Raw genomic sequence first — 57278 nt, 5'->3', positions numbered from 1 at the left:
ATGCCTAAGCGCTCAGCCGTTTCCTGGATCGTTCCCGTGACCACCAGAAGAGGAGCTCCATAGCGATTCTTCTCGATCCAACAGTGCTTCCAAATCATCCCCGGCGGCGCGTGAAGGGCTTTGGCGGTCGCTTCACGCACCGCAAATCGGCCTGCGAGGGATCGGTCCGTGAGGTCTTGTTCATCGGGTGTGAAGAGCCGATCCCGCAGACGGGGAGTTCGGGCAAGAATGTGCGAGAAACGTTCGATGTCGACGACGTCGATCCCCGAACCCATAATCACGGCAAACTCTCCTGATGTCTCGTGGCCTGATGTGGTGGATGACGGAATGCGCCACTTGAGGCACCCCGATAGCCGAAACGCCCGCTGCACCAGGATGCAACGGGCGTTTTCACGGCATGGTTACTCGACGGTGACCGACTTGGCCAGGTTACGCGGCTGATCGACGTCGTAACCCTTGGCGCCGGCCAACGCGCAGGCGAAGATCTGCAACGGGACCGTGGCCAGGAGCGGCTGCATCAGCGAGGGCGCCTGGGGAACGTAGATCAGGTGGTTTGCGTACTGCTGGACGTCCTCGTCGCCTTCCTCGGCGATCACGATGGTAATCGCGCCGCGAGCGCGAATCTCCTGAATGTTGGACACTACCTTGGCGTGCAACGAGTCCCGCCCCCGAGGAGACGGCACGATCACGAAGACCGGCTGACCCTCTTCGATCAGGGCGATCGGGCCGTGCTTGAGCTCGCCCGCGGCAAAGCCTTCTGCATGGATGTAGGCGATCTCCTTGAGCTTCAAGGCGCCTTCCAAAGCCACAGGGAAGCCCACGTGACGGCCAAGGAAGAGCACCGAAGAAGCATCCTTCATCTGGATGCCGAGATCCTTGACCTGTTGCTCCGCGTCAATGACCTTCTGGACCTTCTCCGGCATCTTCTGAAGCTCGTCAAGCACCTCGACGATTTCATCGGAGTACATGTTTCCGCGGAGCTGGGCCAGGTACAGGCCCAACAAGTACGCGGCGGTGATCTGGGCCAGGAAGGCCTTGGTCGAAGCAACCGCGATTTCGGGTCCGGCGTGCGTGTACAACGAGGCATCGGATTCACGCGGGATCGACGATCCGTTGGTGTTGCAGATCGCGATGACCTTGGCACCCTGTTCACGGGCGTGACGGATGGCCATCAGCGTGTCCATGGTCTCGCCGGACTGAGACAACGCGACGACGAGGGTCTTCTCGTTGACGATGGGGTCGCGGTAACGGAACTCGTGAGCGAGCTCGACTTCGGTGGGAATACGGCACCAGTGTTCGATGGCGTAACGAGCAACCTGCCCGGCGTAAGCCGCCGTACCGCAAGCGATCACGACGATTTTATCCACTGAGCGAAGGACGGACTCGTCGATATGGATTTCGTCGAGGGTCAACCGACCCTTCTCATCGAGACGACCGAGCAAAGTGTCGCGCACGGCGGCGGGCTGGTCGTGGATCTCTTTATCCATGAAGGAAGAGAAACCGCCCTTTTCCGCCTGAGTTGCGTCCCACTTCACCTCGAAGGGCTTGCCCTCGGCGGGGTTACCTTCGAAATCGGTGATCTGGTAATCCGTTGCCGTGACGGTGACGACCTGGTCGTTGCCCATCTCGACGGCCTGTTTGGTGTAGTCGATGAAGCCGGAAACGTCCGAGCCGAGGAAGTTCTCGCCCTCGCCCACGCCAATCACGAGCGGTGAGTTGCGACGGGCTGCCACGATGCGGTCCGGCTGATCCGCGTGAATCGCGAGCAAAGTGAAGGCGCCTTCGAGACGCTGAGAGGTCTTCTGCATGGCGAGCGTGAGGTCATGCTCTGCCTCGCCGTTATAGATATGTCCGAGCAGCGTCGCCGCGACCTCGGTGTCTGTCTCCGAGACGAAGTCATAGCCCTGAGCGGCAAGTTCTTTGCGCAATTCGGAGAAGTTTTCGATGATGCCGTTGTGCACCAGGGCGAGGTGACCGTTGTCCACCACGTGCGGGTGGGCATTCTGATCGGTCGGCCCGCCGTGTGTTGCCCACCGGGTATGGCCGATGCCCAAAGTTGCGTTTGGCATGGGCTTGGCCTCAAGCTCCGCGTCCAGCGCGGCTACCTTACCTGCCTTTTTGCGGTACTCCACCGCGCCGTCGGCAACGACAGCAACGCCTGCCGAGTCGTAGCCCCGGTACTCAAGGCGTCGCAGCCCCTCGAGAACGACATCGAGTGCATAGTACTGACGATTGGCCGAGTCGCTCTGGCCTACGTATCCAACGATTCCACACATACGCTCAGCTTATCCCACGTGAAGTCACGATGCGGTCAACACCCTAGTGACGAAACGAATGAGGCCCCCTCTCCACGGTGGAAAGGGGGCCGCAAGAACCAACGCGCGTCACGATGCGTGGGCGAAGGCCTCCGAAAGCTGAGCAAACAGCGGATGCGTCGAGTCGATGCCGGTCCATTCAGTCACCAGGCCGTCGGTGGCTGCTCGGTTGCCACGAGCCTCCGCCAGTTTCGCTTGCAACTGCACGGATTCCGCATCCTCGGCGACGTCGAACTCCAGCGCAGCACCGATGGCCGAGACCAGAGCCTCAGTCCGATGTCCGTGCTCGGCCAGTTCTGCTGCCGGCCCGACGAATCGTTCATGACGCGAAATCTTTCGCAACGGTGCACGACCCACTCGGTCCACGGTGTCCGGCAAATGCGGGTTCGTGAATCGTGTCAGGATCTTCTCGATATAGGCCTGCTGCACATCCGGGGCAAAACCAAACTTGTCGACAAGCAAGGCCTTGGTTTCGGCAAGTACCGCTTCAACCTGAGCGCGCACGGCCGAGTCTGAGAGTGCGTCGGAGATCTTCTGAATCCCCGCACGGCTACCAAAGTAGGCAGTGGCGGCGTGGCCCGTATTGACCGTAAACAGCTTGCGCGTGATGTACGGAGCGAGGTCATCCACCCACGTGATGCCGGGGACCTCGGGAGCAGAGCCTTCGAACGGCGTCGAGTCCACGGCCCATTCTTGGTAGGTCTCCACGGTGACGTCAAGGCCCTGACCTGCCGGCTGATTGGGGACGATTCGGTCCACGGCCGTGTTCGCGAAGATTGCGACGTCGTCTGCCTCCGGGTACGACTCGCGGATCGCTTCGGCCAACCCATCCGTGGCGTTAATGGCGTTTTCACACGCCATCACGGCGACCTTGCCTGCGCCAGATTCCGCACGAGCCTTGAGACCGCGCGCGATGGCGGGCGCGATGATCTTGAGGACAGTCGGCCCCACGGCGGTCGTGACGATATCCGCGGTTCGAATCTGTTCCGTCAGGGCATCCGGATCACTGGCGGAATTGACGCCCGAAAAGTTGGTGACCTGTATGTCACGAGCCTGCTCGCCAACCTCGTGGACGGTATACGAGTCTTCGGAGTTCAGAGCGTCGATCACTGGTTGCGCGACGTCGGCGAAGACCAGCTCGTATCCTGCTTCGTGCAGCAGGACCCCAACGAATCCGCGACCAATATTTCCCGCTCCGAAGTGCAGAGCCTTCATGAATTCACCTTTCCGAAAATATCGAGAATCTCTTGGGGCGACTGGGCCGCCTCGAGCTGGGCCACCGCCTCTTTTTTGGAGAAGGTCTTGGCGATCTTCTGCAGAAGCTCCAAGTGCTCCCCACCCGCGCCGGCGATGCCGATCACGAAGCGGGCGGTCTTGCCGTTCCAGTCGATGCCGTCGTCGTATCGGACGAAGGACATGGCTGAGGAATGAATGGCGGATTTGGCCTCGTTCGTTCCGTGCGGAATCGCCAAGCCGTTACCCATGAAGGTGGATACCGAGGCTTCGCGTTCGTGCATCGAATCCACGTAGGTTGGCTCCACCTTGCCGGTATCGATCAGCAACGCACCGGCTTCGTCGATCGCGGCGTCACGATCGGTTGCGCGACCACCGAGAACGATGGAAGCCCGGTCCAAAATCACCGGCTCCGAGGACTTGGCTGACTCACCCTCCCCGGCGACAGCGCTATTCCCAGCTGCGGTTGCGCCCGCCGCTGTGGCGCCCGCTGCAGTTCCAGCGGTGGCATCCGTGGCAGCAGCATCATCGGAAACGGCATCAGATGTTTGCGAACCACCTGAATGCTGGCTACGGATGAGCTCGACGATTTCGTCGTACCGCGGGGAACTCATGAAGTTGTCCACGGTCACGTGCTGAGCGGAGGGCGTCGGCGCGGCGGCACGTTCGGCGAGGTCCTCGTGGGAAACCAGCAAATCGTAGTCGTCATTGAGCGAGTTGATGGCCTTATTGACCACCGTGATCTGCTGTCCAAAACCGGCGTCTTTGATCTTGTTCCGCAGAACCGAGGCACCCATCGCGGAGGAGCCCATACCGGCGTCGCACGCGAAGACGATCGACTGAATCGGCCGGGCGGAATTCTGATCCCCGACCAAGGCGCCGGAAACCGAAGACTTCTTGCCCTTCATGCTTTCCATGTCCGCGGTGGCTTTCGCGATGTCGCCGTCGTCTTTCTTGGACACCTTGAGGATGATCGACGCGACAAGGAGCGAGACGATCGTGGCGGTCAGCCATCCGAGCGTGACGCCGAGGATCGCGTTCGGCGGCGCATTGACGTAGAGGAAGATGAGCGAACCCGGCGCCGCTGGCGAACGCAGACCGGCGTGGAAAATCAGTTCGACGAAGACACCGGACATTCCGCCCAGAATGGTCGCGGCGAGAAGCTGGGGCTTCATGAGAACGTACGGGAAGTAGATCTCGTGGATGCCGCCGAGGGCGTGGATGAGAGCGGCGGCCGGAGCGCTGGCCCGGGCTGTTCCGCGACCGAAGATCATGTACGCCAGCAGAATTCCCAGGCCCGGCCCGGGGTTAGCTTCCAGCAAGAAGAGGATCGATTTTCCCTGCTCGAGGGACTGATCCGTACCCAGCGGCGTGAGAATACCGTGGTTAATGGCGTTATTGAGGAACAGCACCTTCGCCGGTTCGATGAGGATCGAAGCGAGCGGCAAAAGCTTCATGTCGATCAGCCAGCCGACGGCGCCCCCGGCAATCTCCATGAGCCAGTGCATGATCGGTGCCAGCCAGAACATCGAGGCAATGGCCAACGCGGCGCCAATGATGCCGGACGAGAAGTTGTTGACCAACATCTCGAAGCCAGGCTTAATGCGGCCTTCCATGATGCGGTCGAACTTCTTGACGACCCACGCGCCCAGCGGACCCATAATCATGGCCCCGAGGAACATGGGCGAGCCCGGCTTGTCACCGATGAACACCGGCGAGGATGTCGCGAGGATGACACCCATCGTCGATACAGCACCGACGACGCCGCCACGGACGTCGTGGATCAATTTACCGCCGGTATAGGCGATAAGAATCGGCAAAAGATAGGTCACCATCGGCCCGATGGCCGCATTGATGTATTCGTTGGCGAATGGTCCATGCCCGCCCTTAGGGTCATCGGACCACAGGAAGAGGGCCGTGAGAAGGCCCCAGGCGATGAAAGCGCCGATATTCGGCATGATCATGGAAGAGAGAAAGGTGCCGAATTTTTGGACGCGGACACGCGCCCCAACCTTCTTCTTCGCTTCGGGTGTTGCTGCTGTAGTGGACACGGTGTCTCCAGGCTCAGAGGGCTCACTTACTCCGAACCGGGAAAGTATCCCGGAGCGTCGGCGTCTATGCGGCGACCGGCGAAATCGAATTCAGTGATACGTCACGGTAGGGAGCGCACGAGATGACTCGAAGGACCCCCGACCTTGGATACAGCATATAGCTAATTGTGACCACATTTGGTGCGTTGTTCCTTCTCATGGGCCCCGTCAATTCGAATTCCCGGTACCCGGGTCGTAAACTTCGAGAAATGACCCATCTGACGGCGATCTCTCGCACCTCACCTTTCGTGTCATTGGACCGGGAAACGTGGTCCAGACTCTCGGATGAGATCGAAGTCCCCCTCTCCCCCGAGGAGATCGAGCAGCTCCGCGGGCTTGGCGAGACCCTCGATGTTGAGGAAGTCCGCCAGGTCTACTTGCCGCTCTCGCGGCTGCTCAATCTCTATGCCAACTCCGTTGGCGAACTCAATCAGCAAACCAACCGGTTCCTGCACGAGGATCACCAACGCACACCCTTCGTGATCGGCGTCGCCGGATCGGTGGCCGCCGGAAAGTCCACCACCGCTCGTCTTCTGCGAGCCTTGATGAGCCGCTGGCCCACCACTCCGAATGTTCAGCTGGTCACGACCGACGGATTCCTCTACCCCAATGCCGAGCTCGAGGCCCGCGGACTGATGCAGCGCAAAGGATTTCCCGAATCCTACGACCGCCGAGCCCTGTTGCGATTCGTCTCCGAGATTAAGTCCGGCTCCCCCGTGGTCACCGCACCCAAGTACTCGCACATGACCTATGACATTCTCGAAGACGACGAAACGGTGGTCACCCGGCCGGATGTCCTCATCGTCGAGGGCCTCAACGTGCTGGCCCCGGCGCAATTGCGCCCCGACGACACGGCTGCCCTCGCCCTCAGCGACTTCTTCGATTTCTCGATTTACGTCGATGCCCGCACGAGCGACATCGAGAATTGGTATGTCGAACGGTTCCTTAAACTTCGGAGCTCAGCCTTCACGGATCCCGAGTCCTATTTCCGCAAGTACGCGGACCTTTCCGACGACGAGGCCCGCACCACGGCACTCGACATCTGGCGGCGCATTAACGAACCCAACCTCGTACACAACGTCCGGCCAACCAGAGGACGCGCCAAGCTGATCCTCTCCAAGGACGCCGATCACTCGACCCGACGGGTATTGCTTCGAAAGAATTAGTCCTTTTCCATACCACCCCGTATTTATTGAATTTTTGAACTCTTTCTGCCCTTTCTTCACCTAAGCAACCGACATTCTCGACAAATTTCCTTTCCTTTTGCTCCATAGATCTGTGTAGGATGTCGATATGCTTAAAGGTTTCAAAGAATTCATCATGCGGGGCAACGTCATCGACCTCGCGGTCGGTGTCATCATCGGTGGCGCGTTCAGCACCGTCGTGACGGCCCTCGTTAATTCCGTCATCATGCCGGCCATCTCGATGTTGTTCCGTGCGCCCAACTTCGATTCATTCCTGGCCTTTGGCGACGTCAAGGTCGGCGTCTTCCTGACCGCCGTCGTGAACTTCTTGCTGGTCGCAGGCGCCCTGTACTTCTGCATTGTCATGCCGATCAATGCGATGAATGCGCGTCGTGCCAAGAAGCTGGGTCTGGAAGAGGAAGACGAGACCGAGCCCGAGGTCGCGTTGCTTACCGAGATTCGTGACGCCCTGCTGGCCAATAAGAACGTCACCGGTGCCGATTCCTACATCGACCCCGAAAACACCACGAAGTAACTACCCGCCGCGTTAAACGACGAGGGGCCCGCACCAGTTGGTGCGGGCCCCTCGTCGTGTGCCTACGTTTTAGAGCGCAAGTTCCTGGGCCACGACCTTGGCCAAACGCTCGGCATGTCGATCAACCGTCGGCTGGTCAGGTCCTTCAACCATCACGCGCACCAATGGCTCCGTCCCGGAAGGCCGCAACAGCACACGACCTTGGGCACCCAGCTCGGCTTCGACGGCCTGAACCTCCGCCTGAACCACGGCATTCGTGTTCGCCGAGACTTTGTCCACCTCGGGAACATTGATCATGGTTTGAGGCGCCCGTTCGAACCGGTGTGCGAGCGACGAGAGGGCAAGGCCGGTTCGATTAATTTCTGCGGCCAAATGCAATCCCGTGAGAATGCCGTCCCCCGTGGTCGCATAGTCGCTCATGATCACGTGACCCGACTGTTCGCCACCCAGGGAGTAACCGTTTTCCTTCATCGCCTCGAGCACGTACCGGTCCCCCACTTTGGTGCGGATCATTGAAATGCCCTCCGCGGCCAGGAACTGCTCCATGCCAAGGTTCGTCATGACCGTGGTGACCAGGGTGTTGTCCTTGAGCTTCCCGGCATCGCGGCGTGCAATGGCGAGGATCGACATGATGGTGTCACCATCGACAACCTCTCCGCGTTCGTCCACCGCGAGGCAACGATCCGCGTCGCCGTCGTGTGCGATGCCGAGGTCGGCTCCCAGCTCTTTGACCTTCGCCTGAAGCCCACTCAAATGCGTCGAACCGACGCCGTCGTTGATGTTGGTTCCGCTGGGCTCGGCGGCCACCACATGGACCTTGGCACCCGCGATGTGGAAGGCGTCCGGAGAACACCCGGAGGCGGCACCGTTCGCGCAGTCCAGAACAATCGTCAGGCCTTCGAGAGCCATCCGCCCCGGCAACGTCGAGAGCAGGTGCGTCACGTAACGGTCTTCGGCATCCGCAAAGCGGGAAATCCGGCCTACTTCTCCCCCGTCGGGATAGCGGAAATCCTTGGCGTGATACACCTTTTCGATGCGATCCTCGATCTCGTCGGGCAGCTTTTTGCCTCCACGAGCGAGGAACTTAATCCCATTGTCGTAAAACGGGTTGTGTGAGGCGGAAACCATCACCCCGAAATCGGCTTCGAGATCCGCAATCAAGTACGCCGCGGCCGGGGTCGGAAGCATACCGGCGTCGTAAACGTCGACGCCGGATGACGCGAGGCCAGCCATAATGGCGGCGCCAATGAATTCACCACTCACTCGAGAATCATGAGCAATCACAGCTTTGGGCCGAGTTCCCTCAGCGACTTGATCAAATCCCAAGACCTGAGCAGCCGCCTGTGCCAACTCCAAGGAGGACAGGGCGCTCATCTTGTCGCTGTTTGCGCGGGCTCGTACGCCGTCGGTTCCAAATAATCTAGACATCGTTGGTCATTCTACGCACTTCACTGGTCGATATCGGACTTGACTACCGGAAACCCTTCTGGGTTGTGTTGTTCTTCCTCGAAAACCTCCGTCGCCGGACCCACAATCAATTTGTCGGGCGTGCCCACGACGTCGTGATCCTTATTCGGGTAATCGAATTGCGACAAAACATAGCGCATGGCTTCCAGGCGGGCCCGCTTTTTGTCGTTGGACTTCACAATCGTCCACGGTGCGTCGCCGGTGTTGGTATAGAAAAACATGGCTTCTTTGGCCTCGGTATAGTCATCCCATTTATCCAGGGACGCGAGGTCTGTGGGTGAAAGTTTCCACTGACGCACGGGATCGGTCCGGCGCGCCTCGAATCGGGCGATCTGCTCGGCCCGAGTCACGGAGAACCAAAACTTGATGAGGTGAATTCCGGAGTTAACGAGCATTCTCTCCAGCTCAGGGGCCTGACGCATGAATTCGTAATACTGATGCGGCGTGCAGTACCCCATGACGCGTTCCACACCGGCGCGGTTGTACCAGGAACGGTCCATCAACACGATCTCGCCCCCGGACGGAAGGTGCTGAATATATCGCTGAAAGTACCACTGGGTCTGTTCGATTTCGGTCGGCTTTTCGAGCGCGACGACGCGGGAACCGCGCGGATTCAGGTGCTCCATGAACCTCTTGATCGATCCGCCTTTGCCTGCGGCGTCCCGGCCTTCGAAAATCAACAAGATCTTTTGGCCGGATTCTTTAACCCACAGTTGCAACTTGAGAAGCTCGATCTGCAAAGAACGCTTGGTGCGTTCATATTCCTTGCGCTTGAGCTTTTCGTCGTAGGGATAATCGATGCTCCACACATCCGAGGCAGAGTGTTCCTGATGCAATCGATGCGTGAGCGATGCGATCTCATCGAGCTCGGCCGCGTAGTCCTCCGTGACGGACCGTCGACGGGCTTCCTTCTTCAACGCGTGGTCGACCGCAGGAGTTTCCTCCTGTCCGGGCTTCGTTTTTCCGACCATGACTCGTGCGGCCTGACGGCTCCGTTCCGAGGGGCGCTTACCTTGCTTGGGCTGTCCGTTTTTCGGCTCTCGAGGCTCCGTGGCCTCAACGGTCCGATCGGATTCTTGCACTCCGGTGTGATCATTGTGGGCAGACACCGCAAACTCCTTCTCATCGGCATCAACCTCCTCATTTTATCCCGAAGAGCCCTCGCTTAAACGACGAACCCCTCCACGCGTGATGCGTAGAGGGGTTCGGGCAGAACCGGGCGAATTAACGCTTGGAGAACTGCGAAGCCTTGCGGGCCTTCTTGAGACCGGCCTTCTTGCGCTCGATGACGCGAGCATCACGAGTCAAGAAGCCTGCCTTCTTGAGAGCCGGACGGTTGTTCTCGAGATCGATCTCGTTCAGCGCACGGGCAACGCCGAGACGCATGGCGCCGGCCTGGCCGGAAGGGCCACCACCGTGCACGCGGGCGATGACGTCGTAGGAACCCTCAAGCTCGAGGAGCTTGAACGGATCGTTGACTTCCTGCTGGTGCAGCTTATTCGGGAAGTAGACATCCAGCTCGCGGCCGTTGACGCTCCACTTACCGGAACCGGGAACCACGCGGACGCGGGCGATAGCCTGCTTGCGACGTCCCACAGCTGCGCCGGAAACGGTGAGGGCCGGACGCTCAACGGGAGCGGCAGCCGAAACGGTCTCGGTGGACTCGGAGGTGTACGAGGTCATCTCCTCGCCCTCGGGGTTGATCTGGTCTTCAGTATTCTGAGCCACGATTTCTCCTTGTAGTTTCTTCGTAGGCCCGATTACTGGGCGATCTGGTCAAATTCGTAGGTCTTCGGCTGCTGAGCAGCGTGGGGGTGCTCGGCACCCGCGTAGACCTTGAGCTTCTTGATCTGCTCGGCGGCCAGCTTGTTCTTGGGCAACATGCCCTTAACAGCCTTCTCGACGGCCTTGGTCGGGTTCTTGTCGAGCAGCTCCATGTAGGACACGGAACGAAGGCCACCCGGGTAACCGGTGTGACGGTAGGCCCGCTTCTTCTCGAGCTTGGCGCCGGTCAAGGCAACCTTCTCTGCATTGATGATGATGACGAAGTCACCGGTGTCCACGTTAGGAGCAAAGGTCGGCTTGTGCTTGCCGCGCAGCAGTGTTGCGGTCTGGCTGGCAAGACGACCCAGGACAACGTCGGTGGCGTCGATGACATGCCACTGGCGATCGATGTCGCCGGGCTTCGGAGTGTACGTACGCACGTTAATTTGCCTTCGTGTCGGAATTACTTCATTGGCGCTAGTTGGGTTTCGCGCCAGGTCAGGTGCGCTCGAAGGGGTCTGGGTGAGGGCCAGACAACATCCGTTCCGTCCCGAAGTCTCGCCGCCCTCATCATCCATAGGCCCTGCAACTGGGCGAATGATCCGGGCGCATGAACCGAGGTGGGACACGCACAACAGCTAGTAACTATACCCAAGTAGCCAGCCTTAATCCACAGCTGTGGGAATCCGCGGCGCGAGATGCCCCACATCTTCGGAGCTACCGTGGCTTTAAGCGGGGCCTTCAGACCGTTTGGCTCGGGTTTGCCGCGCCCTTTCGGCCCATTGCAGCGGGTCTTCCGGGTACCGCACACTTTCGAGGACCAGCCCCTCCGGCGGCGCAAGACGAACCGAGGAGTCCCTAATGGGATCCTCCAGGCGCGAGTCCAGCCACGCCATATCTCTCTTCCCCTCCGCAACCAGCAGGCAAGAGCCCACCATCGCTCGAACCATGTTGTGACAGAACGCATCCGCGCTGATCCGGGCCTCAATCAGACCGGTGGACGTTCTGTCGAAAGTCACCGAACGGACGTCACGCACCGTCGTCGCACCCTCACGGGGCTTGCAGAAGGACAGGAAATCGTGGAGGCCCACCAACCGCTCCCCTGCTGCGTTGAGGGTCTCAAGGCTCAGTCGAGACTTGGCCCAGTACGACGTGGTCCGGTTCAGCGGCGATTGATGGTCCAGACCATCCGCAATTCGATACACGTACGATCGGGACAGTGCCGAGAAGCGCGCATCGAAGCCGACGTCGACTCTTTGGGCCTTCCAGACCAAAATGGCACCCACAGCGTGCGACGGTGCACCCGGGCGCAACGGCGGAAAAGCGCGAGAAAGAATCCGGGTGAGCGCCCCATTCGCCTTCCTCACCAGGGACGACGACGGGTCATCCGTACCGGGCCCATCCGGCCCTCGACGCCCTGGGAGATTCCGCCAGACGTCCCCAGGCATATCGACATGGACGACTTGATGGTCGGCGTGAACTCCGGCGTCGGTGCGTCCGGCTACCGTCAACTTGATCGGACGCCGTAAGACGAGGCTGAGGGCTTCCTCCAGACAGCCTTCCACCGTCACAAGGCCAGGCTGCTTCGCCCAGCCCGAAAAGGGGCCGCCGTCGTAGCCGAAATCGAGTCTGACACGGACTCGCTCCTCGGCGTCCCGCGCCGAGATGCCCTCGACCACAGCGCCGAGGGGGTGGCCCGATTCCGCCTGCCCTGAGCGCCCCGGCTCCCGTCGACCGTCCGTCATTGCTTCTCCTTGCTCCACTCGACCCACAGCCTCTACAGAATACTCAAGCCCCGCTCACCACATAGGTGAACGGGGCTTGAGTGGTAACGCTACTCGAGAACGACCTCTTACTCGGAGACCTTCTGAGCGGCGGCGCCGCCGGCCGGTGCGTAACCGGCCGCGATGGCGGAGTCCGCGGTGTCGAACCAGATCTCGGCGCGGGTGTTTTCATACCAGCGCGAACCGGGAACGTGGTACTTCATCGAATCGCGGTTGCCCTTGATCTGGAAGCCCTCGGGAGCCTCGCCGGACTCCAAAGGAGCGTGCGAACCGGCGGGGAGATCCGAAGCGGGAACTTCCTCAGCGGCGGGCTCTTCAGCGGCGGGCTCTTCGACGACGGGTGCCTCAGTTGCCTGGTTCGAAGCGGCGGCGGCGTTAGCGGCCTGAGTCGCCTCGTTGACAACCGACTTGGACGCGACCGGCTCCATGACGAGCTCGATAACGGCCATCGGGGCGTTGTCGCCCGAACGGTAACCGATCTTGGTAATGCGGGTGTATCCACCGGGACGCTCGGCCATGGCCGGGGCGATGGTGGTGAACAGCTCGTGCACCACGGACTTGTCCGTGAGGCTACGCATCACGCGACGGCGAGCGGCGAGGTCTCCACGCTTGGCGAACGTGATGAGACGCTCGGCAACCGGGCGGAGACGCTTGGCCTTGGTCACCGTGGTGGTGATGCGCTTGTGCTCGAAGAGCTGCTGGGACATGTTCGCCAGAATCAGGCGCTGGTGCGAGGGGCTACCGCCGAGGCGCGGCCCCTTGGTGGGAGTAGGCATATGACTGTTTCTCCAGTGGTCACGGTTCCCGCTTTAGGATCTCGCGGGGACCAAAGATTGTGGTGTGAATTGTGGTCGGCTCGTTGCCGTCCGACGTTAGAACGACTCTTCCTCTTCGCTCTCTTCGTCCTCAGCGGCGCGTGCCGCAAGGTCGAATCCGGCGGGCGAATCCTTGAGCGACATCCCCAACTCAGCCAGCTTGTCCTTGACCTCGTCGATGGACTTGGCACCGAAGTTTCGGATGTCCATCAAATCGGCTTCGGAACGAGTCACGAGCTCACCCACGGTGTGGATGCCCTCGCGCTTGAGGCAGTTGTACGAACGCACGGACATGTCGAGGTCCTCGATGGGCAACGCCATATCAGCGGCCATCGACTCGTCGGCGGGCGACGGTCCAACCTCAATGCCTTCAGCTTCAGTATTGAGCTCACGGGCCAAACCGAAGAGCTCAACCAGGGTGCTACCGGCGGAGGCCACGGCATCGCGCGGGGCGATGGCTTCCTTGGTCTCGACGTCGAGCACGAGGCTGTCGAAGTCGGTACGCTGCTCCACACGGGTTGCCGCGACGCGGAAGGTCACCTTGAGAACCGGCGAATAGATGGAGTCAACCGGAATCCGGCCGATCTCCGATTCACCGGCACCGACCTTATTCTGCGAGGCAGACACGTAACCGCGTCCACGCTCGATGGTCAGCTCGGCGTTGAAGGATCCCTTGGCGTTGAGGGTCGCGATGTGCAGCTCCGGGTTATGGATCTCCACACCGGCGGGCACCTCAATGTCCGCCGCGGTCAACTCGCCCGGGCCCTGCTTGCGCAGGTAGGCGATGACCGGCTCGTCGTTCTCCGAAGAGACCGAGAGCTGCTTGATGTTCAGGATGATCTCGGTGACATCTTCCTTCACACCGTCCACGGTGGAGAACTCGTGCAGTACACCGTCGATACGGATACTGGTCACGGCTGCACCGGGGATGGAGGACAAAAGCGTGCGACGCAGGGAGTTACCCAGCGTGTAGCCGAATCCGGGTTCGAGAGGCGAGATCGTGAAGCGCGAGCGGTGATTCTCGACGACTTCTTCACTCAGGGAGGGGCGCTGTGCAATGAGCACTGATGTTTCCTTTCAGCGAGCATCCGCTATATGACGCAACACAGGTTGGGGAAAACAAGGGATGAAGGGGCCGCGGTTGCGGCACCCGGATAGTTTGTGGTCGTTGGCCACAAACCCCCAGGCTTGCGATTCCCACTCGGGAGACACCAGCCTGGTGAACGGCAACGCCTCTATTAGACGCGGCGACGCTTCGGGGGGCGGCAACCGTTGTGCGCGCTCGGGGTGACGTCCGAAATGGAGCCAACCTCGAGGCCAGTGGCCTGAAGGGAACGGATGGCGGTCTCGCGACCGGAACCGGGACCCTTGACGAACACGTCGACCTTGCGCACGCCGTGCTCCTGAGCACGCTTGGCGGCGGTCTCCGCAGCCATCTGAGCGGCGTAAGGGGTCGACTTACGCGAACCCTTGAAGCCCATCTCACCGGCGGAAGACCAGGAGATCACAGCACCCGAGGGGTCAGTGATCGAAACGATGGTGTTGTTGAACGTCGACTTGATATGCGCCTGACCGGCGGCAATGTTCTTTTTGTCCTTGCGGCGGGGCTTACGAGCGGCCGCAGCACGTGTCTTTGGGGGCATTGAATACTTCTCCTACGCGAAAGGGTGCTTACTTCTTCTTACCGGCGACCGTGCGCTTCGGGCCCTTGCGGGTGCGAGCGTTGGTCTTGGTGCGCTGGCCGTGAACGGGAAGACCGCGGCGGTGGCGAAGTCCCTGGTAGCTACCGATTTCAACCTTGCGGCGGATATCGGCGGCCACCTCGCGGCGGAGGTCACCCTCAACCTTGAAGTTGCCTTCGATGTAGTCGCGCAGCTGCACGAGCTGGGCGTCGGAAAGGTCCTTGACGCGAATGTCCGGGCTGACGCCGGTCGCTGCCAAGGCTTCGTCGGCACGGGTCTTACCCACGCCATAGATGTACGTGAGAGCAATTTCCACGCGCTTTTCGCGGGGAAGATCTACTCCTGCGAGACGAGCCATAGTGGCGGTTCTCCTTGTAGTTGATCCAGAGGTTTGTGGCATCGCTTCCCGGGTTTCCCCGGTCTCCGGCCTCTGTATCCGGAGGTGTCCCACTGATGGGGAGCGGTACCTTGTGTGATGTGCCGACCAAAGCCGGCGTGCGTCGAACGGGCTATTAGCCCTGACGCTGCTTGTGGCGCGGGTTACTGCAGATAACCATGACCACGCCGTGGCGGCGGATCACTTTGCAGCTATCGCAGATCGGCTTCACGCTCGGCTGAACCTTCATCGCATTCCTTTGCGTTGTTGCAACTTGTAGTTGTTCCGGGTCCCGGGTGTTACTCCAGTTCCCTTTCACGCAGACAGGCACCACCCATTCGGGTAGCGCCCTTCACACGCCGCGCGAGGCGGCGACATGAGATCTACTTGTAGCGGTAGACGATGCGACCACGCGACAGATCGTACGGAGAGAGTTCAACAACAACCCGATCCTCAGGGAGGATGCGGATGTAGTGCTGACGCATCTTTCCGGAGATGTGTGCAAGAACCTTGTGGCCATTGTCCAGCTCCACACGGAACATAGCGTTGGGCAGGGCTTCCACCACTGCGCCTTCAATCTCGATTACGCCGTCTTTCTTGGCCATATCCTCCGCTAACGTCGGTGCCACGCACGGTGCGCGCGAGGCATGCTTTTGATTCTTTCCGCTCGTCCGAGCACTAAAACACACGGACGGCAGACACAACCAACAGTCAAGTGTACGCCATACCCCGCTGTAAGTTAACCCAGAATTCCGGAACTGCCCCCTGTGACGTTAGTCGCCGTGGTAGTGTCCGGGTTTGCTCCTCGACACGCGGGCAGGAGGGCGAAACGTCATCCCTGCTAACTTGCGGCAGCCAGCTGACCGCAGGCGCCGTCAATATCGGAGCCACGGGTGTCTCGAACCGTGGTGGGAATGCCATGCGCGCGCAGTCTCTCCACGAAGTTCTGTTCGACACCAGGTCGCGACGCCGTCCATTTTGAACCGGGAGTTGGGTTCAGCGGAATCGGGTTAACGTGCACCCAACCCCGGCCACGCTGGGCAAGTTTCTTGCCGAGAAGGTCCGCCCGCCACCCTTGGTCATTGATGTCGCGGATGAGCGCGTATTCGATGGAAACGCGCCGCCCGGTCTGGCGGTAGTAGTCATACGCAGCGTCCAGGGCCTCGTCGACCTTCCACCGGTTATTGATCGGGATGAGCTCATCACGCAATTCGTCATCAGGCGCGTGCAAAGACAATGCCAGAGTCACCGGAAGGTTCTCTTGGGTGAACTTATACATGCCCGGAACGAGTCCGACGGTCGACATCGTAATGCCACGAGCCGAAATGCCCATCCCTTCAGAAGGCGCATCGATGAGTCGATGAACAGCGCCCAACGATGACTTGTAATTCGCGAGGGCCTCCCCCATGCCCATGAACACGATGTTGGAAATCCTCAACGGTTTCGTTTCCTCGGGACCGTCCTCGGCGCCTTCCAAGCCCTTCATGTTCTTGACCATACGGGCGCCCGCCACAACCTGCTCAACGATTTCTGCGGTGGACAGGTTGCGAGTCAGTCCGGCCTGGCCCGTCGCGCAGAAGGGGCAGTTCATGCCGCAACCGGCTTGGGAAGAGATACACATGGTGACACGGTTCGAGTACCGCATGATCACGGATTCGACGAGCGCGCCATCGAAGAGACGGTGCACCATCTTTAGGGTGTCGCCACCATCGGCTTCTAAGGTATTGACGGTGGTCAATAGGGTGGGCATGGCTTCAGCAACCATGTCGGCACGGGAGGCCGCCGGGAGATCGGTCATCTCCTCGGGATCGGTCACGAGCCTTTCGAAGTAGTGCTTGGAAAGCTGCGTGGCTCGGAACGGTTCATAGCCGAGTTCTTTGAGGAACTCCTTACGCCCCTTCAGGTCGAAATCCGCGATGTGGCGCGGAGGTTTCCCACGGCGTGGTGCTTTGAGGAGAATCTTTCCAGGTTCCGGCCGCGTCGTGATTTCGACCGGCGTCGACGTCTCTGAGGACATGATGAGGCCCCTACTTCCTGTGTGCGTGTGGTCAGTCGGGAATGGGGGCGACGGTAACCCCGAGCGGTCCAAGTTCCGAAGCGCCGCCGTCTTCTGCGGTCAGCACCCAGATCCCGTCCCGATGAAAAGCGACCGAGTGTTCCCATTGGCTGGCGTGAGAGCCATCCACGGTCTTGACGGTCCAGTCGTCGTCGAGGGTCACGGTCTCCGTTGATCCTGTCACAAGCATCGGTTCGATGGCCAGGGCCATTCCCGGCTTGAGTTTGGGACCCAGGTCGCGGGCTCGGTAGTTCAAGACGTCAGGCGCCATGTGCATTTGGGTTCCAATGCCGTGACCTACGAAATCTTCAATAATGCCGTAGGTCCCGCCCGACTCTTGCCGAACAAACGCCTCAATGGCGTTGCCGATCTCCCCTACCCGCTCGGCACGAGCCGCTACAGCGATACCGCGCCACATGGCCGCACGAGTCATTTCGGAGAGATCTCGGTCCTCCCGCGAAGCGTTTCCGACCAAAACGGTCCGGGCGGAATCACCGTGCCACCCGTCGACGATCGCTCCCCCGTCAATCGAGATGATGTCCCCATCGGCCAGCGGCTCGTCGTTAGGGATTCCGTGCACGACGACGTCGTTAGGCGAGGCGCACACGGTTGCTGGGTAGCCGTAATACCCCAAGAAGTTGGAACTCGCACCGTGGCTCTCCAAGACTTCACGGAAGGCCCGGTCGATGTCTAGGGTGCTGGCCCCCACCGCCGTGGCTGACACCGCGGCGTCCAGTGCGCGAGAGGTGACCACACCTGCACGCACCATCTTCCGGAGTTGATCGTTCGTTTTGTACTCGATCTTTCGTCGGCCGAACATTCCGCACTTCCTTGTAGCCAGGGGTTGAGTTGGGCGGACCGTGTGCCGCCCGGGAAAAGCAGGGGCCCCCGACATGGTGGTCGGGGGCCCGCCAAAAAGCATTCTCAGGGAACGCGACGAAAACTACCGAACAGCCGACAGAAGGCGCTCGGTGACCTCATCGATCGTGCCGAGGCCGTCAACGCGGGTCACGATGCCCCGGGCCTCATAGACATCGACGATCGGCTCCGTTTCGGATGCGTAGACATCGAGACGGTGGCGAATCACGTCCTCGGTGTCGTCGCTACGGCCCTGTTCGGCCGCGCGACCCAACAGCCGCTGGACGAGCTCCTCGTTGTCGGCGGTCAGCAAGAGGACGCCGTCAATCTTCTGGCCGAGGTCAGTGAGGATGACGTCGAGCTCCTCCACCTGCGCCACGTTTCGGGGGTAACCGTCCAGAAGGAATCCGTTGGCGGCATCCGACTGCGCCAGGCGATCCCGAACCATGCGGTTGGTGACCGAGTCAGGCACCAGGTTGCCCGCATCGATGTACTGCTTCGCTTCCCGACCAAGATCCGTCTGCTCTTTGATATTTGAGCGGAAGATGTCCCCCGTGGAAATCGCCGGGATGGACAGCTCCTCTGAGATCTTGGAGGCCTGAGTACCTTTACCGGCCCCGGGAGGGCCAATGATGAGCAATCGATTCATCCTAGGAGTCCTTCATAGTGTCGTTGTTGCAACTGCGCGTCGATCTGCTTGATCGTATCCAATCCGACGCCGACCACGATCAGCAACGAGGTACCGCCAAACGGGAAATTCTGATTGGCGTTGAACATGACCAACGCGATCAACGGAATGAGCGCCACGATTCCCAGATACAACGAACCGGGCAACGTAATGCGGTTGAGCACGTAAGCAAGGTACCGCTCTGTGGGACGTCCTGCACGAATGCCGGGGATAAATCCGCCGTACTTCTTCATGTTGTCGGAGACTTCCTGCGGGTTGAACGTGATCGACACGTAGAAGTACGCAAAGGCCACGATGAGCAGGAAGTACGCGATCATGTAGATCGGATGATCGCCCTTGACGAGGTTCGCGTTAATCCAGTTGACCCACTCCGGCGGCGGCGTGCCATCCTTCGGCGTCGAGAACTGTGCGAGGAGTCCGGGCAGCATCAGGAGGGAGGACGAGAAGATCACGGGGATCACGCCGGCCATGTTGACCTTCAACGGGATGTACGTGGTGGTGCCTCCGATGGTGCGACGTCCCACCATGCGCTTGGCGTACTGAACAGGGATTCGTCGCTGCGACTGTTCCACGTAAACCACGGCAATGATCACGACGAGTCCGATGGCAAGGATGGCCGCAAAGACGCCCCAACCTTGGGTCTTGAAGATCTGTCCGAGGGCTGTGGGGAAAGAGGCCGCAATCGACGTGAAAATCAGCAACGACATACCGTTGCCGACGCCGCGTTCAGTGATCTGCTCGCCGAGCCACATGATGATGCCGGTTCCCGCCGTCAGCGTCACGATGATGAGGATGATCATCAAAATCGAGTCGTCAGGGATCACGGGCAACGGGCAATTCCCCAGCAAAGCGCCGGAACGTGCCAGTGAAATGATGGTGGTTGCGTTCAACAGCGCCAGGCCGATCGTCAAGTATCGCGTGTACTGCGTCAGCTTCTGCTGGCCTTGGCCACCCTCCTCATGGAGCTCCTGGAACCTGGGGATGACCACGCGCAGAAGTTGAACAATGATCGACGCCGTAATGTACGGCATGACGCCCAAGGCGAAAATCGAAAGCTGGAGGAGCGCTCCACCGCTAAAGAGGTTGACCATGTCGTAGATACCACCGGTGGTACCGCCCATGGCGATGCACTGCTGCACGTTCCCGTAGTCGACACCCGGCGCCGGAATGAAGGTTCCGGCACGGTAGATCACGATGACCGCGAGGGTAAACAGCAGCTTGCGTCGTAGATCGGGGGTCTTGAACGCCCGTCCGAAAGCGCCGAGCACTTGGCCTCCTGTAAAAGTTTATTCCTATGGAAATCAACAACCGACTCGCATCGAGACGGGATGACCCCACTAGTCCTTGGTCAGTCTAACGGCATTACGGTCCTGGCACCCGATTCTGTGAGCCAGCCCGCGGAATGTTCCGAAAGGCCAACCGACGCGACAAGGTCCCTCCCCTGTGTTCGGGAAGGGACCTTGTTGCTATGAAAAGTCGCTGAGCACTAGCTCAACTTCGATTCTACTTGCCGGTGACGGTCACGGTGCCGCCGGCAGCCTCAATCTTCTCCGCCGCGGAGGTGGAGAATTTATCGGCCGTGACGTTGACCTTGACGGTCAATTCACCCTGACCGAGAACCTTGACCGGCTGGTTCTTGCGAACCGCACCCTTGGCCACGAGGTTCTCGACGGTGACGTCGCCACCTTCGGGGAACAGCTCCGAGATGCGCTCCAGGTTAACCACCTGGTACTCAACACGGAACGGGTTCTTGAAGCCACGGAGCTTCGGAAGGCGCATGTGCAACGGAAGCTGCCCACCTTCGAAGCCTGCCTTGACCTGGTAACGAGCCTTGGTGCCCTTGGTTCCTCGGCCTGCGGTCTTACCCTTCGATCCCTCACCGCGACCCACGCGGGTCTTAGCCTTATGGGATCCCTGAGCGGGACGCAGGTCGTGGAGCTTGATGGCCTGGCGTTCTTCGTTCGTATCTGCCATTTTTACTTGACCTCCTCAACCTTCACGAGGTGAGCGACGGTGTTGACCATACCGCAGGTCACCGGATCGGCGGTGCGAACAACCTTGTTGCCCGGACGCTTGAGTCCCAGTGAGCGCAGGGTGTCGCGCATGTTCTGCTTCTGGCCAACGTAGGACTTCAACTGCGTGATCTCCAGCTTGGAATCGCTGGGCTGAATACGCTTTCCGGTCATTACGCACCTGCCTTTTCATCGCGCAGCAGGTAGCTCGGGATAACCTCGTCGTTCGGCAGACCACGGCGGGCCGCAACGGCAACGGGCTCTTCGAGCATACGCAGGGCCTCAATGGCCGCGTGCACGATATTGATCTGGTTCGAGGAACCGAGGGACTTGGACAGCACGTCGTGGATACCCGCACACTCGAGTACCGCACGCACCGGACCACCGGCGATAACACCGGTACCAGCGGTAGCGGGACGGAGCATAACGACACCTGCGGCCGCTTCACCCTGCACACGGTGCGGGATCGTGCGGTCTTCGACGCGGGGCACGCGGAAGAAGTTCTTCTTTGCTTCCTCGACACCCTTGGAAATAGCCGAGGGAACTTCCTTGGCCTTTCCGTAGCCGACGCCGACCAAACCGTTACCGTCGCCTACGACGACGAGAGCGGTGAAGCTGAAGCGACGGCCGCCCTTGACGACCTTCGAGACGCGGTTGATGGTGACAACCTTCTCGATGTACTTGTCCTTCTCCTCGTCGCGGCCGCCACGTCCACCGCGGCCTCCGCGATCGTTGCGGTCATTGCGACCACGGCCGCCGCGTTCACCGCGGTTGCCGCCGCGACGGTCGTCGCGCTTCGAGGAGTTCTCGGTCTCGGAGTTCTCAGTTGCAGCGTTGTTCTCTGCCACCTGATTTTCCTTTTCGTTTGCAGTCTGCTCGCTCACAGTGCCAGCCCACCTTCCCGGGCGCCTTCAGCAACAGCGGCCACGCGGCCGTGGTACTTGTTGCCGCCACGATCGAATACAACGGACTCGACGCCCGCAGCCTTGGCACGTTCGGCGATCAATTCACCGACGCGCTTGGCCTTTGCGGTCTTGTCCATATCGGTTGCGGAACGCAACTCGGCTTCCAGCGTGGAAGCCGAGGCCAGCGTGTTGCCCTGGGCGTCGTCGATGACCTGCACGAACATGTGCTTGGTCGAACGGAACACCGAGAGACGGGGACGCGCCGCGGTACCGGAGACGTGCTTGCGAACGCGCGCGTGGCGGCGCTTGCGAGCAGCGAACTTCGTCTTGTTAGCCATGTTTACTTACCAGCCTTTCCGACCTTGCGGCGGATCTGCTCGCCCTCGTAGCGAACACCCTTGCCCTTATAGGGATCGGGAGCGCGGAGGCTGCGGATGTTGGCGGCCACCTGGCCGACCTGCTGCTTGTGAATACCCGAGACGGTGAGCTTGTTGTTGCCCTCAACCGTGAAGGTGATTCCTTCGGGAGCCTTCACAGACACAGGGTGGCTGTAGCCCAGCGCGAACTCGAGGTCCGAGCCCTTTGCCAGAACGCGGTAACCGGTACCAACGATCTCGAGCTTCTTGTTGTAGCCCTGAGAAACGCCGATGATCATGTTGTTGATCAGCGTGCGGCTCAAGCCATGGAGCGAGCGGGACTCGCGTTCATCGTCGGGACGATTGACGGTGAGGGTGTCGCCGTCGAGAGTGACGGTGATCGGCGAAGCGATCTCCTGGGAGAGCTCTCCCTTGGGACCCTTCACGCTCACGAGGGAGCCGTCGATCTTTACCTCAACACCAGCCGGCACCGAGATGGGGAGACGTCCAATACGTGACATTCTTCTCTTCCTTTCTCTTGTGACCGACTACCAGACGTAGGCGAGGACTTCGCCGCCCACGCCCTTCTTGGAAGCCTGCTTGTCGGTAAGCAGTCCCGAAGAGGTGGACAGGATGGCGATGCCGAGTCCACCGAGAACCTGAGGAAGGTTGGTGGACTTCGCGTAAACGCGCAGGCCCGGCTTGGAAATGCGGCGAACACCAGCAATGGAATTCTCGCGGTTCGGACCGAACTTGAGCTCGAGGGTCAAGGTCTTACCGACCTGAGCCTCTTCCTCGTGCCAATCCTTGATGTAGCCCTCGGCCTTGAGGATGTCAGCGATCCGGCCTTTGAGCTTGGAGTACGGCATGGACACAGAATCGTGATGTGCCGAATTTGCGTTGCGCAGACGCGTCAGCATGTCTGCGACAGGATCTGTCATGGTCATGTGGGCACTAGCCCTTCCTCGTCACGGTTTCCGATCCCCGGAAGCCGGGGGCGGACCTGAAACGTAGCAGTTAGTTGGTCTTGAACGGGAAGCCGAGCTGGCGAAGCAGCGCGCGACCCTCGTCGTCGGTCTTGGCGGTCGTGACCACGGTGATGTCCATGCCACGCACGCGGTCGATCGCGTCCTGATCGATTTCGTGGAACATCGACTGTTCGGTCAGACCGAACGTGTAGTTCCCGTTGCCGTCAAACTGGCGATCCGACAAGCCGCGGAAGTCGCGGATGCGGGGCAATGCCAGAGAAATCAGGCGGTCCAGGAATTCCCACATGCGGTCTCCACGCAGGGTCGTGTGGCAGCCAATGGGCTGACCCTCACGCAGCTTGAACTGCGCGATCGACTTCTTGGCGCGGGTGACCTGGGGCTTCTGACCCGTGATGAGGGTCAGATCCTTGACGGCCGAATCGATGAGCTTGGAATCGCGCGCGGCGTCTCCAACACCCATGTTGACGACGACCTTGACGAGCTTCGGGGACTGCATCGGGTTCCCATAGGAGAACTCGCTCTGCAGTGCCGGAACAACCTCGTCCTTGAACTTGGTCTTGAGGCGGGGGGTGATCTTGGTTTCGGTCATTAGAGGTCCTTACCCGAGCTCTTGGACACGCGCACGCGAACGGTGCGGGTGCGTCCGTCTCGCTCAACGGTCTCTTCGCGGTGGCCAACGCGGCTAGGCTTCTTGGTCTCGGGATCAACGATCGCAACGTTGGAAACGTGGATCGATGCTTCAACCTTCTGAATGCCGCCACCCTCACCGGTGTTCGGGTTGGCCTTGGTGTGCTTGGTGACAACCTTGACGCCCTCGACGAGAACGCGGTTGGTCTCGGGGAATACCTTCAGGACCTTGCCCTGCTTGCCCTTATCGGAACCTGAAATGACCTGTACCAGGTCACCGCTCTTGATCTTAGCCATAAGTTAGAGCACCTCCGGAGCAAGCGAAATGATCTTCATGAACTTCTTATCGCGGAGCTCGCGCCCAACCGGCCCGAAGATACGGGTACCGCGGGGCTCGCCGTCGGTGTTCTTGAGGATCACTGCTGAGTTCTCGTTGAACTTGATGTAAGAGCCGTCCGAGCGACGGGTCTCCTTCTTGGTGCGAACGATGACGGCCTTGACGACGTCACCCTTCTTGACGTTTCCGCCAGGAATTGCGTCCTTGACGGTGGCGACGATGATGTCGCCAATACCTGCGTAGCGACGGCCAGATCCACCGAGAATGCGAATGGCAAGGATTTCCTTGGCACCCGTGTTGTCGGCAACCTTCAGCCGTGACTCCTGCTGAATCACTAGTTACTCCTGTCGTCTCACCGGTTCTCACGCCGCCGGTAGGTCATGCCTACTCGCTCGCCGTGGGCCTTGCGGAACAGCTGGTCGGGGTTGATGACGCACCGTTTCCCCGTGTCGTCACCCAGTGAGGCACTGCCTGGCTAGGTGATCGAGGGTCAGCGGTACGCCTAGGAATTCTTCATGCCAGGAACATCGTGAACCGCCGGCTACTTTGCCATCCATGGCTCATGCCCGCGTCATTATGCACTGGCACGGAAGAATTCCGTGGAACATGTGCGAATTTCGCTCCACATGACGTCGCACGAGGCAACGCACAGTGGGCACGAAAAGTCCACACAAGGTCAATACTTTACCACGCAATTTGCCCATGGCATAGGGGCCCTTGGCCTACCACTAGTGACTCTGCTCATGCATTCGTACGGCCTGATCTCACCAGCCGTTGTGCACGCAGAAGGGCACACAAAGGCCCCTCCCCGAGTGACGGGAAGGGGCCTTTGATCATGAGATCACAGCTCGCTTTTTACTTAGCGCGCTCCAAGATCTCGACGATGCGCCAGCGCTTGGAAGCCGACAGGGGTCGGGTCTCCATGATGCGCACGAAGTCACCAACACCGGCGGTGTTCTGCTCGTCGTGCGCCTTCACTTTGTTGCTGCGACGCATGACCTTGCCGTACAGGCCGTGCTTGACGTGATCTTCCACCTCGACGACGACCGTCTTGTCCATTTTGTCGGACACGACGAAGCCGCGACGGGTCTTGCGGAGATTACGCTCTTCCGTCTTCTGTTCACTCACTTGGCATCACCTTCGGTAGCGCTAGCCTTCTCGGCCTTCTTCGCTGCCTTTGCAGCCTTCTTATCGGCCTTCTTGTCAGAGGCGTCACCGGCAGGCGTTGCCTCGGGGCGGATGCCCAATTCACGCTCACGCAGCACCGTGTAGATGCGTGCGATATCGCGCTTGACAGCCGCGAAGCGACCTGCATTCTGGAGTTGCCCCGTGGCCTTTTGGAAACGGAGGTTGAACAACTCTTCCTTGGACGAACGCAGCTTCTCGGTGAGGGCCCCGTTATCCAGCTCAGCGAGCTGATCGATCGAGAGATCCTTGGATCCTACTGCCATTTCTATTCACCACCTTCGCGACGCACGATGCGTGCCTTCATGGGGAGCTTGTGGATTGCCAGGCGAAGCGCCTCTTTAGCGACTTCGTCGCTGACGCCACCCAGTTCAAAGACAACGCGACCGGGCTTGACGTTGGCGACCCACCACTCGGGGGAACCCTTACCGGAACCCATGCGGGTTTCGGCAGGCTTCTTGGTCAGCGGGCGGTCCGGGAAGATGTTGATCCAGACCTTACCGCCACGCTTGATGTAGCGGGTCATGGCGATACGAGCAGCCTCGATCTGGCGGTTGGTCACATACGCGGGTGCCAACGCCTGAACGCCCCAGTCACCGAAGGTCACGGTGGTGCCGCCCTTGGCGACGCCGCTACGCTTCGGGTGGTGCTGCTTGCGGTATTTTACGCGACGGGGAATCAGCATTTATGCCTCACCGTTTTCTGCAGTCTTGGCTTCGGCCGCCGGAGCTTCCGAAGCGCCATTCTGCTGCTCGTTGCGTCCACCGCGACGACCGGCTCCACCGGCGTTACGACGACGACGCTCGCCACCACCGGGGCGGCGATCGTTGTTACCGCGGCGGTTACCCTGCGCGGCCTGCTGAGCAGCAAGTTCCTTATCAGTCAAGTCACCCTTGTAGATCCACACCTTGACACCGATGCGACCGAAGGTGGTCTTGGCCTCGAAGAAGCCGTAATCGATGTTGGCGCGAAGGGTGTGCAGCGGCACGCGACCCTCTCGGTAGAACTCCGAGCGGGACATTTCCGCGCCGCCAAGACGACCCGAGCACTGAATACGGATGCCCTTGGCTCCGGCCCGCTCTGCGGACTGGATGGCCTTCTTCATCGCGCGGCGGAAAGCCACACGCGAAGCGAGCTGCTCCGCAACACCCTGAGCTACAAGCTGGGCGTTGACCTCGGGGTTCGAAACCTCAAGGATGTTCAGCTGGATCTGCTTGCCGGTGAGCTTCTCGAGCTCGCCGCGGATGCGATCAGCTTCGGCGCCACGGCGGCCGATGACGATACCGGGGCGTGCGGTGTGAATATCCACACGGACACGGTCACGGGTACGCTCGATCTCGACGTTGGCGATGCCGGCGCGCTCCATGCCGTTCGACATGAGCTCACGGATCTTCACGTCCTCGCGGATGAAGTCCTTGTAGCGCTGGCCTTCCTTGTTGGAGTCAGCGAACCAGTGTGACTTGTGGTCCGTGGTGATCCCCAGTCGGAATCCGTGCGGGTTGATTTTCTGTCCCACTTAGCGGTCCTCCTCGTTCTCCGGGGTAGCGAGCACCACGGTGATGTGGCTGGTTCGCTTGTTGATGCGGTATGCACGACCCTGAGCACGCGGCTGGAACCGCTTCATGGTCGGGCCTTCGTCCACGTACGCTTCGCTGATGAAGAGTTCTTCTTCTTTGTAAGCGACGCTGTCGCGATCCGCGAGCTGGCGGGCATTTGCCACAGCCGACTCGACGATCTTGAAGACCGGTTCCGAAGCGCCCTGCGGGGCAAACTTCAGAATCGCCAGTGCCTCATTCGCCTGCTTGCCACGAATCAGGTTGACGACGCGCCGGGCCTTCATAGGCGTCACGCGAACGTAGCGCGCAGATGCCTTGGCTTCCATTGCCTATCTCTCTTTCGTCTTATGCCGAAGAGTGAACGTTGCTAGTCGGTTTCCCGACTTAGCGACGCTTACCCTTGCGGTCGTCCTTCACATGGCCGCGGAAAGTCCGCGTGGGAGCGAATTCGCCGAGCTTGTGCCCGACCATCGACTCGGTGATGAACACGGGGACGTGCTTGCGTCCGTCATGCACGGCAATCGTGTGCCCGAGCATGTCGGGGATGATCATCGAGCGACGGGACCACGTCTTGATGACGTTCTTGCTGCCCTTATCGTTCTGAGCGGCTACCTTCAGGAAGAGGTGCTGGTCGACGAAAGGGCCCTTTTTCAAACTACGAGGCATGTTTCAGGCTCCTTAGCGCTTGTTCTTGCCAGTACGACGACGACGCACAATGAGCTTGTCGCTTTCCTTGTTGGGGCGACGGGTGCGTCCCTCGGGCTTGCCGTTCGGGTTGACGGGGTGACGACCACCGGACGTCTTGCCCTCGCCACCACCGTGGGGGTGATCGACGGGGTTCATGACGACACCGCGGACGGTCGGGCGGATGCCCTTCCAGCGGTTACGGCCGGCCTTGCCCCAGTTGATGTTGGTCTGCTCGGCGTTGCCGACCTCGCCAATCGTCGCGCGGCAACGAACGTCAACGTTGCGGATCTCGCCGGAGGGCAAACGGAGCTGGCCGTACTTGCCTTCCTTAGCAACGAGCTGCACGGAAGCGCCTGCGGAGCGAGCCAACTTGGCACCGCCACCGGGACGTAGTTCAACGGCGTGGATCACGGTACCGACGGGGATATTCCGCAACGGCAAGTTATTGCCGGGCTTGATATCCGCATTCGGACCGGATTCGACGACGTCGCCCTGCTTCAAGCGATTCGGGGCAACGATGTAACGCTTAGCGCCATCGACATAGTGCAGGAGCGCGATGCGCGCCGTGCGGTTGGGATCGTATTCGATGTGTGCGACGCGAGCATTCACGCCGTCCTTGTCGTGACGACGGAAATCGATCAAACGGTAGGCCCGCTTGTGTCCGCCGCCCTTGTGACGGGTAGTGATGCGACCGCTGTTGTTGCGTCCACCGGTCTTAGAGAGCGGGCGGATCAACGACTTTTCGGGAGTCGCACGCGTGATTTCTGCAAAGTCGGCAACGCTCGAACCGCGACGGCCCGGCGTTATCGGCTTGTATTTACGGATAGCCATAATTTAGTTCCTCGTTAAAGTGGTCTCCGCGGCGCTAGGCCTGCGGACCGCCGAAGATATCGATGGTGCCTTCGCGCAGGGTCACAATCGCACGCTTGGTGTTCTTGCGGGAGCCCCAGCCGAAGCGCGTGCGCTTCCGCTTGCCGGCACGGTTGATGGTGTTGACGGTCGAAACCTTGACGCCGAAGATACGCTCCACGGCATCCTTGATTTCCGACTTATTCGAACGGGTATCGACCTCGAAGGTGTACTTACCTTCGTCGATCAACCCGTAGCTCTTCTCCGAAACGACAGGCGCAATGATGACGTCGCGGGGATCCTTGATGGTGGCGCTCACTTGGCGTCCTCCTGGTTCTTTCCAGCCTTGCTGGCGAATGCCACAAATACGTCGTACGCATCCTTGGTGAAGACCACGTCGTCGGCGCGCAACACGTCGTAAGTGTTGAGCTGATCGGCGTACAGTACGTGGGCAAACTCGAGGTTGCGGACGGACAGGGCGACGTTATCTTCCTTGCGGTCGATAACCACCAGCACCTTATTGCGAGAGGTGAGGTCCCTCAGGGCTGCCTTGGCTGCCTTGGTGGAGATCTCCTCGACGAGCGAGCTGACCACATGGATGCGGCCATGGTTCGCGCGATCGGAGAGAGCACCGCGGAGAGCCGCGGCCTTCATCTTCTTGGGGGTGCGCTGCGAGTAGTCACGCGGCACGGGGCCGTGAACGACGCCACCGCCGGTGTGCTGCGGCATACGGACCGAACCCTGACGGGCACGGCCGGTGCCCTTCTGCTTGAACGGCTTGCGGCCCGAACCAGCGACCTCGCCGCGGTTCTTCGCCTTGTGCGTACCCTGGCGGGCAGCGGCCAACTGGGCGATGACGACCTGGTGCATCAACGCCTCATTGGGCTCAACACCGAAGACATCGGCCGGCAGGTCGACCTTAACGGTTTCAGTAGCCATTGGAGTTAGGCTCCCTTCACAGCGGTGCGAACCAGAACCACGCCATTCTTGGGGCCGGGGATGGCGCCCTTGATCAGCAGAACGTTGTTCTCGGTATCGACACCCTGAATCGTGAGGTTCTGGGTGGTGTGACGGTTGTTGCCCATACGTCCCGCCATGCGCATTCCCTTGAACACGCGAGCAGGGTAGGACGCGCCGCCGATGGAACCCGGCTTGCGGTGGTTCTTGTGCGCACCGTGCGAAGCACTGACGCCCTTGAAGCCGTGACGCTTCATAACACCGGCAAAGCCCTTGCCCTTGGTCTTGCCCACAACGTCGACACGCTGGCCGACCTCGAAGATCTCGACGGACAGTTCCTGTCCGAGGGAGTACTCAGCGGAGTCAGAGGTGCGGATTTCGACGAGGTGACGACGCGGGGTGGTCCCGGCCTTCTCGAAGTGTCCGGCCATGGGCTTGGTGACCTTGCGGGGGTCGATCGCACCATAGCCGATCTGGACAGCGTTGTAGCCGTCGGACTCTTGGCCGCGCAGCTGGGTGACGACATTGGAATCGGCCTTGACGACGGTAACCGGCACAAATTTGCCGTTCTCGTCCCAGACCTGGGTCATGCCAAGCTTGGTGCCCAGCAGGCCCTTCACCTGGCGCTCGAATTTGGTAGTCATTGGGATGCGATCCTCTTTACAGCTTGATTTCGATGTTCACGTCTGCCGGCAGGTCCAGGCGCATGAGCGAGTCAACTGCCTTGGGCGTGGGGTCGACGATGTCGATCAGCCGCTTGTGCGTACGCATCTCAAAGTGCTCGCGGCTGTCCTTATACTTGTGCGGCGAGCGGATCACGCAGTACACGTTCTTCTCGGTGGGCAGCGGCACGGGGCCAACAACCGTCGCGCCTGCACGCGTCACCGTCTCAACAATCTTCCGGGCCGAAGAATCGATGACCTCGTGGTCATACGACTTCAGCCGGATGCGGATTTTCTGTCCCGCCATCTGTCGGACTCTCTTTCTTCAAGTACTTCCCTGTGTAGGAACCTCAAGGGCTCCTCTGTATGGCGTCTTCAGGCAGTCACTCAGGTATCCGCCGTTGCGGATTTATCCTGAATTTCCGGCGCCGCCTCACACGAACTGAATCCGGCATTCCCGGGTTCCTCAATTCGCAGAAGCACCGACCCCCGTACTCGGGCGTGTCGCGCTTTGTTCGCGCAGACTGCCGTTGAGCTTTCGGACCGGGTCATTTTGGGCTTGTGCGGATCGCCCGGGCGGCCCATAAGGCCTATTCGGGCAATTCAACGCCAACAAGCGCTTGAACAACGTCCTCTATCTTGCCAGAGGCCGCAAAGTCTTGGCAACCCATAATTCACGAAGTGGTCAGAGACACATGCACGTTTCGCCTGATGGGCGAGATGTCCGCACGAGGCCTGCGTGATCGCCTGCCCCGCACGGACGTCGGGTAACCGTCAACGAGAACAAGGCTCCTTAGAGCCATCCACCAAAGCCTGGCACGTGGCCCATGCGTTCACTTCGCTCCCCCGGCACCTCGCCTCCAGGTGAATCAGCCAGCGCGGAGACCAAGAGGTTGAAGGTGACGTTGCGAAATGGCGGGTTCACGAAGTATCGCAACGGAACGTTCACACTTTGTCCCGGTTGGATGATCCCCCGGTAAGAAACCCTAAACCGTGAGCCTTCACGGGATCCGATCGGCGTTCGCTCTTCCCGAATACTCACCGCACTCGACGGAGAAGTCACCTTCATCTGGTTAGCTCCCACCGGTGCATAGTCCGTGTCATAGTCCCGCATGGTGAGAGTCAATTGGCCTGTGGGGTTCTCCGCCGGGACCGAACCGTCGTTGCGGATGATGAACGACGACGGAAGGGACGCTTTGGTGCGTTGCGCATTACCTGAAGCGAATCGATACACCGGCACATCCCATTCCGGTCTAAACGTTCCGAAGTTCACGGAGGGGTCAGCGACGATAAACCGAACCCGCCCAGGCTGTGCGCTGGCCGCGACGGCCGGAATCATCGTGGATGCCGCAACGACCGGTGCCGCCCAGAGAAGTGCTCTCTTCACCGTGCCATGGTGCCGCCGGGTGGTGACAAGATCTTGCATTATTCGTGGTGCTCCTAGAATCGGTGGCCCGCAAGGAGCCGGTCCATATTGCGTTCGGCCAATGCCGTGATGGTGACAAAGGGGTTGACGCCGATCTTCGCCGGGATCAACGAACCGTCCATGACGAATAGCCCTGGTACGCCTTTAACCTCGCCCGAAAGATCCGTGGCCTCCCCCAGCACGGCCCCGCCAAGCGGGTGGTACGTGAAGTAGTCGGCGAATTGCTGCCGACGTTCGAAGACATCGGCGCGGTACGAAGTACCCGAATGTGCTCTGTTGATCGGGTCAAAGAATGCCCGAACGGCGTCGACCCCTGGTTTCGCGTGACTCGGCCCCCAGTCGAGGTGCACATTTCTCCGCTGGTCATCCCACGTGAATTTCCCTGTGTTGGGGTTGTTGGTGATCGCCAAGTACACGCCGGTATGCAGCTCGATGCCGGTGGGGAACGGCGCGATTTCAGCGAAGACGGATCGTTCCGAGTCATCCCAGTTGCTCACGCCCAGGACAGGAATCGTCGATTGATGCATGCCCGTGGGGTATCCCCACATCCGCCGAGCCAGCATCACATTGCCGTTGGGGCCCCAGTACTGACCAATCGCATCCGGCAGACCCTTCACCGTGCCGTAACGCTTGGCCTTGAGCAGCAAACGAGACGTCCCCACAGAACCGGCGGCGAGCACGACGCGGTCGTAGACCGCCGTCCGCCGCTCAGTTTCTTTGCCCCAGAAGTCAATGGTTCGCAGTGAAAGCTCAAAGGTTCCATCCGGGCGCTGGGATAGCTGCGTCACCTCCGTCATAGGAATGAGGTTCACTCTGTTCGTTGCCAACGCCGTCCGGAGAATAGATTTGGGCAACGATCGTTTGCCGTAGTTATTCCCAAACATCACCTCACCAACGAGGGCAGAGCGCGGAACCTGCTTGAACGTTTCCTTACGCAGGTAGTCGAAATCGTAGACATTGGGGACCAGTTGGTGTCGGTACCCCACTTTCTTGGCCTGCAGCGCACTGACCCGCGCAAATTGGTACCACGGAGAGTTCATCACGATGTCCAAAGGCGGCTCGGTGACGAGCAGCTGTTGCCGAGCCCGCGGGAAATAGGTGTCATACATCTCCGCGGCATCGACCGACGGAAGCACCTTTTCGAAGAAGGAGCGCGACGGCGTCACGGCCATGCCGCCGTTGACCAGCGAACCACCCCCGACGCCCCGCCCCAGGTACACCTTGATTCCGGCAAAGGTTTCGATATCGAGAACGCCGGCGGCACGCCTGATGGGACGGTTGATAATGTCCAGGCCGCCCAAGTAGCTGAACGGCATATCCGTTCGATTCTTAAACCACATCGACCGTTCATTGGGTGAGCGCATACCCGGAAAGACCGGACCGGAAGAACTCGACATGGCTTCCCAGTCCGCGCCCATTTCAATGAGGTCAACCCGACGCCCCGCTTCGGCAAGACTTCGGGCTGCGACGGCCCCGCCATACCCCGAACCGATGACCGCAATACGCGGGCCACTCCGAACTTCGGCGGGCGGCGCAGCTAGCGCTGGACTCGCCTCCGAACCGACAGCTACCGCGGCACCGGTGGCTAATGAGGCAGTGACAAATGTTCGGCGAGAGACTGACGGGGACACTTCGGCTACTTTCTTGACTACTGTGCCTAGACCGACCCGCGTTGAGGGAAAGATCCCCCAACGGGTTCTTGTTCAAATTTGGACTTTGCACATTCAAGAATACTCTCAGGTTCCAGCGACGAAGCGGCCGCGGGTCCCCCAGACCGGGATGTCACGTCGCTTGAGATCGACAATAATGCGCCTCTGAGTACGCAAAAGGGCCCCGGCATAGCCGGGGCCCTTTAGGGTTTGACGTCAGGAACGAGTGATCATTCCCACGTCGAAATCACCAGATATGACTACTTGGTGATCTTGGTGACGCGACCCGAACCAACGGTGCGGCCACCCTCACGGATAGCGAAGCCGAGGCCCTCTTCCATAGCGATGGGCTGGATCAGCTCAACGCTCATCTCGGTGTTGTCGCCGGGCATAACCATCTCGGTGCCCTCGGGCAGAGTGATAACGCCGGTAACGTCCGTGGTGCGGAAGTAGAACTGCGGACGGTAGTTCGAGTAGAACGGGTTGTGACGGCCACCCTCATCCTTCGAGAGGATGTAAACGTTCGCCTCGAAGTTGGTGTGCGGGGTGATCGAGCCGGGGGCTGCAACAACCTGGCCACGCTCGACGTCGTCGCGCTTGAGGCCACGAAGGAGCAGACCACAGTTCTCGCCGGCCCAGGCCTCGTCCAACTGCTTGTGGAACATCTCGATACCGGTCACGGTGGTCTTCTGAAGGTCGCGGATACCGATGATCTCGACATCCGAGTTGAGCTTCAGGGTACCGCGCTCTGCACGGCCGGTCACGACGGTGCCGCGGCCGGTAATCGTGAAGACGTCCTCGATCGGCATGAGGAAGGGCTTGTCCTTGTCGCGAACCGGATCCGGGATGAACTCGTCCACGGCCTCCATGAGGTCCTCAACCGACTTGACCCACTTCTCGTCGCCCTCGAGGGCCTTGAGAGCGGACACGCGGATGACGGGGGCGTTGTCGCCGTCGAACTCCTGCGAGGACAGCAGTTCGCGAACCTCCATCTCGACCAAGTCGAGCAGTTCCTCGTCCTCAACCATGTCGGACTTGTTCAGCGCGACGAGGAGGGAGGGAACGCCAACCTGGCGGGCGAGCAGGACGTGCTCGCGAGTCTGGGCCATGGGGCCGTCGGTGGCGGCGACCACGAGGATAGCGCCGTCCATCTGGGCAGCACCGGTGATCATGTTCTTGACGTAGTCAGCGTGACCGGGGGCGTCAACGTGTGCGTAGTGACGCTTGTCGGTCTGGTACTCAATGTGAGCAATGTTGATGGTAATACCGCGCTGCCGCTCCTCAGGAGCGGAGTCGATCATACCGAAGTCCTTCTTCTCGTTGAGGTCCGGGAATTTGTTCGCCAGAACCTGCGAGATGGCAGCAGTCAACGTGGTCTTACCGTGGTCAACGTGACCGATGGTACCGATGTTGACGTGCGGCTTGGAGCGCTCGAACTTTGCCTTAGCCACTATGTTCCTCCTAGAACGTTTGATGGAAACTTGCGCTGGCTTTCTGCGCAGTCCGTGGTTGAAGACGGATTCCTGGTCAACAATAACGGAAAAGACTTCCCGTACGAAAACCAGCGCAAGCTTCCGAGGCTGTATTGAATGGATTAGGTCAGCGGCCCAGAAGAGCCGCCATGCGGGGAATTACTCTCCGCGGCTCTTCTGGATGATTTCGTCGGCGACGGCCTTCGGAACCTCGGAGTAGCTGTCGAAGGTCATCGAGTACACCGCACGACCCTGCGTCTTGGAACGCAGGTCACCGATGTAGCCGAACATTTCGGACAGCGGAACGAGAGCCGAGACCAGCTTCACGCCGGCGACGTCTTCCATGGACTGGATGTGGCCACGGCGCGAATTCAAGTCGCCGATGACGTCACCCATGTACTCCTCCGGAGTACGAACCTCGACGGCCATCAACGGCTCGAGCAGTACCGGGTTGGCGCGGCGTGCGCCTTCCTTGAATACCATCGAACCGGCGATCTTGAAGGCCATTTCGGAGGAGTCGACGTCGTGGTAGGCGCCGTCCACCAGGGTGGCCTTCACACCAACCACGGGGTATCCCGCGAGAATGCCGAGCTGCATCGCATCCTGGATGCCGGCATCCACCGACGGGATGTATTCACGGGGCACGCGGCCGCCGGTGATCTTATCCTCGAACTCGTAGAGTTCTTCGGCGTCGAGCGCGATCGGCTCGAAGTTCATCTGCACCTTAGCGAACTGACCGGAACCACCGGTCTGCTTCTTGTGGGTGTAGTCAACCTTCTCGACGGCCTTCTTGATGGTCTCGCGGTAAGCAACCTGCGGCTTACCCACGTTCGCCTCCACGCGGAATTCGCGCTTCATGCGATCCACGAGGACGTCGAGGTGAAGCTCGCCCATACCGCCGATCTCAGTCTGACCGGTCTCGTCGTTGAGGTTGACAGTGAAGGTCGGGTCCTCAGCGGACAGCTTCTGGATAGCCGTCGACAGCTTCTCCTGGTCGCTCTTGGTCTTCGGCTCAATGGCAACGAAGATCACGGGCTTGGGGAAGGTCATCGACTCGAGGACGATCGGGTTCGCCTGATCCGACAGGGTGTCACCGGTCGTGGTCTCCTTGAGGCCAATCGCGGCGTAGATGTGGCCCGCCTGGATCTCCTCAACCGGATTCTCCTTATTGGAGTGCATCTGGAAGAGCTTGCCGATGCGCTCACGACGCTGCTTGGTCGAGTTGAGCACCTGCTGGCCCGAGGAGGCCGTACCGGAGTACACGCGGATGTAGGTCAACTGGCCGTAGAACGGGTGAGCGGCAACCTTGAACGCCAACGCGGAGAACGGCTCGTCCTTCGCGGGGCGACGGGTCAACTCGACCTCTTCGTCCTTGGGGTCGTGACCGACCATCGGGGGCACATCGAGCGGCGAAGGCAAGTAGTCGATCACGGCGTCGAGCATCGGCTGAACGCCGCGGTTCTTGAACGCCGAACCACAGAAGACCGGGTAAGCAGCGTTATCGACGGTCAACTGGCGGATGCCAGCCTTGAGTTCGTCGATGGTCAGCTCTTCACCTTCGAGGTACTTCTCCATGAGTTCCTCAGAGGACTCAGCAACCTGCTCCACGAGCTGGTTACGGTATTCTTCGGCACGCTCCTGGAGGTCCGCGGGGATCTCCTGGGTCTCGTAGCTCTGGCCGAGCGTGACGTCGCCCTTGGCGTCGCCGTGCCAGACGTAAGCCTTCATCTCAAGCAGGTCGACGACGCCGACGAAGTCATTCTCTGCACCGATGGGCAGCTGCATGACGATCGGGGTCGCGCCGAGACGCTTAACGATGGTGTCGACGGTGAAGTAGAAATCCGCACCGAGCTTGTCCATTTTGTTGACGAAGCAAATGCGGGGAACCTCGTACTTGTCCGCCTGACGCCACACCGTCTCGGACTGCGGCTCAACGCCTTCCTTGCCGTCAAACACAGCAACGGCGCCGTCGAGCACGCGCAACGAACGCTCCACCTCGACGGTGAAGTCGACGTGGCCCGGAGTATCGATGATGTTGATCTGGTTGTTCTTCCAGAAGCACGTGGTCGCGGCGGAGGTAATCGTGATGCCGCGTTCCTGTTCCTGGGCCATCCAGTCCATCGTGGATGCACCGTCGTGGGTCTCACCGATCTTGTGGTTGATACCGGTGTAGTACAGGATGCGTTCGGTAGTGGTGGTCTTGCCGGCATCGATGTGGGCCATGATGCCGATATTGCGGACCTTGTTCAGGTCGGTAAGCACGTCAAGTGCCACGATGTGTCCCTTTCAGGTGGATCAACCGGAAGGCCCGCCCGGATCGAGCGGGCCAACAGGATGAAATTACCAGCGATAGTGTGCGAAGGCCTTGTTGGACTCGGCCATCTTGTGGGTATCTTCGCGACGCTTCACAGCGGCACCGAGACCATTGGACGCATCCATGATCTCGTTCATCAGACGCTCGGTCATGGTCTTCTCTCGGCGAAGCTTGGAGAAGCCCACGAGCCAGCGCAGGGCCAGGGCGGTCGAACGGCCCGAACGGACCTCAACCGGCACCTGGTAGGTTGCACCGCCAACTCGGCGGGAACGAACCTCGAGGGAAGGCTTGATGTTATCCATAGCCTTCTTGAGGGTCGTGACGGCGTCGGAGCCGGTCTTCTGGGCGACACCCTCGAGGGCACCGTAAACGATGCGCTCGGCGGTGGACTTCTTGCCGTCCTGCAGGACCTTGTTGATCAACTGCGTCACGAGCGGCGATCCGTAAACGGGATCGACGACGAGAGGACGCTTGGGAGCGGGACCCTTACGAGGCATTACTTCTTCTCCTTCTTGACGCCGTAGCGCGAACGAGCCTGGCCACGGTTCTTGACACCCTGGGTATCAAGCGCGCCACGGACGATGCGGTAACGAACACCGGGGAGGTCCTTCACACGACCACCGCGAACGAGCACGATGGAGTGCTCCTGGAGGTTGTGGCCCTCACCCGGAATGTATGCCGTAACCTCGACGCCGCCGTTGAGCTTGACGCGGGCGACCTTACGCAGAGCGGAGTTCGGCTTCTTGGGGGTGGTGGTGTACACGCGGGTGCAGACGCCGCGCTTCATAGGGTTGCCCTTAAGAGCGGGCGCCTTGGTCTTAATGACCTTGGGAGTCCGACCCTTGCGGACCAGCTGCTGAATTGTAGGCAATTTCGAGTTCTCCGTTTGATCTTGGCGACCCTCGCGGGTCACCTTGAAATGTATGCCTCGTGCGGTGTGAGCCGCGCTGAGAGCACTGATGTCCGGTCTAGCGGTATTGGGAAATGGGCACAGTTAATTGATGGCATTTTGACGCAAAAAATAAAAAATGTGCGTCAGAGGACCGTATCCATACCTGCCATTGATTCTGAAGCCCGTCCCGAACGCGTACCGCGATGTTTCCGCCAACCACATTGCACGGAGAGAAACCGTCAACATCCTGGTTGGAGCCACGTCGCACAGCACACTCGCACTGAGACTGAGTACTTCACGTGCAACGATACCCCAGATCCCGCGACTTGGCGAACGCATGTGGCACACACAACGCCCACTATTCAGGAATGGACGCTGAGACCAACGCCTGATCGGTACGCATGCCCGATCCGTCGGGCGGTTTCTTCCAAGCGTGGAACGATGCGCTCGACCATCGTGTCCGCGCGAGCATTCTCCGTGCCAACACGCATGGACACGTTGATGGCCGCAATGTGCGCACCTCTAGCGTCCTTAACCGGCGCGGCGACGGACCGAAGCCCCATCTCGAGCTCCTGATCGACCATTTCCCAGCCCCGCTCCCGCGCACGCCGGATGCGGGTGCGCAGATCTTGAACGTCGGTGATGGTCCGGTCCGTAATGCTCTCCGGACGCTGGCGGGCCAAGTATTCCTCGAGGCGGTCCTCGGAGAGTCCGCTCAGAAGAACGCGGCCCATAGAGGTCGCGTGGGCCGGAAAGCTCGTCCCGACGCTGATCGCCACGTGCATGATGCGGCGCGCGTGGACCCGGGCGACGTAGATGATGTCGTCGCCCTCCAAGACCGACATCGACGTCGACTCGCCGATCCGGCCCGAGAGTTCCCGGAGATGCGGGTATGCCAGGTCGGGCAGGGAGAGGCTCGACAGGTAGGAATAGCCGATGCTCAATACAGTAGGACTCAGCCGGAATTCCTTGTCGATCTGGTGAACGTAGCCGAGGTCGACCAGGGTGTGCAGAAACCTCCGGGCCGTCGCCCGTGTAAGGTTCGTCCGCTGGGCCACCTCAGACAGCGACATGCTGGCGTGCTCGGCGTCGAAGGCCCGTAGAACCGAGATCCCGCGGGCCAGCGACTGCACAAAGGCGTCGCTCATCGAACCGAAGCTTCTTCCGAGGCGCCTTCGAGGGGGCCCAGGAGTTCGACGTCCAGCTCTTCGGCGAGTTCCGCCACACTCACACCGAAGGTCTCGCGCACGTGCACGCCGTCGGCGGCGATGTCGAAGACGGCCGCTTCCGTGTAGACCCGTGACACGCACCCCACCCCGGTCCGCGGAAAGGTGCACTCCGGGACGAACTTGGCCGAACCATCTTTGGATCGAAGGTTCATCATGACGAACGTCTGTTTGGCGCCGATCGCCAGATCCATGGCCCCTCCGACTGCGGGAATTGCGCTGGGCTCCCCGGTGGACCAGTTGGCAAGGTCGCCGTTGGCCGCGACCTGGAAGGCTCCCAGAACGCAGATATCCAAGTGGCCTCCGCGCATCATGGCAAACGAATCCGCGTGATGGAAATACGAGGTCCCCGGGGTCTCCAGAACCGGAATTTTGCCCGCGTTGATCAGGTCAGGGTCAATATCGTCACCATGAGCCTCCGGCCCCATGCCCAACATGCCGTTCTCAGTGTGGAGGGTCACTCCCTGGTCGACGTCGAGGTAATCGGAGACCTTGGTCGGCTGGCCGATCCCGAGGTTCACGAAGGCCCCCGTCGGGATGTCGCGAGCCACCATCCGTGCCATGTCATCGCGGGTCAGGGCCGACTCGCGCGTCTGAGGAGTCTCTGTCACCGTGCTCATGCCTGGTCACCTTTCTGCGTCTGGGAGTCGATCGCGACGACGGTATCCACGTAGATTCCCGGGGTCACGACCGCTTCCGGATCCATTTGGCCGGTCTCGACCCTCTCTGCCACCTGAACGATGGAATGCTGCGCGGCGGCGGCCATGATCGGCCCGAAGTTCCGGGCGGTCTTGCGATAGGTCAGGTTGCCGACGCCGTCGCTCGTCTGCGCCTTGGTCAGGGAGAAATCGGCCCGCAAAGGCTGCTCCAGGACGTAGTGGACGCCGTCGATCTCTCGGGTCTCTTTTCCTTCCGCGAGTTGGGTGCCGTAGCCGGTCGGCGTGAAGAAACCACCGATTCCCGCCCCAGCCGCGCGAATTCTCTCGGCAAGGTTGCCTTGTGGCACCAGCTCGAGTTCGATCTCCCCGGCCCGGTATTTTTCGTCAAAGTGCCAAGAGTCTTTTTGTCGGGGGAAGGAACAAATGACCTTGCTGACGCGACCGAGCTGAATTAAACGGGCCAAGCCCACGTCCCCATTGCCGGCGTTATTGTTGACCACGGTCAGGTTCTGTGCACCCTGGTCGATCAACGCATCGATCAGTTCCACGGGTTGCCCGGCCACCCCAAATCCGCCGATCATCACGGTCGATCCATCGGCGATATGTCGGACGGCCTCGGTCGCGGTCTGCGCGAACTCTGTCATGGTTCAGTTCTTCCCTTCAACGTTTTCGAGGACGACGGCCAATCCCTGGCCGACGCCGATGCAGATCGCCGCGACGCCCCATCGCCGTCCCGATGCCTGGAGCGAACGCGCGAGCGTGCCCAGAATGCGGGTACCGGAAGCACCCAGGGGATGCCCGATCGCAATGGCCCCGCCGTGGCGGTTCACGATCGCCGGATCGATGTCCCAGGCACGAATGCACGCGAGGGATTGTGCGGCGAAGGCCTCGTTGAGTTCGACGGCCCCGACCTGCCCCCAATCAATCCCCGCCTGTTCGAGCGCGCGGTCAGCCGCCTCGACCGGCGCGTATCCGAAAAATTGCGGTTCGTTGGCCGCGGTCCCGCGCCCCGCCAAACGGGCGATAGGCGCACGCCCGATGCGATCGGCTGCCCTCTCGTTGCCAAGCAGAACGGCCGACGCGCCGTCGTTGAGAGGCGAGGCGTTTCCCGCGGTGACCCGTCCGCCATCCCGGCGGAAGACCGTCTTAAGGCCGGCCAGAGTCTCTGGGGTGCTCCCCGGTCGCAACGACTCATCACGTTCGAGGTCGGTCCCTGGCATCTGCTCGACCAGGTTGTTGTAGAAGCCCTCGTCCCAGGCCGAGGCCGTGCGCTGATGCGAGGTCGCGGCGAACTCGTCCATGTCCTCGCGCTCGACGCCGTACCGTTCCGCCAGGCGTTCCGTGGCCTCTCCCAAGGACACGGTCCAGTCCTCTTCCATCTTGGGGTTCACGAGCCGCCACCCCAGCGTGGTCGAGGCCAGGTTGAGGTCCCCCGCCGGGAATGGCTTGCTGGTTTTGGGCAGGACCCAGGGCGCTCGAGACATTGATTCGACGCCGCCGGCGACGACGATCTCGGCGTCACCGACCGCAATGGATCGGCTCGCCTGCATTGCGGCGTCCAATGAGGAGCCGCAGAGACGGTTGATCGTGGTTCCCGGCGTCGATACCGGCATTCCGGCCAGGAGCGCCGCCATTCGGGCCACATTGCGGTTCTCCTCCCCCGCCCCGTTGGCGTTGCCGAGCATGACCTCGGAAACCTCCGCGGCGTCGAGGGCCTCGGAGCGCTCGACGACCCGGCGCACCACAAAGGCCGCCAAGTCATCGGGGCGAGTCCCGGACAGGGCGCCTCCATATTTCCCAAAGGGCGTCCGGACCGCGTCGTAGATGAATGTTGCGGTGGGGTCGGTCATGAGGTTCCTCCTGGTAAGCGCAGGTTTAGCTGATCTCGCCGAGATCACGAAGGACGGTCTGTGCGTGGGCGAATGCGGTATTGGCGGCAGGAACGCCGCAGTAGATCGCCGATTGCAAGATGATCTCCTGTATCTGCGCGACGCTGACGTCGTTGCGGCGAGCCGCCTTGACGTGCATCTCGAATTCGGACCAGTGGCCCAAGGCGATCATCGCGGTCAGCGTGATGGCGCTGCGCGTCTTACGATCCAATCCTGGACGGGTCCAGATCTCTCCCCAGGCGTACCGGGAGATGAGGTCTTGGAAGGGCTCGGTAAAGGACGTGGTCGCGGATACCGCTCGGTCCACGTGCTCATCGGAAAGGACCTGGCGGCGAACCGCCATACCGTCCGCCTTGACCTCGTCGCGGGTTTTCGAAGGATCCGGCAAATCGGATACCGCCGCGGTCCCACTTGCGGCGTTTTTAGGCAGGTCGCCGAAGAACTCTGTCAGGTCCGCCGCCGCCTGGTCCGGGACCTCGGCGACCGCGAGGTGCGAGGCGTCGAGGTAGACCGTGGAGCGTCCGGACTGGACCCCTTCGGCGATTTCCTGAAGGGATTCGGGCGGGGTTGCGGGATCGTGTCCGCCCGCGATGGTCAGCACCGGGACGTCGATCTCGGACAGCCTCTCGCGGACGTCGAAGACCGCCAAGGCTCGACACACCAGGCCGTAATTGGCTCGGTCGGCCTCCTGCAGGCTGTGCAGAAGTTCGGTGCCTACCACGGGCTGTTGGTCGAGGAACCCGGGGGCAAACCAGGTCTTCGCGGAATGGATGATCTGTGTGGGAGTGCCTGAACCCTCCACCAGTTCCGCGCGGCCGATCCAGCTCTCCGCCGTGCCGATTTTCGCGCCCGTGCAGATCACCGCCAGTCCCCTGAGCTCATCCCCGTGTGCCAGTGCCAGAGCGAGACCGACTGCTCCGCCGACCGAGACCCCCGCATAGAGGTAGCTCTCCTCGGGGCGACCTCGTTCGGCACGGATCCGGTCGGCCAATCGGTGGACGCCTTCGGCAAGCTCCTCGACCGTGAACGGCTCGCTCACGGGCGTGCCCCGTCCGTGCCCGGGCAGTTCCCACCCGACGACGTCGTATTCTTCTCGCAGGTGTTCCGCGGCCGGAGCCCACAGCGGCGTCACGGACGTCCCAAGGGAGGGACCGACGACCAACAGAGGTTTCGCATGCCGCGAGGATGGTTCGCCGCCGTCCAGATTGCTTCCGAGGGCCACCGACATCAGGTCCGGCACCGTCATGATTGCTCCTTTGCTGTGTCCCATCGACGGGCGGCCGCACGGGCCTGGTCCGCGCTATTTCCTGTGTCCCGGCTCGCGGACGAATTCCCGTCGAGATTGAGATTTCGGGTCATCGCCTCGGGATCGACGATCAGCCCTTCCGCTAGTTCCGCCGCAAGGGACGTCGCGATCAGCCCGTGACGAGCAACTGTTCGAATCGGCTCCCATTCCAGGTGCCAGGCGAGCTCCGACCGTTCCTCGACCGCGAGGGCCTCTGACTCCATCAGAGCACCGACCGCACGCGAGGCCGTGACCCCGGACCGGCGGATCAGAATCGACAGGGTCGGATTTTTCTTATGCGCCATCGCAGAGGATCCGCCCCGGCCTTCGGCGGCCGGCTCTGCAAGCTCCGAAATTTCATTGCGCGAGGAGATCACGACGTCGCCGGCCATCTTGGCGCACGCGACGGCGGCTCGGGCCAGGGGCTCGACCGCGTCGATCATGGGGCGACGCCGCGTGTGCCAGACCTGATCGGCGACTGGCCCATTGAGGCCCAATCGCCGCGCCCAGAAGAGCCCGAGCCGATCCCCCAACGACATGTCCAGGGCCGAGTCTTCGGCCATGGATTCGAGCGCCAACGCCGCGCGGTGGGTTCCTGCGGCGCCTCCCCCGGATACGGGCAACCACGTGTGGTCGGGGTCCGTCTCCCGGTATGCGGCCGCGACGCCGTCGAGCCACCGACCGGCCCGGGCACCAAAGGTCGTCGGCAACGCATGCTGGCCCAGCGTCCGGGCCACCATCACCGTGTCGGCGTGTTCGGCACTCAGGCGAGCCAAGGAGTCACCGGTGCGGCCCAAGGCTTCGTGGCATCCCGCCAACGCCGAGGAGACAACACTCATGAGGGCCGTGTCCATCACGTCTTGGCTGGTCAACGCCCGGTGGACGGCCATGGAGGCCTCTTCCGAAACCCGCTGCGCGACTGACCGACGCAATATCGCGACCAGACCAATCACGGGGTTGCCCCCACCTTCGGCCCCGCTCGCGAGGGCCTCAGGATCTATCTCGGCCTGCTCGATCGCGGAGGCGATGCGAGCGGCCAAAGGCGGATCCAGCACACCGGCGTCGGCCTGCGCCCGGACCCACTCGGCTTCCGCGGACACCAGCGCTCGAAGCACCGCATCGTCCCCGACCACGGAGTCGGCGCGTTGCCCGCCGGGGATGAGGAGATCACTGAAGGTCATGTCAGCCGTCGATTCCGGGGTACGAAAGGAACACGGTCTCTCCCTCTCCCTGAAGGCGAATGTCATGCCGCAAGGTGCCGTCCGGCTCGCGATCTGCGATAAGCGTCGCACGACGATCGGCCGGCAAGGACGCCAAGAGCGGATCCGCATCCAGCGCCTCGGCATCGTCCGGCAGGTAGACGCGGGTGAACAAGCGATTGAGGAGGCCTCTGGCGAATACGACCATGAGGAAATAAGGGGCATGTCCGCGGTCCGTGGGACCGGGATTGACGGTCGTAAAGGAATAGGTTCCGAGCCGATCGACGGCGTCCCTCCCCCACCCTGTGAAGGTGTAACCGTCGCGATGTAGCGACCCGGTCTCCTCGGGGATCGAGCCGTCCTCGGCCGCCTGCCAGATCTCGATCATGGCATCGGGGACAACGTCACCATTGCCGTCGTAGACCTGCCCGGTCAGACGCACCGCGCCCGGTCGAGAGCGGTCCACGAGCTCGTTGCCTCCACGGTACGGCAGTCCGACCGCTTCGGCTGCGGTGGCATAACCGAAAAAGGGGCCAATCGTTTGCCCAGGGGTGGGCGTGAGATCCTGCGGGTGATCGGCCAGGGGCCGCCCTATGCTGGTGGGACGCGTCGTCGTGTCGCGGGTCATCGCTGCTCCTCCTCGGGTTCCATCCAGGTCCGCTGGCTGCCACCGAGGACGATGTCCCACCGGTAGCCTAAAAGCCATTCGTGTTCCGAGACGCCGTGGTCGTAGGTCGCGACCAGACGATCACGCGCCTTCTGATCCGTAATCGACTGGTAGATCGGATCCAGACTGAACAGCGGATCACCGGGGAAGTACATCTGGGTGATCATGCGTTGTGTAAAGTCCGTGCCGAACAGCGAAAAGTGCACGTGCGCCGGGCGCCAGGCATTGCGGTGGTTCTTCCACGGGTACGGCCCCGGCTTGATGGTGGTGAATTCGTAATTTCCGGCTTCGTCGGTGAGACACCGACCGACGCCCGTGAAGTTCGGGTCGATCGGGGCCGGATGCTGATCCCTTTTGTGGATGTAGCGTCCTGCGGCGTTGGCCTGCCAAATTTCCACGAGCTGATGACGGACCGGTCGACCAGCGGCGTCCATGACCCGGCCGGTGATCTTGATCCTCTCGCCCACGGGTTCTCCGCCGCCCTGGATCGTCAGATCGGATTCGAGCTCGTGAACGTCGCGATGTCCGAAAGCCGGTGACGTGAGCTCGATGAGCTCCGGGTCCGTGTGGTGGAGGTCCTTGGTCGGGTGCCGCAACACCGAACTCCGATACGGGGGAAAATCCAGACGGGGTTGCGTTTCAACCGATCCACCGCTTCGAGCCGCCTGATGAACCCGATCGATCTCTCGATTGATCGCGTCTTGGCTGTCCGCGGCGGCGTCGGAATTCAACACCACCGGCTGGGTGAAGTTCTCCTCGTCCAGATTCTTTTCGGCGTGTGACTCCTGTGTCATGCCGTCCTCCCTTCCTGTTCCCGAATCCGCTCGTGATCCGCGCCATGGTCAATCTATCGGCGAAAAGTTCGCTCTCAGAATTTGTGTGCGCGATGCGAACCTCGAGAGGGCGATTCAGGGTCCGAGGGAGGCCCTGGTGACAGGCACGAAGCTACCCCACCTTTAACGACGGCCGGCCCCCTCCAGATAGGAGGGGGCCGGCCGTCGTTCGGTGCGGATCGCCCTCAGGCAGGTCCGCAACTCAGTGTTTAGTTATTGCCGAAGTCGTAGTCATCCAACGGGATGGCCTGGAACTCGGCGGCCACGGAAGCGTCATTTTCGGCAGCGTAGCTGAAGTCGCCAAAACCGGTGGAGTTGGCGTACATCTTCTCGCGTGCTTCCTCGGTCGGCTCAACCTCGATGTCGTTGTAACGGTCCAAACCGGTACCGGCGGGGATGAGCTTACCGATGATGACGTTCTCCTTGAGGCCAACCAGCGGGTCGGACTTGCCCTCCATCGCGGCCTGCGTGAGGACGCGAGTGGTCTCCTGGAAGGAGGCCGCAGAGAGCCACGAGTCGGTCGCCAACGAGGCCTTGGTGATGCCCATGAGCTCCGGACGACCGGCCGCCGGACGCTGCTGCGTCGTCACGGCCTTCTTATTCGCCTGCTGGAACTGCACGGTCTCCACCAATTCGCCCGGAAGCAGATCGGTCTCACCGGATTCGATCACCGTGATGCGGCGGGTCATCTGACGGACGATAACTTCCACGTGCTTGTCGTGGATGCCCACACCCTGCGAGCGGTACACGCCCTGGACCTCGTCCACCAGGTGCTTCTGCGCCTCGCGGGGACCACGGATACGCAGAACTTCCTTCGGATCCACGGCACCGGAGACCAACTGCTGGCCAACCTCGACGCGTTCGCCGTCTTCCACGAGCAGGCGAGCACGGCGCAGGATCGGGTAGGCGATGGCCTCGTCGTCCTTGCTGTCCGGCGTCACGATGATCTTCAAGGCCTTCTCGGTGTCCTCGATGGTCACGCGACCGGCGATCTCGGAGATCGGAGCCACGCCCTTCGGGGTTCGTGCCTCAAAGAGCTCCTGAATACGGGGCAGACCCTGGGTGATGTCTTCGGCGGAGGCAACACCACCGGTGTGGAAGGTACGCATGGTCAGCTGGGTACCCGGCTCACCGATCGACTGCGCAGCGATAATGCCCACGGCCTCACCAATGTCCACCAGGTTGCCCGAGGCCATCGAACGGCCGTAGCACTTGGCGCACACACCGACGGCGGACTCACAGGTCAGCACCGAACGGACGCGAACTTCCTGGACGCCAGCCTTGTACATCGTCTGGATGACGGAATCCGAAACGTCCTCGCCCGCGGGGACCAGAACGTTGCCGTCCTCGTCCTTCACATCGACCGCAAGGATACGGCCGTGGATCGAGTTCTCGACGTCCTCATGCAGCGAGATAGAGCCGGTATCCGGATCGACCTGCACCAACGGGAGCACCAGGCCACGACGGGTCTGGCAGTCGAGTTCGCGAACGATGACGTCCTGCGAAACGTCCACGAGACGACGGGTCAAGTAACCCGAGTTCGCGGTACGCAACGCGGTATCGGCAAGGCCCTTACGAGCACCGTGCGTCGCGATGAAGTACTCCAGAACCGACAGGCCCTCGCGGTACGAGGACTTGATCGGGCGGGGCATGATCTCGCCACGGGTGTTCGCCACCAGACCACGGATACCCGCAATCTGACGGACCTGCATCCAGTTACCACGGGCGCCCGAAGACACCATGCGGTTGATCGTGTTGAGGTCGGTGAGGTTGTCGCGCATCGCCTCGGCCACCTCGTCGGTCGCCTTCGTCCAGATGTCGATCAGCTCGGAACGACGCTCGTCGTCGTCGATCAGACCCATCTCGTACTGGCCCTGGATCTCGTCGGCCTGCTGCTCGTAGCCTGCCATGATCTGGGGCTTGCTCGGCGGCGTCGCGATGTCGGAGACGGCGACGGTCACGCCGGAGCGCGAAGCCCAGTAGAAACCGGTGTCCTTGAGGTTGTCCAGAGTGCGGGCAACCTCGACCATCGGGTAGTTCTCGGCGAGGTCGTTGACCAGCTGTCCGAGGCCCTTCTTGTCGGCGACGCCGCGGAACCACGGGTAATCGGCCGGAAGAGTCTCGTTGAACAGCACCTGTCCCACGGTGCACTCGACCAGGACGGGCTGTCCCTGCTCCCAACCCTCCGGTGCTTCCCATCCTTCGTACGGCACGAAGTCGTTGAGGATGATCTTCACTCGGGAGTTGAGGTGGATCTCGTGACGCTCCATGGCCATGATCGCCTCGGCGAGGGAGGAGTAGGCGTGGCCCTCTCCCTTTTCGCCGTCACGAACCGTGGTCAGGTGGTACAGACCGATGATCATATCCTGCGACGGAACCGCCACCGGACGGCCGTCGGAGGGCTTCAGGATGTTGTTCGAGGAGAGCATCAACACGCGAGCTTCCGCCTGCGCCTCGGGGCTCAGGGGAAGGTGCACGGCCATCTGGTCACCATCGAAGTCGGCGTTGAAGGCCGAGCACACGAGCGGGTGAAGCTGAATGGCCTTGCCCTCGACGAGCTGCGGCTCGAACGCCTGAATGCCCAGACGGTGCAGGGTTGGCGCACGGTTGAGCAACACGGGGTGCTCCGTGATGATCTCTTCCAAGACGTCCCAAACCTGCGGGCGGAAACGCTCGACCATACGCTTGGCCGACTTGATGTTCTGCGCGTGGTTCAGCTCCACGAGGCGCTTCATCACGAAGGGCTTGAACAGCTCCAAAGCCATCTGCTTGGGCAGACCACACTGGTGCATCTTGAGCTGGGGACCAACGACGATCACGGAACGGCCCGAGTAGTCGACGCGCTTACCGAGCAGGTTCTGACGGAAGCGTCCCTGCTTGCCCTTGAGCATGTCGGAGAGCGACTTGAGCGGGCGGTTGCCCGGACCCGTCACGGGGCGACCGCGACGGCCGTTGTCGAACAGTGAGTCAACGGCCTCCTGGAGCATGCGCTTCTCGTTGTTCACGATGATCTCGGGGGCACCAAGATCCAACAGACGCTTCAGGCGGTTGTTGCGGTTGATCACACGGCGGTAGAGGTCGTTCAGGTCCGACGTCGCAAAGCGTCCACCATCGAGCTGCACCATCGGGCGCAACTCCGGCGGAATGACCGGGACGGCGTCCAGAACCATGCCGAGCGGCGAGTTATCCGTGGTCAGGAAGGCGTTGATGACCTTGAGGCGCTTGAGCGCACGAGTCTTGCGCTGTCCCTTGCCGTTCTGGATGACCTCGCGGAGGGCCTCAGCTTCGGCCTCCATATCGAAGTTCTCGAGACGACGCTTGATGGACTCGGCGCCCATCGACCCCTCGAAGTACATGCCGTACTTGTCGACCATCGAACGGTACAGAGCTTCATCGCCCTCGAGGTCGCTGACCTTGAGGTTCTTGAAGCGGTCAAAGACCTGGTCGAGGTGAGAAATCTCGGCGTCGACGCGCTTGCGAACCTGAGCCATCTGGCGCTCCGAGGAATCGCGCAGCTTGCGCTTCTCCGCGGCCTTGCCACCCTCGGCTTCGATGCGCGCGAGCTCTTCCTCGGTCTCCTTGGCAATCGCCGCAATATCGGCGTCGCGCTCGGATTCCAGGGACTTCTTGTCCTTATCGTGCGCGGCCTGAAGATTCGGCAGGTCGTCGTGACGGCCTTCCTCATCAACCCACGTAATCATGTACGCGGCGAAGTAAATGATCTTCTCGAGATCCTTCGGCGCGAGGTCCAGGAGGTAACCCAAGCGCGACGGAACGCCCTTGAAGTACCAAATGTGGGTGACCGGTGCGGCCAGCTCGATGTGGCCCATCCGCTCACGGCGCACCTTGGCGCGAGTCACCTCGACGCCGCAGCGTTCACAGATGATGCCCTTGAAGCGCACGCGCTTGTACTTACCGCAGTAGCATTCCCAGTCGCGGGTCGGACCGAAGATCCGCTCGTCGAACAGGCCTTCCTTCTCCGGCTTCAGGGTTCGGTAGTTAATGGTCTCCGGCTTCTTGACCTCACCGTACGACCAGTTTCGGATATCTTCCGCGGTGGCCAGGCCAATCCGCATCAAACCAAGTGAAGATTCGTTGGACATGGGGTCCTTTTCTCTCAAAAAACTCTAGAAGGATCTGGTGTGGATGAGGGGTGTTTAGACTTCCTCGACCGAGCTGGGCTCGTTGTGGGAGAGGTCAATACCCAATTCATCGGCAGCCCGGAATCCTTCGTCCTCCGAGTCGCGCATTTCGATCGCATTGCCTTCGGTCGAGAGGACCTCGACGTTCAGGCACAGAGACTGCATTTCCTTGATGAGCACCTTGAAGGACTCGGGGACACCCGGTTCGGGGATGTTGTCGCCCTTCACGATGGCCTCGTAGACCTTGACGCGTCCGTGGACGTCGTCGGACTTGATGGTCAGGATTTCCTGCAGCGTGTAGGCGGCGCCATACGCCTCGAGTGCCCACACCTCCATCTCGCCGAAACGCTGTCCGCCGAACTGTGCCTTACCGCCCAGCGGCTGCTGGGTAATCATCGAGTAAGGACCGGTCGAACGGGCGTGAATCTTGTCGTCCACCAAGTGGTGCAGCTTCAGGATGTACTGGTAGCCCACCGAAATCGGCTCGGGGAACGGCTCACCGGTACGTCCGTCGAACAACATCGCCTTGCCGGAGCGGTCGATCAGACGCTCGCCGTCCCGGTTCAGCGTCGTGTGGTCCAGGAGGTCGAAGATTTCGTTCTCCTCCGCACCGTCGAACACCGGAGTCGCGACCTTGGTGGGGCCGGATTCCTTCGGGAAGTTCGGCAGATTCTCGAGCCACTCGGGATTGCCCTCGATCTTCCAACCCTGCTTGGCCAACCAACCGGTATGGACCTCGAGCACCTGGCCGATGTTCATACGGCCCGGCACACCGAGCGGGTTCAGGATGACGTCCACCGGAGTTCCGTCGGCCATGAACGGCATGTCCTCGACCGGAAGGATCTTGGAGATGACGCCCTTGTTACCGTGACGGCCTGCGAGCTTGTCACCGTCGGTGATCTTGCGCTTGTGAGCCACGTAGACACGAACCAGCTGGTTGACTCCGGGAGGCATGTCCTCGTCGTCTTCGTCGCGGTCGAACACGCGGACGCCGATGACGGTTCCGGACTCGCCGTGGGGAACCTTCAAGGAGGTGTCACGAACCTCGCGGGACTTCTCACCGAAGATCGCGCGGAGCAAGCGCTCCTCAGGGGTCAGCTCGGTCTCACCCTTCGGCGTGACCTTACCCACCAGGATGTCGCCGGCCTCGACCTCGGCACCGATGTGGATGATGCCGCGCTCGTCCAGTGCGGACAGGACCTCTTCCGAGACGTTCGGGATATCCCGGGTGATCTCTTCGGCGCCCAGCTTGGTGTCGCGGGCATCGATCTCGTGCTCCTCGATGTGGATCGAAGTCAAGACGTCGTCCGAGACCATACGCTGCGAGAGGATGATCGCGTCCTCGTAGTTGAGGCCTTCCCAGGACATGTATGCGACCAAGAGGTTCTTACCGAGGGCAAGTTCGCCCTTGTCGGTCGAGGGGCCGTCGGCAATCAAGCCGCGGTATCCCACGCGGTCTCCCTCGGAAACCACAACACGGTGGTTGTAGCAGTTACCCGGGTTGGAGCGCTGGAACTTGGCGATCGGGTACGAGGTCGTGGTGCCGTCGTCGTTCGCAATGACGACGAGATCGGCGGAAACCTCGCGGACCACACCGGCCTTCTTGGCCAGCACGGAATCGCCCGAGTCCATCGCGGCGTAGCCTTCCATGCCCGTGCCGACGACCGGTGACTCGGATTCGAGCAGCGGCACCGCCTGACGCTGCATGTTGGCACCCATGAGCGCGCGGTTGGCGTCGTCGTGTTCGAGGTAAGGAATCAACGACGTCGCCACGGACACCATCTGGCGCGGGGAAACGTCCATGAACTCGACGTCGGCGGCCGGCTTGGCCTCGGCTTCACCGGAACCGTCTGCGGCGCGGCACAGGACGTACTCTTCGGCAAAGTGCTGGTCCTCGGTGAGAGGAGCATTTGCCTGCGCGATGATCTTGCCCTTTTCGTCATCCGCGGTCAGGTACATGACCTTCTCGGTGACCTTGCCGTCGACGACTTCGCGATACGGAGTCTCGATGAAACCGAAGGGGTTGATGCGCGCGAAGGTCGCGAGCGATCCGATCAGACCGATGTTCGGGCCTTCAGGGGACTCAATCGGGCACATGCGTCCGTAGTGGGACGGGTGCACGTCTCGGACCTCCATGCCGGCGCGGTCGCGGGAGAGGCCTCCCGGGCCGAGCGCAGACAGGCGACGCTTGTGGGTCAGCCCGGCGAGCGGGTTGTTCTGATCCATGAACTGCGAGAGCTGGGAGGTGCCGAAGAACTCCTTGATGGAGGCGACCACCGGGCGGATGTTGATCAGGGTCTGAGGCGTGATGGCCTCGACGTCCTGGGTAGTCATCCGCTCGCGCACGACGCGCTCCATACGGGAAAGGCCCGTACGGATCTGGTTCTCGATCAGCTCGCCTACCGCACGAATACGGCGGTTACCGAAGTGGTCGATGTCGTCGGTGCTGACGTAGATGTCGGTGTCGACGCCGTCGCGCTTGCCCTTGATGGTCTTGCCGCCGGCGTGAAGGGTCACGAGGTAGCGGATCATGGCGACAATGTCGTCCTGGGTCAGAACCGAGGAGTCGTTATCGGACAGCGCCTTGTCGAGGCCGAGCTTGCGGTTGATCTTGTAACGACCGACCTTGGCCAGGTCGTAGCGCTTCGGGGTGAAGTACATGTTGTCGAGCAGCGACTGAGCTGCATCGACCGTCGGGGGCTCACCGGGACGAAGCTTCTTGTAGATATCGATCAGGGCTTCGTCGCGGGTCTCGACGGTGTCCTTCTCGAGGGTCGCGCGAATCGAGTCGAATTCGCCGAACTCTTCCAAGATCTTGGAGTCGGTCCAGCCTAAGGCCTTCAGCAGGACGGTGACCGACTGCTTGCGCTTGCGGTCGAGGCGAACGCCAACCTGATCGCGCTTGTCGATCTCCAGCTCAAACCAAGCACCGCGGGAAGGGATGATGCGGGCCGAGTAGATGTCCTTGTCAGACGTACGGTCGGCGGCCTTCTCAAAGTAGGCACCCGGGGAACGCACGAGCTGCGAGACGACGACGCGCTCGGAACCGTTGATCACAAACGTGCCGGACTCGGTCATGAGCGGGAAATCGCCCATGAACACGGTCTGCTGCTTGATCTCGCCGGTTTCGTTGTTCATGAACTCGGCCTTGACGTATAGCGGCGCCGAGTAGGTGGCATCGCGATCCTTGCACTCCTCCATGGTGTACTTCGGATCAGCGAATTCGGGTTCCGAGAAGGACAGGGACATCGTGCCCTGGAAATCCTCGATCGGTGAGATCTCCTCGAAGATTTCGGTCAGGCCGGACACGCGCTCGACCGAGGCATCGCCGGTCTTTTCGGCTTCGACGACGCGCTGGCTCCAGCGGTCGTTTCCGACGAGGCGGTCAAAGCTGTCCGTCTGCAAGGCAAGCAGGTTAGGAACGCTCAGTGGTTCGTGAATCTTTGCAAAAGAGATGCGTGAGGCGGAACCGTCGTGCGGGTTTCCCTCCGCGAGAGCGGCGTCATAATTAGAGGTGCTCGAGGCGACCAAGATTGGATCCTTCCACAGACCTGTCGGTACACGAAGGCTTGCCCGGATCCACGTTCTCGCGCATTCCGGCTGGCGATCTGACGCGCACAAGGACCGCCCCTATGATGAGCGATCTTGGTGAGTCGGTGGTCGTGGTTGCCTGGAAGCGTGAGCTGGATCCATCAGTTGTACCCACCGCTATATGAAGGCACAAAAATTTAGGGAAAGCGCAAATTTTTACTCTACACTCGGAATTCTGATTTGTCCAGCGGTTATGCGAAACCCGCTCCCCCGCTGAATTAGCACTCGACGACGTTGACGGCGAGACCGCCCTGTGAGGTCTCCTTATATCGGTTGGACATGTCCACGCCCGTTTGCCGCATGGTCTCGATGACTTGGTCCAATGAGACCCGATGTTCGCCGTCACCACGCATCGCCATCTTGGCTGCGTTTACTGCCTTGGCCGCCGCCATCGCATTGCGCTCGATGCACGGAATTTGCACGAGCCCTCCCACGGGATCGCAGGTCAGGCCGAGGTTGTGTTCCATAGCGATTTCGGCGGCATTTTCCACTTGCTCCACGTTTCCGCCGAGCACCTGGCAGAGACCGGCCGCGGCCAACGACGAGGCGGAACCCACTTCGCCTTGGCAACCAACCTCCGCACCGGAAATCGACGCTCGCTTCTTATACAACGTACCCACGGCCGCGGCCGCCAAGAAGAAGTCGATGACCGCGCGTTCGCGCTTCTTTCGGCCGCCGTGGCGCACCTCAGGGACGTAGTTGACGGCATAGTGCAATACGGCCGGGATGATTCCCGCGGCGCCATTGGTCGGCGCGGTCACCACACGTCCGCCGAAGGCGTTCTCCTCGTTGACGGCCAAGGCGATCAGGTTCACCCAATCGATCGAGTATTGCGGATCCTTATTGGGGTCTTCACTCAACAACTCTCGATGCCATTTTTGGGCTCGACACCGAACTTTGAGGGCGCCGGGGAGGTATCCGATACGAGTCAACGACGAACCGATGCATTCGCGCATCACCTGATAAATGTGCAGAATTCCGGCCTCGACCTCTTCGCGGGTTCGGGCCGTCGTTTCATTCGCCATCTTCAGTTCGGCGATCGAGAGACGATGCGCATTCGCCAATTCCACGAGTTCTTCGGCGGAATCGTAGGGATACGGGACATCGGTCAGGCTGTCGCCACCGGCGGCCTCTTCACCCTCTTCGATGACGAATCCGCCGCCGACCGAAAAATAGGTTCGTTCGTCAATCAACAGGCCATCGGAATCTTTGGCTGTAAATCGGATGCCGTTGGTGTGGCGTTCCAAAATGGTCAGCGGACGCAACACCATCGCTGCCTCGCTGATCTCCACCTCGGGCCCCGTCTGAATGTCGGACCGGTTCGCGGTCGACGGGTCGACGTCAGGGGCGAAACCCGCCAGAACGAGCTTTCCGGTGGCCTGATTATCGGAGATCATCTGCTCGGATTCGGCGATATCGATGGTTTCCGGAATCCATCCGGCGAGCCCCTTGACGGTTGCGGACATGGTTCCGTGGCCCGCTCCCGTGGCTGCCAGAGATCCGTAGAGGTCCACTTGGAGACGAGCGACGTCGTCGAGACGCTGCGCACCAATCAACTCGCTGATAAAGCGGTTTGCGGCACGCATCGGGCCCACGGTGTGTGAGCTCGAGGGGCCCACGCCGATGCTGAATAGATCGAAGACGCTGATATCAGTGGTGCTCTTCATGGCCTTCCACACCTCCGTCAATAGTTGGGGTTCCGGCAGGCCGGATTCGAGTGGTTATTTCGAGCGACGATAAAACGGCAATTCGACGACCTCGAAGTCGTTGGTTTTACCGCGAATATCGACCGCGATGGTCTTGCCGACGTCGGACTGCTCGCGTTCCACGTGTGCCATGGCGATCGGATATCCCAACGTCGGAGAAGGAATTCCCGAGGTGACGACGCCCACTTCCCGGCGGTCCTCGCCGTCACCGGTCACGAGCTTAGCTTCGGCACGGGCCGGTCGCTTTGACAAGCCTCGCAGGCCCACGAGAACTCGCTGGCGTGGTTCGTGAGCGCGTTCCTGGGCCCTTTCGAGGGCTTCGCGGCCCACGAAGTCCGCGCCGTTTTTCAGGGCAATGTCGACCATCTTACCTAGCCCGGAAGTATATGGTGAAACGTTCGGGCCGAGCTCATGACCGTAAAGCGGCATCCCCGCTTCGAGGCGCAACGAATCGCGTGCCGCCAGTCCTGCCGGGACGACGCCGTGCTCCCGGCCCGCTTCCAGGAGCGCGTTCCACAAGGCCCCGGCCGACTCATTGGGAACGTAAAGTTCGAAGCCGTCCTCACCGGTGTAACCGGTGCGGGCGAGCAGCACCTCGATTCCGGCAATCGTCGCAGGGGCGGCGGCATAGTACTTCAGGTCGGCGAGATCTTCGCTGCCATCCGCAAGTCGCACGTTATCCATCACGCTCGCCAATACTTCGGCAGAGACCGGGCCCTGCAGAGCGATCAACGAGGTCGCGCTCGTCTCCTCGTGGATGGACGCATCGAAGTCGGCGCCGCGAACCGTAAACTCCCGAAGGACGGCGTCGGCGTTCGCTGCGTTCGGCACGACGAGGTATTCCTCCTCGCCCACTCGGTACGTGATGAGGTCGTCCACGAGGCCGCCTTCGGCATTCGCCATGACCGAGTATTTGGCGCGCCCTACCGCGAGCTTCGAGAAGGACGAGACCAGGGCGTAGTCCAGAAGGGCAGAAGCTTCCGGGCCCGTGATCCTGATTTCACCCATGTGGGACAGGTCGAAGAGACCCGCCGCCTCGCGCACGGCGCGGTGCTCTGCGACGTCGTTGTCGTATTTCAACGGCATTTCCCAGCCGCCAAAGTCGGTAAAGCTCGCTCCCAGCTCCTCATGGACTCCGTGGAGCATCGTGGTGCGCGGACCTTCGGTATTGGGGATGAAGTCGGTATTTTGAGCAGTCATCTTCGTGTCTCCCTGATCGAACGATTCGATTATGCGTCTTCGGCGGCCAGCGGGCCCTCGAGGTCAAAAGCCTCCATGGGAGGGCATTCACAGACGAAGTGTCGGTCCCCCGCGGTGCCGTCGATGCGGCCCACCGGAACCCAATATTTGGAATGACGCAAACGCGGCACCGGATAAGCGGCAAGGCTCCGAGAGTAGGGGCGATCCCATTCGTCGGCGGTCAGGACCTCGGCCGTGTGCGGCGCCAACCGCAGCACCGATTGTTCGGCGTCGACCCGGCCCTCGGCCACCTCGATCATTTCCGCACGGATATGAATCATTGCCTCGATAAAACGCTCGAGTTCCTCCAAAGATTCCGACTCCGTGGGCTCAACCATGAGGGTTCCCGCTACGGGAAAGGCCAGGGTCGGGGCGTGGAAGCCGTAGTCGATCAGGCGCTTGCAGACATCCTCCGCGGTGATTCCCGAGGCTTGGGAGAGATCCCGCACATCGATAATGCACTCGTGAGCCACCAATCCCGACGGCCCGGTGTACAGAACCGGGAAGTAGTCGTTGAGCCTCTTCGCGAGATAGTTCGCGTTGAGGATCGCGACTTCCGACGAGGCGCGGAGGCCTTCCGCTCCCGTCATCGCGATGTACATCCACGAAATGGGCAACACGCCGGCGGATCCAAAGAAGGCCTGAGAAACCGCCTCGACGCGGCGTGAGTCCGCGCCCGAATCGGCATCGATCTCCGCCGCATCTCCGGGGAGATACGGTGCCAGCTGCGACGCTACGGCCACGGGACCAACGCCGGGGCCCCCGCCACCGTGCGGAATGCAGAACGTCTTGTGCAAGTTCAGGTGCGAAACGTCGCCCCCAAATTCGCCAGGTGCGGCCAATCCCATCAAGGCATTCAGGTTGGCGCCGTCGACGTAGACCTGTCCCCCCGCCTCGTGGACCAGGCGGCACACCTCGGTCACCGTCTCCTCGTACACGCCGTGCGTCGAAGGGTACGTGATCATGATGGCCGCAAGTTGCGCACCATATTTTTCAATTTTCGCCGTCAGGTCCTCGATGTTGATGGAACCGTCCTCCGCCGTAGCGACGGAGACGACGCGCAGTCCTGCCATGACGGCCGAGGCGGCGTTGGTTCCGTGCGCCGAAGCCGGAATGAGGA

The 57278-nt window shown here is 61.1% G+C and carries 60 protein-coding genes (2 of these 60 cut by a window edge); 2 read left to right on the top strand and 58 right to left on the bottom strand.

What is annotated here, in order from left to right; genetic code table 11:
* From B9Y51_RS07185 to B9Y51_RS07170, 4 genes are all read right to left on the bottom strand, one after another.
* Positions 1 to 281 carry the 5' portion of a holo-ACP synthase gene (locus tag B9Y51_RS07185; protein WP_048682664.1) on the bottom strand. It extends 124 nt beyond the left edge of the window, so 281 of the gene's 405 nt are visible here — the first part of the coding sequence; its start codon is at positions 279 to 281; its stop codon lies off the left edge, out of view.
* A 120-nt stretch (positions 282 to 401) separates the two neighbouring features.
* Positions 402 to 2276 (bottom strand): glutamine--fructose-6-phosphate transaminase (isomerizing), encoded by a 1875-nt coding sequence (gene glmS, locus B9Y51_RS07180; RefSeq protein ID WP_085529256.1) that lies wholly within the window; start codon positions 2274 to 2276, stop codon positions 402 to 404.
* A 108-nt stretch (positions 2277 to 2384) separates the two neighbouring features.
* Positions 2385 to 3530, bottom strand: a complete 1146-nt coding sequence (locus tag B9Y51_RS07175) for a mannitol-1-phosphate 5-dehydrogenase (protein WP_085529255.1) — start codon at positions 3528 to 3530, stop codon at positions 2385 to 2387.
* Entirely contained in the window at positions 3527 to 5599 is a 2073-nt protein-coding gene (locus tag B9Y51_RS07170; RefSeq protein WP_281252086.1) for a PTS mannitol transporter subunit IICBA, read from the bottom strand. The genes B9Y51_RS07175 and B9Y51_RS07170 overlap by 4 nt, the downstream gene beginning before the upstream one ends.
* 248 nt (positions 5600 to 5847) lie before the next feature.
* On the opposite strand from B9Y51_RS07170, the gene coaA reads away from it, so the two are divergent.
* Together coaA and mscL are read left to right on the top strand one after the other, a co-directional pair.
* Positions 5848 to 6804, top strand: a complete 957-nt coding sequence (coaA, locus tag B9Y51_RS07165) for a type I pantothenate kinase (RefSeq protein WP_082156854.1) — start codon at positions 5848 to 5850, stop codon at positions 6802 to 6804.
* Positions 6805 to 6931: 127 nt separating this feature from the next.
* Positions 6932 to 7357, top strand: coding sequence for a large conductance mechanosensitive channel protein MscL (mscL, locus tag B9Y51_RS07160; RefSeq protein ID WP_048682677.1), 426 nt, complete (start codon positions 6932 to 6934; stop codon positions 7355 to 7357).
* Between the two features lie 69 nt (positions 7358 to 7426).
* Here mscL and glmM read toward each other — a convergent pair whose 3' ends face one another.
* The 54 genes from glmM to gcvP all read right to left on the bottom strand — a co-directional run.
* Entirely contained in the window at positions 7427 to 8785 is a 1359-nt protein-coding gene (gene glmM, locus B9Y51_RS07155; protein WP_085529253.1) for a phosphoglucosamine mutase, read from the bottom strand.
* Between the two features lie 20 nt (positions 8786 to 8805).
* Entirely contained in the window at positions 8806 to 9795 is a 990-nt protein-coding gene (gene ppk2 / locus B9Y51_RS07150) for a polyphosphate kinase 2 (protein WP_082156855.1), read from the bottom strand.
* A gap of 253 nt (positions 9796 to 10048) precedes the next feature.
* On the bottom strand, positions 10049 to 10552 hold the full coding sequence (gene rpsI / locus B9Y51_RS07145; RefSeq protein WP_048682683.1) for a 30S ribosomal protein S9: 504 nt from the start codon (positions 10550 to 10552) through the stop codon (positions 10049 to 10051).
* Between the two features lie 32 nt (positions 10553 to 10584).
* Positions 10585 to 11028: a 50S ribosomal protein L13 gene (gene rplM, locus B9Y51_RS07140; protein ID WP_048682686.1), complete on the bottom strand. Its 444-nt coding sequence runs from the start codon at positions 11026 to 11028 to the stop codon at positions 10585 to 10587.
* A gap of 288 nt (positions 11029 to 11316) precedes the next feature.
* The gene (locus B9Y51_RS07135; RefSeq protein WP_085529252.1) at positions 11317 to 12333 is read right to left on the bottom strand and encodes a tRNA pseudouridine synthase A; all 1017 of its coding nucleotides are present in this window, start codon (positions 12331 to 12333) and stop codon (positions 11317 to 11319) included.
* 107 nt (positions 12334 to 12440) lie between these two features.
* On the bottom strand, positions 12441 to 13148 hold the full coding sequence (gene rplQ / locus B9Y51_RS07130) for a 50S ribosomal protein L17, sunset domain variant (RefSeq protein ID WP_085529251.1): 708 nt from the start codon (positions 13146 to 13148) through the stop codon (positions 12441 to 12443).
* Between the two features lie 96 nt (positions 13149 to 13244).
* Positions 13245 to 14252 (bottom strand): DNA-directed RNA polymerase subunit alpha, encoded by a 1008-nt coding sequence (locus B9Y51_RS07125; RefSeq protein WP_048682691.1) that lies wholly within the window; start codon positions 14250 to 14252, stop codon positions 13245 to 13247.
* Positions 14253 to 14425: 173 nt separating this feature from the next.
* Positions 14426 to 14830 carry a 30S ribosomal protein S11 gene (gene rpsK, locus B9Y51_RS07120; RefSeq protein WP_048682694.1) on the bottom strand — a complete coding sequence of 135 codons (405 nt, stop codon included), beginning with the start codon at positions 14828 to 14830 and terminating at the stop codon, positions 14426 to 14428.
* 28 nt (positions 14831 to 14858) lie between these two features.
* Positions 14859 to 15227 (bottom strand): 30S ribosomal protein S13, encoded by a 369-nt coding sequence (gene rpsM / locus B9Y51_RS07115; protein ID WP_048682695.1) that lies wholly within the window; start codon positions 15225 to 15227, stop codon positions 14859 to 14861.
* Positions 15228 to 15381: 154 nt separating this feature from the next.
* Positions 15382 to 15495 (bottom strand): 50S ribosomal protein L36, encoded by a 114-nt coding sequence (gene rpmJ / locus B9Y51_RS07110; protein ID WP_030014999.1) that lies wholly within the window; start codon positions 15493 to 15495, stop codon positions 15382 to 15384.
* A 133-nt stretch (positions 15496 to 15628) separates the two neighbouring features.
* On the bottom strand, positions 15629 to 15850 hold the full coding sequence (gene infA, locus B9Y51_RS07105) for a translation initiation factor IF-1 (RefSeq protein ID WP_030015001.1): 222 nt from the start codon (positions 15848 to 15850) through the stop codon (positions 15629 to 15631).
* A gap of 236 nt (positions 15851 to 16086) precedes the next feature.
* Complete coding sequence (gene rlmN / locus B9Y51_RS07100) at positions 16087 to 17262, bottom strand: dual-specificity RNA methyltransferase RlmN (RefSeq protein ID WP_048682703.1); 1176 nt, start codon at positions 17260 to 17262, stop codon at positions 16087 to 16089.
* Between the two features lie 31 nt (positions 17263 to 17293).
* On the bottom strand, positions 17294 to 18121 hold the full coding sequence (map, locus tag B9Y51_RS07095; protein ID WP_085529250.1) for a type I methionyl aminopeptidase: 828 nt from the start codon (positions 18119 to 18121) through the stop codon (positions 17294 to 17296).
* Positions 18122 to 18244: 123 nt separating this feature from the next.
* Positions 18245 to 18808, bottom strand: coding sequence for an adenylate kinase (locus tag B9Y51_RS07090; protein WP_085529249.1), 564 nt, complete (start codon positions 18806 to 18808; stop codon positions 18245 to 18247).
* Positions 18805 to 20115, bottom strand: coding sequence for a preprotein translocase subunit SecY (gene secY, locus B9Y51_RS07085; RefSeq protein WP_085529248.1), 1311 nt, complete (start codon positions 20113 to 20115; stop codon positions 18805 to 18807). The genes B9Y51_RS07090 and secY overlap by 4 nt, the downstream gene beginning before the upstream one ends.
* 235 nt (positions 20116 to 20350) lie before the next feature.
* A complete protein-coding gene (gene rplO / locus B9Y51_RS07080; RefSeq protein ID WP_085529247.1) occupies positions 20351 to 20821 on the bottom strand; it encodes a 50S ribosomal protein L15 in 471 nt (156 codons plus the stop codon).
* 2 nt (positions 20822 to 20823) lie between these two features.
* Complete coding sequence (gene rpmD / locus B9Y51_RS07075; RefSeq protein ID WP_048682716.1) at positions 20824 to 21033, bottom strand: 50S ribosomal protein L30; 210 nt, start codon at positions 21031 to 21033, stop codon at positions 20824 to 20826.
* Positions 21033 to 21743 (bottom strand): 30S ribosomal protein S5, encoded by a 711-nt coding sequence (gene rpsE, locus B9Y51_RS07070; protein WP_030015011.1) that lies wholly within the window; start codon positions 21741 to 21743, stop codon positions 21033 to 21035. The genes rpmD and rpsE overlap by 1 nt, the downstream gene beginning before the upstream one ends.
* Positions 21740 to 22102, bottom strand: a complete 363-nt coding sequence (rplR, locus tag B9Y51_RS07065) for a 50S ribosomal protein L18 (RefSeq protein ID WP_048682719.1) — start codon at positions 22100 to 22102, stop codon at positions 21740 to 21742. The genes rpsE and rplR overlap by 4 nt, the downstream gene beginning before the upstream one ends.
* A gap of 2 nt (positions 22103 to 22104) precedes the next feature.
* Complete coding sequence (gene rplF, locus B9Y51_RS07060) at positions 22105 to 22641, bottom strand: 50S ribosomal protein L6 (RefSeq protein WP_048682722.1); 537 nt, start codon at positions 22639 to 22641, stop codon at positions 22105 to 22107.
* A 27-nt stretch (positions 22642 to 22668) separates the two neighbouring features.
* On the bottom strand, positions 22669 to 23067 hold the full coding sequence (gene rpsH / locus B9Y51_RS07055; RefSeq protein ID WP_048682726.1) for a 30S ribosomal protein S8: 399 nt from the start codon (positions 23065 to 23067) through the stop codon (positions 22669 to 22671).
* Between the two features lie 70 nt (positions 23068 to 23137).
* Positions 23138 to 23698, bottom strand: coding sequence for a 50S ribosomal protein L5 (gene rplE / locus B9Y51_RS07050; RefSeq protein ID WP_030015016.1), 561 nt, complete (start codon positions 23696 to 23698; stop codon positions 23138 to 23140).
* Complete coding sequence (gene rplX, locus B9Y51_RS07045; protein ID WP_048682729.1) at positions 23698 to 24033, bottom strand: 50S ribosomal protein L24; 336 nt, start codon at positions 24031 to 24033, stop codon at positions 23698 to 23700. The genes rplE and rplX overlap by 1 nt, the downstream gene beginning before the upstream one ends.
* 3 nt (positions 24034 to 24036) lie before the next feature.
* Positions 24037 to 24408 carry a 50S ribosomal protein L14 gene (rplN, locus tag B9Y51_RS07040; RefSeq protein WP_048682733.1) on the bottom strand — a complete coding sequence of 124 codons (372 nt, stop codon included), beginning with the start codon at positions 24406 to 24408 and terminating at the stop codon, positions 24037 to 24039.
* Positions 24409 to 24928: 520 nt separating this feature from the next.
* Positions 24929 to 25201: a 30S ribosomal protein S17 gene (gene rpsQ / locus B9Y51_RS07035; protein WP_048682737.1), complete on the bottom strand. Its 273-nt coding sequence runs from the start codon at positions 25199 to 25201 to the stop codon at positions 24929 to 24931.
* Complete coding sequence (gene rpmC, locus B9Y51_RS07030) at positions 25198 to 25524, bottom strand: 50S ribosomal protein L29 (protein ID WP_048682739.1); 327 nt, start codon at positions 25522 to 25524, stop codon at positions 25198 to 25200. The genes rpsQ and rpmC overlap by 4 nt, the downstream gene beginning before the upstream one ends.
* Positions 25525 to 25526: 2 nt before the next feature.
* Positions 25527 to 25943, bottom strand: a complete 417-nt coding sequence (gene rplP, locus B9Y51_RS07025; protein WP_030015032.1) for a 50S ribosomal protein L16 — start codon at positions 25941 to 25943, stop codon at positions 25527 to 25529.
* Positions 25944 to 26774, bottom strand: a complete 831-nt coding sequence (gene rpsC, locus B9Y51_RS07020) for a 30S ribosomal protein S3 (protein WP_048682741.1) — start codon at positions 26772 to 26774, stop codon at positions 25944 to 25946.
* Positions 26775 to 27140 carry a 50S ribosomal protein L22 gene (gene rplV / locus B9Y51_RS07015; RefSeq protein ID WP_030015036.1) on the bottom strand — a complete coding sequence of 122 codons (366 nt, stop codon included), beginning with the start codon at positions 27138 to 27140 and terminating at the stop codon, positions 26775 to 26777.
* Between the two features lie 58 nt (positions 27141 to 27198).
* The gene (gene rpsS / locus B9Y51_RS07010) at positions 27199 to 27480 is read right to left on the bottom strand and encodes a 30S ribosomal protein S19 (RefSeq protein ID WP_048682744.1); all 282 of its coding nucleotides are present in this window, start codon (positions 27478 to 27480) and stop codon (positions 27199 to 27201) included.
* A 12-nt stretch (positions 27481 to 27492) separates the two neighbouring features.
* Entirely contained in the window at positions 27493 to 28332 is an 840-nt protein-coding gene (gene rplB / locus B9Y51_RS07005; RefSeq protein ID WP_085529246.1) for a 50S ribosomal protein L2, read from the bottom strand.
* 34 nt (positions 28333 to 28366) lie between these two features.
* Entirely contained in the window at positions 28367 to 28669 is a 303-nt protein-coding gene (gene rplW / locus B9Y51_RS07000; protein WP_048682749.1) for a 50S ribosomal protein L23, read from the bottom strand.
* Complete coding sequence (gene rplD / locus B9Y51_RS06995; protein ID WP_048682752.1) at positions 28666 to 29289, bottom strand: 50S ribosomal protein L4; 624 nt, start codon at positions 29287 to 29289, stop codon at positions 28666 to 28668. The genes rplW and rplD overlap by 4 nt, the downstream gene beginning before the upstream one ends.
* Before the next feature lie 5 nt (positions 29290 to 29294).
* A complete protein-coding gene (gene rplC, locus B9Y51_RS06990) occupies positions 29295 to 29951 on the bottom strand; it encodes a 50S ribosomal protein L3 (RefSeq protein WP_048682754.1) in 657 nt (218 codons plus the stop codon).
* A gap of 16 nt (positions 29952 to 29967) precedes the next feature.
* Positions 29968 to 30276, bottom strand: a complete 309-nt coding sequence (gene rpsJ / locus B9Y51_RS06985; RefSeq protein ID WP_030015043.1) for a 30S ribosomal protein S10 — start codon at positions 30274 to 30276, stop codon at positions 29968 to 29970.
* A 486-nt stretch (positions 30277 to 30762) separates the two neighbouring features.
* Positions 30763 to 31356, bottom strand: a complete 594-nt coding sequence (locus B9Y51_RS06980; RefSeq protein WP_143468018.1) for a hypothetical protein — start codon at positions 31354 to 31356, stop codon at positions 30763 to 30765.
* 53 nt (positions 31357 to 31409) lie between these two features.
* Positions 31410 to 33026 carry an FAD-dependent oxidoreductase gene (locus B9Y51_RS06975; protein WP_085529244.1) on the bottom strand — a complete coding sequence of 539 codons (1617 nt, stop codon included), beginning with the start codon at positions 33024 to 33026 and terminating at the stop codon, positions 31410 to 31412.
* A gap of 278 nt (positions 33027 to 33304) precedes the next feature.
* Positions 33305 to 34495, bottom strand: a complete 1191-nt coding sequence (gene tuf, locus B9Y51_RS06970; protein ID WP_048682929.1) for an elongation factor Tu — start codon at positions 34493 to 34495, stop codon at positions 33305 to 33307.
* 180 nt (positions 34496 to 34675) lie between these two features.
* Positions 34676 to 36790, bottom strand: coding sequence for an elongation factor G (fusA, locus tag B9Y51_RS06965; RefSeq protein ID WP_048682933.1), 2115 nt, complete (start codon positions 36788 to 36790; stop codon positions 34676 to 34678).
* 66 nt (positions 36791 to 36856) lie between these two features.
* Positions 36857 to 37327: a 30S ribosomal protein S7 gene (gene rpsG, locus B9Y51_RS06960; RefSeq protein ID WP_030015050.1), complete on the bottom strand. Its 471-nt coding sequence runs from the start codon at positions 37325 to 37327 to the stop codon at positions 36857 to 36859.
* Positions 37327 to 37701, bottom strand: coding sequence for a 30S ribosomal protein S12 (gene rpsL / locus B9Y51_RS06955; protein ID WP_085529710.1), 375 nt, complete (start codon positions 37699 to 37701; stop codon positions 37327 to 37329). The genes rpsG and rpsL overlap by 1 nt, the downstream gene beginning before the upstream one ends.
* Positions 37702 to 38084: 383 nt before the next feature.
* Positions 38085 to 38870, bottom strand: a complete 786-nt coding sequence (locus tag B9Y51_RS06950; protein ID WP_048682936.1) for an IclR family transcriptional regulator domain-containing protein — start codon at positions 38868 to 38870, stop codon at positions 38085 to 38087.
* Entirely contained in the window at positions 38867 to 39568 is a 702-nt protein-coding gene (locus B9Y51_RS06945; RefSeq protein WP_085529243.1) for a 3-oxoacid CoA-transferase subunit B, read from the bottom strand. Before B9Y51_RS06945 ends, B9Y51_RS06950 begins: the two co-directional genes overlap by 4 nt.
* Positions 39565 to 40251, bottom strand: a complete 687-nt coding sequence (locus tag B9Y51_RS06940; protein WP_048682941.1) for a 3-oxoacid CoA-transferase subunit A — start codon at positions 40249 to 40251, stop codon at positions 39565 to 39567. The genes B9Y51_RS06945 and B9Y51_RS06940 overlap by 4 nt, the downstream gene beginning before the upstream one ends.
* Before the next feature lie 3 nt (positions 40252 to 40254).
* A complete protein-coding gene (locus B9Y51_RS06935) occupies positions 40255 to 41457 on the bottom strand; it encodes a thiolase family protein (RefSeq protein ID WP_048682945.1) in 1203 nt (400 codons plus the stop codon).
* Between the two features lie 25 nt (positions 41458 to 41482).
* Positions 41483 to 42742, bottom strand: coding sequence for a bifunctional 3-oxoadipate enol-lactonase/4-carboxymuconolactone decarboxylase PcaDC (pcaDC, locus tag B9Y51_RS11430; protein WP_085529242.1), 1260 nt, complete (start codon positions 42740 to 42742; stop codon positions 41483 to 41485).
* Positions 42739 to 43962 (bottom strand): lyase family protein, encoded by a 1224-nt coding sequence (locus B9Y51_RS06925; RefSeq protein ID WP_158088267.1) that lies wholly within the window; start codon positions 43960 to 43962, stop codon positions 42739 to 42741. Before B9Y51_RS06925 ends, pcaDC begins: the two co-directional genes overlap by 4 nt.
* 1 nt (position 43963) lies before the next feature.
* A complete protein-coding gene (gene pcaG, locus B9Y51_RS06920; protein WP_085529240.1) occupies positions 43964 to 44608 on the bottom strand; it encodes a protocatechuate 3,4-dioxygenase subunit alpha in 645 nt (214 codons plus the stop codon).
* Positions 44605 to 45441, bottom strand: a complete 837-nt coding sequence (gene pcaH / locus B9Y51_RS06915) for a protocatechuate 3,4-dioxygenase subunit beta (RefSeq protein ID WP_085529239.1) — start codon at positions 45439 to 45441, stop codon at positions 44605 to 44607. Before pcaH ends, pcaG begins: the two co-directional genes overlap by 4 nt.
* Before the next feature lie 248 nt (positions 45442 to 45689).
* Positions 45690 to 49583 carry a DNA-directed RNA polymerase subunit beta' gene (locus B9Y51_RS06910; protein ID WP_085529238.1) on the bottom strand — a complete coding sequence of 1298 codons (3894 nt, stop codon included), beginning with the start codon at positions 49581 to 49583 and terminating at the stop codon, positions 45690 to 45692.
* A 54-nt stretch (positions 49584 to 49637) separates the two neighbouring features.
* On the bottom strand, positions 49638 to 53153 hold the full coding sequence (gene rpoB, locus B9Y51_RS06905) for a DNA-directed RNA polymerase subunit beta (RefSeq protein WP_048682952.1): 3516 nt from the start codon (positions 53151 to 53153) through the stop codon (positions 49638 to 49640).
* Positions 53154 to 53431: 278 nt separating this feature from the next.
* Entirely contained in the window at positions 53432 to 54880 is a 1449-nt protein-coding gene (locus tag B9Y51_RS06900) for an L-serine ammonia-lyase (protein WP_085529237.1), read from the bottom strand.
* Between the two features lie 54 nt (positions 54881 to 54934).
* Positions 54935 to 56119, bottom strand: a complete 1185-nt coding sequence (gene gcvT / locus B9Y51_RS06895) for a glycine cleavage system aminomethyltransferase GcvT (RefSeq protein WP_085529236.1) — start codon at positions 56117 to 56119, stop codon at positions 54935 to 54937.
* A 29-nt stretch (positions 56120 to 56148) separates the two neighbouring features.
* Positions 56149 to 57278 carry the 3' portion of an aminomethyl-transferring glycine dehydrogenase gene (gcvP, locus tag B9Y51_RS06890; protein WP_085529235.1) on the bottom strand. Its footprint extends 1741 nt past the window's final position, so only the last 1130 of its 2871 coding nucleotides appear in the window; its start codon lies off the right edge, out of view; its stop codon occupies positions 56149 to 56151.

The sequence above is a fragment of the Kocuria massiliensis genome (assembly GCF_900169715.1).
GTDB lineage: Bacteria > Actinomycetota > Actinomycetes > Actinomycetales > Micrococcaceae > Rothia > Rothia massiliensis.
Note: the sequence above shows the minus strand (reverse complement) of the source record. Positions and strands in the feature narration are given on the sequence as shown.

Excerpts from the sequence above, each read along its gene's own strand:
- mscL (WP_048682677.1), top strand. The coding sequence starts at position 6,932 with ATGCTTAAAGGTTTCAAAGAATTCATCATGCGGGGCAACGTCATCGAC.
- rpmD (WP_048682716.1), bottom strand. The coding sequence starts at position 21,033 with ATGACCGGAAAGCGTATTCAGCCCAGCGATTCCAAGCTGGAGATCACG.
- rpsM (WP_048682695.1), bottom strand. The coding sequence starts at position 15,227 with ATGGCTCGTCTCGCAGGAGTAGATCTTCCCCGCGAAAAGCGCGTGGAA.
- B9Y51_RS06900 (WP_085529237.1), bottom strand. The coding sequence starts at position 54,880 with ATGAAGAGCACCACTGATATCAGCGTCTTCGATCTATTCAGCATCGGC.
- coaA (WP_082156854.1), top strand. The coding sequence starts at position 5,848 with ATGACCCATCTGACGGCGATCTCTCGCACCTCACCTTTCGTGTCATTG.
- rpsK (WP_048682694.1), bottom strand. The coding sequence starts at position 14,830 with ATGCCCCCAAAGACACGTGCTGCGGCCGCTCGTAAGCCCCGCCGCAAG.
- rplE (WP_030015016.1), bottom strand. The coding sequence starts at position 23,698 with ATGACCGAAACCAAGATCACCCCCCGCCTCAAGACCAAGTTCAAGGAC.
- B9Y51_RS07175 (WP_085529255.1), bottom strand. The coding sequence starts at position 3,530 with ATGAAGGCTCTGCACTTCGGAGCGGGAAATATTGGTCGCGGATTCGTT.
- rplO (WP_085529247.1), bottom strand. The coding sequence starts at position 20,821 with ATGGCAGATACGAACGAAGAACGCCAGGCCATCAAGCTCCACGACCTG.
- B9Y51_RS06910 (WP_085529238.1), bottom strand. The coding sequence starts at position 49,583 with ATGTCCAACGAATCTTCACTTGGTTTGATGCGGATTGGCCTGGCCACC.
- pcaDC (WP_085529242.1), bottom strand. The coding sequence starts at position 42,742 with ATGACGGTGCCGGACCTGATGTCGGTGGCCCTCGGAAGCAATCTGGAC.
- B9Y51_RS06945 (WP_085529243.1), bottom strand. The coding sequence starts at position 39,568 with ATGAGCACGGTGACAGAGACTCCTCAGACGCGCGAGTCGGCCCTGACC.
- rpmC (WP_048682739.1), bottom strand. The coding sequence starts at position 25,524 with ATGGCAGTAGGATCCAAGGATCTCTCGATCGATCAGCTCGCTGAGCTG.
- B9Y51_RS06935 (WP_048682945.1), bottom strand. The coding sequence starts at position 41,457 with ATGACCGACCCCACCGCAACATTCATCTACGACGCGGTCCGGACGCCC.
- glmS (WP_085529256.1), bottom strand. The coding sequence starts at position 2,276 with ATGTGTGGAATCGTTGGATACGTAGGCCAGAGCGACTCGGCCAATCGT.
- rplV (WP_030015036.1), bottom strand. The coding sequence starts at position 27,140 with ATGGAAGCCAAGGCATCTGCGCGCTACGTTCGCGTGACGCCTATGAAG.
- rplB (WP_085529246.1), bottom strand. The coding sequence starts at position 28,332 with ATGGCTATCCGTAAATACAAGCCGATAACGCCGGGCCGTCGCGGTTCG.
- rplD (WP_048682752.1), bottom strand. The coding sequence starts at position 29,289 with ATGGCTACTGAAACCGTTAAGGTCGACCTGCCGGCCGATGTCTTCGGT.
- glmM (WP_085529253.1), bottom strand. The coding sequence starts at position 8,785 with ATGTCTAGATTATTTGGAACCGACGGCGTACGAGCCCGCGCAAACAGC.
- rplP (WP_030015032.1), bottom strand. The coding sequence starts at position 25,943 with ATGCTGATTCCCCGTCGCGTAAAATACCGCAAGCAGCACCACCCGAAG.
- rlmN (WP_048682703.1), bottom strand. The coding sequence starts at position 17,262 with ATGTCCTCAGAGACGTCGACGCCGGTCGAAATCACGACGCGGCCGGAA.
- gcvT (WP_085529236.1), bottom strand. The coding sequence starts at position 56,119 with ATGACTGCTCAAAATACCGACTTCATCCCCAATACCGAAGGTCCGCGC.
- rpsG (WP_030015050.1), bottom strand. The coding sequence starts at position 37,327 with ATGCCTCGTAAGGGTCCCGCTCCCAAGCGTCCTCTCGTCGTCGATCCC.
- B9Y51_RS06925 (WP_158088267.1), bottom strand. The coding sequence starts at position 43,962 with ATGACCTTCAGTGATCTCCTCATCCCCGGCGGGCAACGCGCCGACTCC.
- B9Y51_RS07090 (WP_085529249.1), bottom strand. The coding sequence starts at position 18,808 with ATGAATCGATTGCTCATCATTGGCCCTCCCGGGGCCGGTAAAGGTACT.
- pcaG (WP_085529240.1), bottom strand. The coding sequence starts at position 44,608 with ATGACCCGCGACACGACGACGCGTCCCACCAGCATAGGGCGGCCCCTG.
- B9Y51_RS06940 (WP_048682941.1), bottom strand. The coding sequence starts at position 40,251 with ATGACAGAGTTCGCGCAGACCGCGACCGAGGCCGTCCGACATATCGCC.
- rpsH (WP_048682726.1), bottom strand. The coding sequence starts at position 23,067 with ATGACCATGACAGATCCTGTCGCAGACATGCTGACGCGTCTGCGCAAC.
- rpsS (WP_048682744.1), bottom strand. The coding sequence starts at position 27,480 with ATGCCTCGTAGTTTGAAAAAGGGCCCTTTCGTCGACCAGCACCTCTTC.
- rpmJ (WP_030014999.1), bottom strand. The coding sequence starts at position 15,495 with ATGAAGGTTCAGCCGAGCGTGAAGCCGATCTGCGATAGCTGCAAAGTG.
- map (WP_085529250.1), bottom strand. The coding sequence starts at position 18,121 with ATGTTCGGCCGACGAAAGATCGAGTACAAAACGAACGATCAACTCCGG.
- pcaH (WP_085529239.1), bottom strand. The coding sequence starts at position 45,441 with ATGACACAGGAGTCACACGCCGAAAAGAATCTGGACGAGGAGAACTTC.
- infA (WP_030015001.1), bottom strand. The coding sequence starts at position 15,850 with ATGGCCAAGAAAGACGGCGTAATCGAGATTGAAGGCGCAGTGGTGGAA.
- B9Y51_RS07135 (WP_085529252.1), bottom strand. The coding sequence starts at position 12,333 with ATGACGGACGGTCGACGGGAGCCGGGGCGCTCAGGGCAGGCGGAATCG.
- rplQ (WP_085529251.1), bottom strand. The coding sequence starts at position 13,148 with ATGCCTACTCCCACCAAGGGGCCGCGCCTCGGCGGTAGCCCCTCGCAC.
- ppk2 (WP_082156855.1), bottom strand. The coding sequence starts at position 9,795 with ATGGTCGGAAAAACGAAGCCCGGACAGGAGGAAACTCCTGCGGTCGAC.
- rplC (WP_048682754.1), bottom strand. The coding sequence starts at position 29,951 with ATGACTACCAAATTCGAGCGCCAGGTGAAGGGCCTGCTGGGCACCAAG.
- rplR (WP_048682719.1), bottom strand. The coding sequence starts at position 22,102 with ATGGCTAACAAGACGAAGTTCGCTGCTCGCAAGCGCCGCCACGCGCGC.
- rplX (WP_048682729.1), bottom strand. The coding sequence starts at position 24,033 with ATGGCTAAGATCAAGAGCGGTGACCTGGTACAGGTCATTTCAGGTTCC.
- rpsJ (WP_030015043.1), bottom strand. The coding sequence starts at position 30,276 with ATGGCGGGACAGAAAATCCGCATCCGGCTGAAGTCGTATGACCACGAG.
- B9Y51_RS06950 (WP_048682936.1), bottom strand. The coding sequence starts at position 38,870 with ATGAGCGACGCCTTTGTGCAGTCGCTGGCCCGCGGGATCTCGGTTCTA.
- rplF (WP_048682722.1), bottom strand. The coding sequence starts at position 22,641 with ATGTCACGTATTGGACGTCTCCCCATCTCGGTGCCGGCTGGTGTTGAG.